The following is a 57,671-nucleotide window of genomic DNA, read 5'->3' on the forward strand; positions in this document are numbered from 1 at the left end:
GCCGGTCGCGGCGCGCAGGGCGAGCAGCTTCGGAAAGGTGTCGCGATCCTCGGTTCGGCCGCCGGCCGCTGGCGTCGTCATCCCCGACTGCACTCCCTGATGCCCGCCACGCTTGTTATTGTCTGCGGCGGTTTCCCCGGCCACATAGCCACAGTCAATTTGCGCCGGTCAAGCCAGCCACCGGTCGGTTTGTGTCTCAGTATGATGCCGAAGTCTTCGAGGACATGTCGGGCAGGCCACCCACGCAGCGGCCCTCATTGTGGCTGCAGCGTGAAGTGTAACGTCGCCGGACTGCTATTGCGTTGCAGAGTTGGCGTCCCCGAGCGATTCGAACCTCCGCCTCCCGGTTCAAGACACCACCGCCGGCTGCAGGCGAAGGGTGAAGGCCGCCCCGCCGCCGCGCCGATTCTCGACCGTGATGCTGCCGCCGTGAGTTTCGGCGACGCGCGCCGCGATGGCGAGGCCGAGACCGCGGCCGCCCGAATCGTGCCGATCGCGCCGCCAGAACCGGCGGAAGATCGACTCGCGCTCGCTCTCCGGTATGCCGGGCCCATCATCGAGGACGCGCACCACGCAGTCGGTCCAGACCTCGACGTCGACGGCGCCGCCGTTGGGCGTGTGGCGGATGGCGTTCTCGATCAGATTGCGCACGGCGCGGAACAGCGCCTCGGGATGGCCGCGCACCCACACCGGGCCCTCCGCGCCGCTCAACGAGATGGTCTTGGCGCTGTCGACGGCAAGCGGCGCCATCAGGGCGACGGCCTCGGCGCAGACCAGCTGCAGGTCGGCCCGCGCGTCCTCGCGGACGACGAAGCTCTCGAGCTCGGCGATGTCGAGGACCTGGCTCACGGTGCGGGTCATGGCGGCCACGTCGGCCCGCAAGGCGTCGCGCGCCGCACCGGGTTCCAGCGCGTCGACGCGCGCCCGCATGATGGAAAGCGGCGTGCGCAGCTCATGCGCCATGTCGGCGGTGAAATCGCGTTGGGCGCGAAAGCCCGCCTCGAGGCGGTCGAGCGCCTGGTTGACGGCGTGGACGAGAGGCACGATCTCGGCCGGCATCGCCTGCTCGGGCAGGCGCACGTCGGTGCGGGTCGGGCCGATCGCCGCCGCCGTGTTGGAGGCGGTCCGCACCGGTTCGAGAGCGCGGCGGAAGATCAGGATGTCGAACAGGAACAGCACCAGCAGGATCGGGAAGGTGATCCACGCCACGCGCGGGAAGAACGAGCTGACGATGTCGTCGATGATGACATCGCGGTGCGCCAGGTCCTGGCCGACCTGGATCCAGTAAAGCCGATCGCCGACCGCCCGGGCGACGCTGATGCCGAACAGCACCGAACCGGTGCTGCGCCGGCGCATGAACCAGTCGCCCAAACGCGATTCCTCGGGCGGAAACAGCGCGGTCCCGTCGCTGCGCGAGGAAAACAGGACGCGGCCCGTCGAGTCGAGCACGGCGTAGGCATAGAGCCCATAGCCGCCTGAATAGAGCGGCTGCAGCTCGGTCGGAATGTCGAGGGCAACGCCGCCGCCGGGCTGCGGGCGCAGGAAGCTGCCGATCGTGCTGGCCTGGCCGCGCAGGGCGTCGCGGTGCAGGCTGTTGGCGGCCTGGTCGAGCAGCAGATAGAGGGCCAGCGGCATCAGGATCGACGTGACGCCGATCGCGACGACGTGCAGCGCCACGACCCGCGAGATGATCGACTGGAAGCGCCTCACCCGGTCTTTTCCTCGGCCATCAGGTAGCCGACCCCGCGCACGGTATGGATCTTCACCGTGGCGCCGGCATCGGCCAGCATCTTGCGCAGCCGGTGGACATAGACCTCGACCGCATTCGAGCCGACGTCGCCCGACAGTCCGAACAGATGGTCTTCGAACAGGCGCTTGGGCGCCACGTTGCCGCTGCGCCGGAGCAGGATCTCGAGCACGGCCGTTTCGCGCGCCGGGAAGGCGCGCACCGTGCCGTTGACGATCACCTGCCGTCCCTCCGTGTCGAGCGCGACGTTGCCGAAGGTCAGCCGCCGGCCGAGCAGGTTGCCGGGGCGGCGCAACAAGGCCTGCAGGCGGGCGACCAGCTCTTCCATGGCGAAGGGCTTGGCCATGTAGTCGTCGGCCCCCTCGCGCAGGCCGATGACCCGGTCGCTCACGCCGTCTCGCGCCGTCAGCACCAGGACCGGCGTCGAATCGCCGCGACGGCGCAGGTCGCGCAACAGGGTCAGGCCGTCGTCATCCGGCAGGCCGAGGTCGAGCACGATGGCGGCATAGCGCATGGTCGACAGGACGTGCGCGGCATCGCCGGCCGTGGCCACCGAATCGGCAGCGAACCCACCCTGTGCGAGGCCCTTCTTCAGCAGCGCAACAAGCTCGCCATTGTCCTCGACCAAGAGCACCCGCATCGGTGCGCCTCTCCGGGTTGATTGGCTGTCTACGTTTCAATTCTAGCATGCCATGCGCAGCCGGAAGCGTCAGGTTGGCGTAATTGGGACACGCTACTTTCGTGCCCGTCCCGCAGCCTCGTCGTGCCGCAGCAAGCCCGTCCTGGAGTTCCACGCCTATGTCGTCCCAACCCCGCCCTTCGCTCACGATGCGGCTCCGGCGGAACCGGTCGTGGTTTGCCGCCGGAGGGGTCATGCTCGCCGCGGCGGCCGTGGTGACGATCTGGGCCGTGGATACCGGTCCCGGCAACGCCGTGGCGCGCCCCGAGCGCACCATCCCCGATACCGACGGCTCGTTCCGGCCGAGCGAGGCGCAATGGAGCGGCCTGAAGCTCACCGCCGTACGCCAGGTCGCCTTTCGCGAGGAGCGCTCGACCGACGGCAAGATCGCCATCAACGAGGACACCACGACCCCCGTGTTCTCGCCCTACTCGGGGCGCGTCAGCCGCCTGATCGCCCGGCCGGGAGATTTCGTCGAGCGCGGGGCGCCGCTGTTCGCCATCGAGGCCAGCGAGTTCGTCCAGGGCCACAACGATCTGGTGACCGCGGTCGCCGGGGTCGAGAAGACGCAGTCGCGGCTGGCCCTGGCGCAGGCGGCCGAGAAGCGCCAGCGTGAGCTGCTGGCGATCCGCGGCGGCGCGGCGAAGGACCTCGAGCAGGCGCAGTCCGACCTGGTGGCGGCGCAGGGCGACCTGCGCTCGGCGGAGATATCGCTCGCCGCCGTGCGCAACCGGCTGCGCATCCTCGGCCGCACCGACGAGGAGATCGCGAGGCTCGAGAAGCAGGATCGTATCGCGGCCGAGACCGTGGTCGGCGCGCCGATCGCCGGCACGATCATCCAGCGCCGGGTCGGCCTCGGCCAGTACATCAACGCCGGGGCCACCGACCCGGTGTTCACGGTCGGCAACCTGTCGACCGTCTGGCTGATCGCCAACGTGCGCGAATCGGACGCGCCCTACATGAAGGTCGGCGCTGCGGTCGAGGTCACGGTGCTGGCCTTTCCCGGAAAGGTGTTCAACGCCCGGCTGAGCTACGTGGCGCCGGCACTCGATCCCAACACGCGCCGCCTGCCGGTGCGCGCCGAGATCGAGAATCCCCATCGCGGGCTGCTGCCCGAGATGTTTGCCTCCTTCCGCATCGTCTCGGGCGAGGGCCGGCTGATGCCGGCGGTGCCGGCCGATTCGATCGTCTACGAGGGCGACAAGGCGCGCGTCTGGCTAGCCCGGCCCGACGACAGGACGGTGGTATCGCGTCCCATCACGGTCGGCGCCGCGGTCAATGGCCTCGTGGAGGTGCGCAACGGGCTGTCGGTCGGCGAGACGGTGGTGACCAGCGGCACGTTGTTCATCGACCGCGCCGCCAAGCGCGACTGACCGGACATCAGGCAGCCAGCGGCCTGCGGAGTCAGCCTTCCATGCGAGCCCTCGTCGGTGCCGCCCTCGAGCAGCGTGCCCTGGTGATCATCCTGTGATGCGCTCGACAACCCTCGCAGCCCTCGCCGCTGCCTGCACGCTGGGGCTCTGCACGCTCGGGGCCTGCACGATGGGACCCGACTTCCGCAGTCCCGACCCGCCCGGGACCCGCGCTTATCTCGCCGATGATCAGCCGACCAGCCTGGTCGCCGCCAACATTCCCGGCGGCGAGGCGCAGCGCATCGTCCAGGGCCTCGACATCCCCGGCCAATGGTGGGCGGTGTTCCATTCGCGGCCGCTCAACGACATGATCGAGCGGTCGCTGGCGGCCAATCCCGATATCCAAGCCGCGCAGGCGTCGCTCAGGGCCGCCCAGGCCAATGCGCGCGCCCAGCGTGCGACGCTGTTCCCGACAGTGCAGGCCGGCTTCGGCGCGTCGCAGAACCAGGTGTCGACGGTCCTGTCGCCGCCGACCGCTTCCGGCGACTTCATCTACAGCCTGTTCACCTTGGGCGTCACCGTCAGCTACACGCTCGACCTGTTCGGCGCCAATCGCAGGTCCATCGAATCTCTCGAGGCGCTGGCGGAGGCGCAATGCTTCCAGCTCGAGGCAGCCTATCTGTCGCTTGCCTCCAACGTGGTCGCCGCAGCCGTCCAGGAAGCCTCGTTGCGCGCCCAGATCGACGCCACGCAACGCATCGTCGCGGCTCAGCGCGAGACGCTCGACATCCTGCGCCGCCAGGAAGGGTTGGGCGCCGTCACAGGCGCCGACGTCGCCCAGCAGGAGGCGGCCCTTGCCCAGGCGCAGGCCACGCTGCCGCCGCTGCAGAAGGCGCTGGCGCAGGGGCGCAACCTTCTGATCACGCTGACAGGCCAGACGCCCGACGTCAGGCTTGCCGAGCAGTTCGAGCTTTCCGACCTCACGCTGCCGGCCGACCTGCCGCTCAGCCTGCCGTCGCAGATGGTCGAGCAGCGGCCGGACATTCGTGCCGCCGAGGCCAATCTGCATTCTGCCAGCGCCCTGGTCGGGGTCGCCGTCGCCAACCAGTTCCCGCAGATAACGTTGACCGCGGGCATAACCCCGACGTCGCTCGGGCTAGACACGTTCTTCATGCCGGGCCTGCTGAACTCGGTCGCCGGCACCAGCGTCCTGCAGACCATCGTCGACGGCGGTGCGCTTGCCGCCAAGAAGCGGGCGGCGCAGGCCAACCTCGAGCAGGCTGCGGCGCAGTACCGCTCGACCGTGCTGACTGCCTTCCGCAACGTCGCCGACACGCTCAGGGCGCTTGAGTACGATGCCATCTCGCTGCAGGCGGCGGTAACCGCCGAGCGCGCCTCGGCCAACAGCCTCAATATCGCCCGCCGTCGCCTCGAGCTCGGCGACACGACCTACGTCGTCGTGCTCGCCGCCGAACTCACCTACCGGCAGGCCCTGCTGAACCGAGTCCAGCTGCAGTCCAACCGACTGACCAACACGGCCGCACTGTTCCAGTCCCTCGGCGGCGGCTGGTGGAGCCGGCCCGATCAGCAGGCAAATCCGGCCCAGCGTGCGACCTGCCGGCCACCGCGGCCAGGGACGGCACCGGCGACGGCACCGGCGACGGCGCCCGCGGCACCGGACGTGCAGGCGAGACGCTGAGGATGCAGGCCACCGTCGTCGCCCAGATGCTGCCCAAGGGCGGCTATTGAGGATCAACCATGCACGCAATCGTCGGCGCAGCGATTCAACAGCGCGTCCTCGTGCTGATTCTTGCCGCGGCGCTGATCGCCGGCGGCCTGTTTGCCTACAAGAAGCTGAACATCGAGGCCTACCCCGACCCGGTTCCGCCGCTGGTCGATATCGTGACCCAGAACCCGGGCCAGTCGTCCGAGGAGATCGAGCGCTACATCACCATCCCGATCGAGGTGGCGATGTCGGGCCTGCCCTTCGTCAGCTCGGTCCGCACCATCTCGCTCACCGGCCTCAGCGACGTGAAGGTGCAGTTCACCTACGACGTCACCTACCCTCAGGCCGCGCAGATGGTGGTCAACCGCCTGTCGCAGCTCGGTCCGCTGCCCAACGGCGCGCAGCCCTTTATCTCGCCGACCAGCCCGATCGGCGAGATCTTCCGCTACCGCGTGGTCGGCCCGCCCGGCTATTCGGTGACCGATCTCAAGACCATCCAGGACTGGATCCTCGAACGGCGGCTGAAGTCCGTGCCAGGCGTCATCGACGTCACGACCTGGGGCGGCAAGAGCAAGACGTTCGACATCACCGTCGATCTCGACAAGCTCCTGGCCTATGGCCTGACGCTGAAGCAGGTGCTCGATGCGCTGAACGGCGCCAACATCAATGTCGGCGCCAACACCGTCAATCTCGGCCCGCAATCGGCGGTGATCCGCAGCGTCGGCCAGATCCGCACGATGGCCGACATCGGCCACACCATGCTCACGGTGCGCGACGGCTCGCCGGTGCTGGTGTCCGATGTCGCCACCATCACGGTCGGCCACGAGCCGCGGCTCGGCGTCGCCGGCCATGACAACGACGACGACATCGTGCAGGGCATCGTGCTGATGCGGCGCGGCGCGGAGACCATGCCGACCCTGCGCGCGGTCGAGCGCGAGGTCGACCGCATCAACGAGTCCGACCTGCTGCCGCCCGGCGTGCGCATCCAGCGCATCTACGATCGCAGCGTGCTGGTCGACGTGACGACGAGCACCGTGCTGCACAACATGGTGATGGGCGTCGCCCTGGTGTTCCTGATCCAGTGGCTGTTCCTCGGCGACCTGCGCAGCGCCCTGATCGTCTCGGCGACCATCCCGTTCGCCCTGCTGTTCGCCGTCGTCATCCTGGTGCTGAACGGCGAGTCGGCCAACCTGCTGTCGATGGGCGCCATCGATTTCGGCATCATCGTCGACGCCACCGTCATCATGGTGGAGAACATCTTCCGCCACCTCGCCGAAGCCAGCGCCGGCCACCGTGCGCGGCCCTCGTCGCTGGCCATTCCGCGCGGCTTCGACGACAGGCTCGCCACCATCTTCCAGGCCTCGAGCGAGGTGACTCAGGCGATCTTCTTCTCGGCCACCATCATCATCGCGGGCTTCCTGCCGCTGTTCACCCTGTCGGGCGTCGAGGGCCACATCTTCGGGCCGATGGCCAAGACCTATGCCTACGCCCTGTCGGGCGGCCTGCTGGCCACCTTCACCGTGTCGCCGGCGCTCGCCGCCGTGATGCTGCCGGCGAAGGTCTCGGAGACCGAGACCTTCGTCGTGCGCCGCCTGCGCCGGCTCTACCGCCGCGTGGTCGAAATGGTGCTGGCCCAGCGCGCCCTGACGCTCGCCGCCGGCCTTGCCCTGGTGGTTTGCGCCGGTCTCGCCGCCAGCACGGTCGGGCTGGAGTTCCTGCCCAAGCTCGAGGAAGGCAACATCTGGATGCGCGCGGCGCTGCCGCCCTCGGTGTCGCTCGACGAAGGCAACGTCTACGCCAATCGCATGCGCCGGCTGATCAAGAGCTTCCCCGAGGTCGAGACGGTGATCACCCAGCACGGCCGGCCGGACGACGGCACCGATCCCGACGGCTTCTCCAACGTCGAGTTCTTCGTGCCGCTGCAGCCAGCCGATAAATGGCGCAAGAATCTCTCCAAGGAGCAGCTGATCGCCGACATGAGCGATGCCCTGCGCAAGGGCTTTCCCGGCGTCACCTTCGCCTTCTCGCAGTACATCCAGGACAACGTGCAGGAGGCCGCCTCGGGCATCGACGCCGAGAACGCCATCAAGATCACCGGGCCCGACCTCGCCACGTTGCGCAAGATCGCCGTCGAGATCCGCGGCGTGCTGGAGCGGGTGCGCGGCATCACCGATATCCAGGTGCCGCCCCTGCTCGGCCAGCCGACCATCAAGATCGACATCGATCGCCAGCGCGCTGCACGCTATGGCCTGTCGCCGGGCGACATCAACGCCACCATCCAGGCGGCGGTCGGCGGCCAGGCGGCAGGCGATCTCTACGAGGAGGGCAGCGACCGGCATTTCCCGATGAAGGTCCGCCTGGCGCCGCGCTATCGCGAGAACATGGAGGCGCTGAAGCGGATCGCCATCGGCACGCCCGGCCCGAATGGCGGTGTCGTGCAGGTGCCGCTGGCCGAGGTCGCCAATGTCGGCCTGTCGACCGGCGCCTTCTACATCTACCGCGAACGCCAAGAGCGCTACATTCCGGTCAAGTTCAGCGTGCGAGGCCGCGATCTCGGCGGCGCCGTGCTGGAGGCGCAGGAACGAGTCGCCGCCGAGGTCAAGCTGCCGACCGGCTACCGACTCGACTGGGCCGGCGACTTCGTCAATTTCGAGAATGCCGTGGCTCGGCTCGCCATCGCCGTGCCGATCGCCATCGCCATGATCCTGCTGCTGCTCTATGTCAGCTTCGGCTCGCTCACCGACACGCTGATCGCCGGCAGCGCGATTCCCCTGGCGCTGATCGGCGGCATCCTCGGCCTCTACCTCGCCGACATGCCGTTCAGCATCTCGGCCGCCATCGGCTTCGTCGCCCTGTTCGGCATCGCCGCCATGAACGGCATCATGGTGGTGAGCTGCTACAACCGGCTGGTCGAGAGCGGGCTCGAGCGCGAGGCGGCGCTGCGCCGGACCTGCGACCTGCAGATGCGGCCAGTGCTGATGACCTGCATCGCCGCCTGCGTCGGCCTGCTGCCGGCCGCCTTCTCGACGGCGATCGGCAGCCAGGTCCAGCGCCCGCTCGCCATCGTCGTGGTCGGCGGCATGCTGCTGGCGCCGATCCTGTTCCTCACCGTGCTGCCGTCGATCCTCGGCACCTTCTCACGCCGCCGCGTCTTGGTTACATCTGAGGCGTGAACCCTGACGACCAGCTGATCGATCTCGGCGACCGCCGCCTGCGCACGCGTCGCCTCGCGCCGCGCCACGATGACGGACTCGAGCGCACGACTCTCGTGTTCCTGCACGAAGGCCTGGGCTGCATCGAGATGTGGCGCGATTTCCCGCAAAGGCTTTGCGATGCCACGCGCTGCCGCGGCGTGATCTACGATCGTACCGGCTACGGCGGCTCGAGCCCGTGGCCCACCGATCCAGGCGTCTCTTACATGGAGATCGAGGCCGATCGCGTGCTGCCCCGCCTGCTCGCGGCGCTGGGCATCGAGGATTGCGTCATGGTCGGTCACAGCGACGGCGGGACGATCGCGCTCAACTATGCCGCCGCCGATCCCGAGCCGCTGCGTGCGGTGGTGACGTTGGCGGCGCACGTGATCAACGAGCCGGTCTGCAGCACGAGCATAGAGAAGGCGCGCGCGGCGTTCGCGGCAGGCGAGCTGCGCCAGCGCCTGGCGAAGTACCACGCCCATGTCGACCACGCCTTCCACCTGTGGGCCGACGCCTGGGTGGCGCCGGGCTTCCAGCCGATGGACGCCGACGGCCGGCTGCCGCGCATCATGGTCCCGGTCCAGGCGATCCAGGGCGAGGACGACGAATACGGCAGCGAGCTGCAGCTCGGCCTGATCGCCGGCAAGGTCGGCGGCTATTGCGAGACCCGCCTGGTCCCCGATTGCGGCCACAGCCCGCACCTCCAGCAACCGGCCTACGTGCTGGCCGAGATCACCCGCTTCATCGCGCCCCTGGCGCTGGTGGGGTAGTGACTTGCTTTCCTCCCCAGCTCTGCTGGGGAGGTGTCGGCGTAATCGCCGACGGAGGGGTCAGAGGCCGCAGTCCCGCTGCTCATGACCCCTCCGTCGCCGTATGACGGCGACACCTCCCCAGCTCTGCTGGGGAGGAGAACTAAAATCGCTTCAATTCGCTGGTCGCGGCCCAGTTGAATTCCGACACGGTCGGGCAGCGGGCTTGCGTCAGCTGGAGCTGCTCGCGGGCGCGCTGGCGGTCGCCGCGGCGCAGCGCGTCCAGGGCGATGAAGAAGGCGGCCGGGCATTTGCCGTTGCTGCGCTTGGCGACATCGCCGGTTTCGGCGATCACTTCGAGCTCGCCGACCGGCAGCTTGCCCAACAGGAAGCGGGCGATGGCGCCCGGCCATTCATCGAGGGTCTCCGTGCCGATCTGCCGGGCGAGGGTGCCGCGCGCATCCTGGCGCGCGCGGACCTGGGCCGCATAGCGCCACAGCAGCGGCCCGAGCCGCGACTTGAGCGTGGTACGGCCCGGCAGGGTGTCTTCGAAATCCTGCGCCGCCTGGTGGTACTGGCCGAGGTTGAACTCGGCATGGCCGCGATAGAACAAGGCCGTGCGCCGGTCGATCTGGGTGGTCGCGCCGGCCAGCGCGGCATTCAAGAGCTCGAGCGCGCGCGCATAATCGGCGATCTGCATGTAGACTTGGGCCTGGGCGATCACCAGCCACGAATCGCCCGGCTTGCGCTGCAGGGCACTGTCGAGCGTGCGCAGGGCCGCGGCCCGATCGCCGCCGCCCGCCAGCTCGGGCACCGTGCCCGACAGCACGAGCTGCCACGCCGTCGGCAGGACCCGGCCCATCTCGGCGATATCCTTCTGGCTGTCGGCCTCGCGGCCGAGCCGATTCAGCTGGTAGGCACGAATGCTGAGATAGATCGAACGGTCGAAGGCCGACAGCTTGCTGCTCGACAGGATCTTGTTGAGCGCCTCCAGGGTGGTGTTGCGGCCATCGGCCGGCAGCCCCGGCGCCTCGCCGGAGCGCCCGAAGTCACGCGCCGACGGGTCCCACGATTCGACGGCATTGCGCTGCGCCAGGGCCGTGCCGGACACGGTCACGAGGGCTGCGAAAGCGGCGATTGCCCGAGCCAATTCCCGTCGCATGCCGGCAATCTGGCACAACGGACCGGAGGCCGCACCCGCCGATTGCCTCGCCCGTTGCCTCGCTGGGATCATGCTCCTATTTTGCCGCTGCAATGCATGCTCGACCGCAAGGAGTTTCGCTAATGGCCGCCGCCCATCCCAACAGTTTCAAGGCCCGCAAGACGTTGAAGGTCGGCACCCGGAGCTACACCTATTTCAGCCTCCAGGCGGTCGAGAAAGAAGTCGGCGACCTGTCGCGCCTGCCGGTCTCCCTGCGGGTCCTGATGGAAAACCTGCTGCGCCACGAGGACGGCACGACGGTCAAGAAAGCCGACATCGCGGCCTTCGCCGACTGGCTGAAGAACGGCGGCAAATCGGCCAAGGAGATCAACTTCCGGCCGGCCCGCGTCCTGATGCAGGACTTCACCGGCGTGCCGGCCGTCGTCGACCTGGCGGCGATGCGCGACGCCATGGGCGCGCTGGGCGGCGACCCCAAGAAGATCAATCCGCTGGTGCCGGTCGACCTGGTCATCGACCATTCGGTGATCGTCGACAATTTCGGCAACTCGAGCGCGTTCGGCGCCAACGTGAAGCTCGAGTACGAGCGCAACCTCGAGCGCTACCAGTTCCTGCGTTGGGGCCAGATGGCGTTCGACAATTTCCGCGTCGTGCCGCCGGGCACCGGTATCTGCCACCAGGTCAACCTCGAGTACCTGGCCCAGGTCGTGTGGACGAAGAAGGACGGCAAGGAGACCGTCGCCTATCCCGACACGCTGGTCGGCACCGACAGCCATACCACGATGGTGAACGGCCTCTCGGTGCTGGGCTGGGGCGTCGGCGGCATCGAAGCCGAGGCCGCCATGCTCGGTCAGGCGCAGCCGATGGTCATCCCCGACGTGATCGGCTTCAAGCTGACCGGCAAGCTGCGCGAGGGCGCCACCGCCACCGACCTGGTGCTGACCGTCACCCAGATGCTGCGCAAGAAGGGCGTGGTCAGCAAGTTCGTCGAATTCTACGGCGAGGGCTTGGCCGAGCTGCCGCTCGCCAACCGCGCCACCATCGCCAACATGGCGCCCGAGTACGGCGCGACCTGCGGCTTCTTCCCGGTCGACGAGATCACGCTGGGCTACCTCAAGACCACGAACCGTGGCCCCGCGGCCAAGCTCACCGAGGCCTATGCCAAGAAGCAGGGCCTGTGGCGCAGCAAGAGGTCGCCCGAGCCGATCTTCACCGACACGCTGTCGCTCGATCTCTCCGAGGTCGAGCCCAGCCTGGCCGGCCCCAAGCGGCCGCAGGACCGCGTGCCGCTGTCGCAGGCGGCGGCGCAGTTCGTCGCCAACATGGAGAAGGAGTTCGACCGCAAGGACGACGGCAAGCGCATCAAGTGCGACGGCGCGGACTACGATCTCGGCCACGGCGACATCGTCATCGCCGCCATCACCTCGTGCACCAACACGTCGAACCCCTACGTCATGCTGGGCGCCGGCCTGATCGCGCGCAATGCGGTGAAGCACGGGCTCAAGGTCAAGCCGTGGGTCAAAACCTCGCTGGCGCCGGGCTCTCAGGTCGTCACGGAGTATCTCCAGGCGTCGGGCCTGCAGAAGGACCTCGACAAGATCGGCTACAACCTGGTGGGCTACGGCTGCACCAGCTGCATCGGCAACTCGGGGCCGCTGCCCGATCCGGTGACCAAGGCGGTGAACGACGCCGACCTGGTGGTCTGTGCCGTGCTCTCCGGCAATCGCAACTTCGAGGGCCGCGTCAATCCCCTGACCCGCGCCAACTACCTGGCCTCGCCGATGCTGGTGGTGGCGTATGCGCTGGCCGGCTCGATGAAGATCGACATCACCAAGGATCCGATCGGCATCGGCAAGGGCGGCAAGCCGGTCTATCTCAAGGATCTTTGGCCGACCAACGCGGAAGTCTCGAAGCTGGTCGACAAGTTCGTCACCGCCAAGGCGTTCAAGAAGCGCTACGCCGACGTCTTCAAGGGCGACAGGTTCTGGCGCGGCATCAAGACCAAGCCCAGCCTGACCTACAGCTGGGACGACAACTCGACCTACGTGCGCAACCCGCCCTATTTCGACGGCATGCCCAGGATTCCGGGCGCGCTCGCCAACATCAGCGGCGCCCGCCCGCTCGGCCAGTTCGGCGATTCGATCACCACCGACCACATCTCGCCCGCCGGCTCGATCAAGAAGGACAGCCCGGCCGGGCTGTACCTGGAAGAGCACGGCGTCGCGCCCAAGGACTTCAACCAGTACGGCACGCGGCGCGGCAACCACGAGGTGATGATGCGCGGCACCTTCGCCAACATCCGTCTCAAGAACGAGATGGTGCCGGGCATCGAGGGCGGCTTCACGCACCACTTCCAGACCGACCAGCCCGAGCCGATCTACGACGTGGCGATGCGCTACAAGAAGGAGCACACGCCGCAGATCCTGATCGCCGGCAAGGAATACGGCACCGGCAGCTCGCGCGACTGGGCGGCCAAGGGCGTCAACCTCTTGGGCGTCAAGGCGGTGGTGTGCGAGACTTTCGAGCGCATCCATCGCTCCAACCTGGTCGGCATGGGCGTGCTGCCGCTGCAGTTCAAGGACGGCATGACGCGCAAGACACTGAACCTCACCGGCCACGAGAGCTTCGACGTCGGCGGCATCGACGGCACGCTGTCGCCCGGCATGGACGTGCCGCTCACCATCCATCGCCGCGACGGCGCCAGCGAGACCATCACGCTGACCTGCCGCATCGATACCGCCGAGGAGGTCGAGTACTTCAAGAACGGCGGCGTGCTGCACTACGTGCTGCGCAACCTGGCGCACCCGGCCTAAGAGCGTTAAGGCTGAGGGCGTCAGGGCTCAGCGGCGGCAAGGCGAGCATGGCGACGGCATTCGTCGGTCACTTCGTCGCTATGGCCCGCAACAATGCCTGGGCCAACCATCGGCTGCTCGGCGCCTGCACGGCGCTGGGCCCCGAGGAGTTTGCCGCGCCGCGCACGGGCTTCTTCCCTTCGCTGCGGGCGACGCTCAATCACATCCTGTGGGTCGACACCTACTACATCGATGCGCTGCTGGGCGATCCCACGGTGCTCGCACGCTACCATGATCCGCCGCCGGATTTCGCCGACGCTGCCGCTCTCCGTGAGGCGCAGCTCGCCAGCGATCGGCGCCTGATCGCCTTCTGCGAGCGCCAGACCAACCAGTCGCTGGTCGATGACTGCGCGCTGCCGCGGCCCAATCGCCAGCCGCCACCCAGTCCGGTTGCCGCAATCCTCGAGCATCTCTTCCAGCACCAGATCCATCATCGCGGCCAGGCCCATGCGATGCTGAGCGGAACACGGGTGAAGCCGCCGCAGCTCGACGAGTTCTTCCTGGCCGGCGAGCAGCACCTTCGAGCCGACGAGTTGCGCGCCCTCGGCCTGCCCGTGACATGATGCGGCCGCGCCCGTCGTTTGCCGGTGCGGCAATCGAGGTGAGCGATCTGGCGCGCTCCGTCGCCTTCCATCGCCTGTGGCTGCCGATGCTGGGCTTCAATCGGCTCCTGGCCAGCCCCGACCGCGTGATGTGGGCGCGCGGCTACGATCATTTCGTCATGCGTCAGGCCAAGGATGGCGTGTCCTACGGGCCGGGCGCGCTGTGGCTTGCCGTGTCGGCGGAAAGCCGCGCCCAGGTCGACCTGGTCTTCGCCGAGATGCGCGAGGCGGGCGCGGAGATCCTGCAGCCGCCCAAGGAGCTCGACTATCTCGCGCCGGGCTACTACTCGGTCGCCTTCCGCGATCCCGACGGCGTGCCGATCGAGGTCGTCCATCGCTGGGACGAGCTGCCCGACCTCGCCGACGCCGAGCAGGTCCGCGTGCCCGGGCACGGCGTTACCCTGGGCGGCTATCTCTTCAAGCCGCAGACCGGCAAGCCGCCTTACCCGGCGCTGATCCTGCTGCACGGCTTCGCCGGCCACGCCCACACCATGGCGGGGCTGGCGCGCGCCGCCTCGGCGAACGGCTATGCCGCGCTCGCCCTGTCGCTGCGCGGCTGGCTGGGCTCGGAAGGCGAGAACGACCAGGGCCTGCGCCAGCCGCTCGACGTGCTGGCCGCCATCGACTGGCTGGCCAAGCGGCCGCTGGTCGATCGCGAGCGGATCGGGCTGGTCGGCGCCTCGATGGGCGGGCAGGTCGCCCTGCTGACGGCAGCGCACAAGCCGCCGGTGCGCGCGGTCGCCTCCTTCTACGCGCCGACCGATCTCGCCCGCTGGCGCGAGGCCAATCCCTTCATCCGCGACTATCTCGACGATCTGTGCGGCCCCGAGGGCCTGCCGGTGCGCTCGCCGATCCTGCGGGTGACCCAGATCGACGCGCCGGTCCTGTTGATCCACGGCGACAACGACGAGAACGTGCCGGTGGCGCAGACGCTCGCCATGGAGGAGGCGCTGCGCACGCACGGCAAGGAGGTCGAGGCCTTCATCGTGCAGAGCGGTACGCATTTCTTCAGCGAGCAGCAGAACGCGCTGGCGCGGCGTAAGCTTTTCGACTTCCTGCGCCGCCATCTCAACCGGAGCTGATCTTCCATGCTTGTGTCCGAAGCCATCGCCACCCGCCGCTCGATGCGGACCTTCAAGCCCGATCCGGTGTCGCGCGCCGACGTCGAATGGATCATCGCCAACGCCACGCGGGCGGCATCGAACGGCAACCTGCAGCCGTGGAAGCTCTACGTCACGACCGGCCTGGCGCGCGAACGGCTGTCCGGCGCCATCCTCAAGGCGATCGATGCCGGCGACAACGGGCCCGGCGGCGAGTACGACGTCTATCCGAAGGAGTTCACGCCGGTCTACGACCAGCGCCGCAAGCTGGTCGGCAAGCAGCTCTACACGGTGCTCGGTGTGCCGCGCGGCGACGCTGCCGGCATGCTGAAGCAGTTCCGCCGCAACTTCCTGTTCTTCGATGCCCCGGTCGGCATGATCCTGTGCGTCGAGCGGCGCATGGGCGGCGGCCAGTGGATCGACTGCGGCATCTTTCTCGACCAGCTCATGCTGCTCGCCCGCGAGAAGGGCCTGCACACCTGCCCGCAGGCAGCCTTCAGCCGCTACCAGCACGTGGTGCGCCGAGAGCTCGGCATTCCCGACGACCAGATCGTCATCTGCGGCCTGGCGCTGGGCTACGCCGACCCCGACACGGTGCCCAACAACCTGATCACCGAACGCGCCCCGATCGGCGATTTCACCACGTGGTTCGATACATGAAGCCTCCCCAGCTTCGCTAAGCGAAGCTGGGGAGGTGTCGCCGTCTCATGGCGACGGAGGGGTCATGGGCACCAACACTGATGCTCATGACCCCTCCGCCCCCGATTACGGGGGCACCTCCCCACGCAAAGCGTGGGGAGGAACATGAAGCTGCGGCGTAACTGCCTGTCCAAAGTCGAATTGCCCAGGCCGGCGGGCACGGGCTAAAACCCTGGAAATTCGCGGCAAAACGGCCCACCGGAGGAAAGCCATGAGCGACGAACTGATCGATGTCAGCGGCGAGTGGGCCAAGCGCGCCTATGTCGACGACGCCAGGTACACGGCGATGTACGACGCCTCGGTCGGGGACCCCGCTGCCTTCTGGGCAGAGCACGCCAGGCGCGTCGACTGGATCAAGCCGTTCAGCCCCGGCGCGGTGCGCGACGTCGACTACACCGGCGATATCCGCATCCGCTGGTTCCACGACGGCGTGCTGAACGTCTCGGCCAATTGCGTCGACCGCCATCTCGCCAAGCGCGCCGACCAGACCGCGATCATCTGGGAAGGCGACGATCCGGCCAAGTCCAAGCACATCACCTATCGCGAGCTGCACGCCGAAGTCTGCCGCATGGCCAACGCGCTCAGGCAGCTCGGCGTCAAGAAGGGCGATCGTGTCACCATCTACCTGCCGATGATCCCCGAGGCTGCCTACGCCATGCTGGCCTGCACCCGCATCGGCGCCATCCACTCCGTGGTGTTCGGCGGCTTCTCGCCCGACAGCCTGGCCAACCGCATCATCGATTGCGACAGCAACATCGTGATCACCGCCGACGAGGGCCTGCGCGGCGGCAAGCCGGTGCCGCTCAAGGCCAATACGGACGAGGCGCTGAAGAAATGTCCCGGGGTGAAGAACGTGCTGGTGGTGCGCCACACCGGCGGCAAGACCGACTGGGACGCGGCGCGCGACGTGTGGTGGCACGAGATCGCGGCCAAGGTGCCGGCCGACTGCGCGCCCGAGCCGATGGGCGCCGAGGATCCGCTGTTCATCCTCTACACATCAGGGTCGACGGGGAAGCCCAAGGGCGTGCTGCATACGACGGGCGGCTACATCGTGTTCGTGTCGATGACGCACCAGTACGTGTTCGACTACCACGACGGCGACGTCTACTGGTGCACCGCTGACGTCGGCTGGGTGACCGGCCACAGCTACATCGTCTACGGCCCGCTCGCCAATGGTGCCACCACGCTGATGTTCGAAGGCGTGCCCAACTATCCGGATGCCAGCCGTTTCTGGCAGGTCATCGACAAGCACAAGGTCAACATCTTCTACACCGCGCCGACCGCCATCCGCGCCCTGATGCGCGAGGGCGAGGCGCCGGTGAAGAAGGCGACACGCCAGAGCCTTCGCCTGCTGGGCTCGGTCGGCGAGCCGATCAATCCCGAGGCGTGGCTGTGGTACTACCGCGTGGTCGGCGATTCGCGCTGCCCGATCGTCGATACGTGGTGGCAGACCGAGACCGGCGGCATCCTGATCACGCCCCTGCCCGGCGCCACCAGGCTCAAGCCCGGCTCGGCGACGCGGCCGTTCTTCGGCGTCCAGCCGGTGATGGTCGATGCCGAGGGCAAGGAGCTCGCTGGCGCGGCCACCGGCAATCTCTGCCTGATCGACTCGTGGCCCGGCCAGATGCGCACGGTCTACGGCGACCACCAGCGCTTCATCGATACCTACTTCAAGACCTATCCCGGCAAGTATTTCACCGGCGACGGAGCGCGCCGCGACGAGGACGGCTACTACTGGATCACCGGGCGCGTCGACGACGTGATCAACGTGTCCGGCCATCGCATCGGCACCGCCGAGGTCGAGAGCGCCCTGGTCGGCAACCAGAAGGTCGCCGAGGCCGCCGTCGTCGGCTATCCGCACGACATCAAGGGCCAGGGCATCTATGCCTACGTCACCCTGAAGATGGGCCAGTCGCCGTCCGAGGAGCTGCGCAAGGAGCTGGTCGGCTGGGTGCGCAAGGAGATCGGCCCGATCGCCACGCCCGACGTCATCCAGTGGGCGCCCGGCCTGCCCAAGACCCGCTCGGGCAAGATCATGCGCCGCATCCTGCGCAAGATCGCCGAGAACGACTTCAGCAATCTCGGCGACACCTCGACGCTCGCCGACCCGGCCGTGGTCGATGACCTGGTGAAAAACCGCGCGCCTTGAGCCCTCTTCCCCTCCCCAGCACAGCTGGGGAGGAGCATGAATAGGAATTCCCATGCACAATCCCACGATCCAGATGCTGGCCGCCGATCTCGCGGCGGGCCGCACGACCTCGCGCCACCTCACCGAGGAGGCACTGGCCCGCATCGACGACCCGGTGGGCGAAGGCAAGCGCGCGTTCGTCAAGGTGTGGCGCCAGCAGGCGCTGGCTGCCGCGGACGCCAGCGATGCGCTGCGCAAGGCGGGCCTCGTGCCGTCGCTGCTCGCCGGCATCCCGGTCTCGATCAAGAACCTGTGCAACGTCGCCGGCGAGACCACGCTGGCCGGCTCGAGGGCGCTCGATGACGCGCCGCCCGCCCCCTCGGATGCGCCGGTCGTCGCTCGCCTGCGCGCCGCCGGCGCCGTGATCGTCGGCAGCACCAACATGAGCGAGTTCGCCTTCTCGGGCGTCGGCTACAATCCACACTACGGCACGCCCGGCAATCCGGCCGACCGCACGCGGGTGCCCGGCGGATCGTCGTCGGGCGCCGCGGTGTCGGTCGGCGATCGCATGGCCGTTGCCGCGCTCGGCACCGACACCGGCGGCTCGGTGCGCATCCCCGCCGCCGTGTGCGGCATCGTCGGTTTCAAGCCGACCGCGCGCCGCGTGCCGATCGACGGCGTGGTGCCGCTCTCGACCTCGCTCGATTCGATCGGCCCGCTCGCCAACTCGGTCGAGTGCTGCGCCATCGTCGATGGCGTGTTCGCGGCCGAGCCGGTCGCCGTGCCCGAGCCGATGCCGCTCGCCGGCCTGCGGCTCGCCGTGCCGCGCCACTTCGTGATGGACGAGCTCGATGCCGTCGTCGCCCGTGCCTTCGAGCGCGCGCTGCAGGCGCTCGCCGCCAAGGGGGTGCGCGTCGAGCACATCGACCTGCGGCAGCTCGACGAGCTGCCCGCGATCAACGCCAGGGGCGGCTTCGCCGCCGCCGAAGCCTATGCCTGGCATCGCGAGCTGATCGCCCGCCGCGGCAATGTCTACGACCCGCTGGTGGCGCCGCGCATCCGCCGCGGCATGGAGATGTCGGCCGCCGACTATATCGAGCTGCTGGGCAAGCGCGCCGACCTGCAGCGCCGCGTCTCGGCGATCACCATCAACTACGACGCCGTGGCGATGCCGACCTGCGCCATCGTCGCGCCGACCCTCGACGAGGTCGCCACACCGGACGGCTTCACCAAGAAGAACATGCTGCTGCTGCGCAACACCACGGTCGGCAACTTCCTCGACCGCTGCGCCATCAGCCTGCCCTGCCACGCAGCGGGCGAGCTGCCGGTCGGCTTCATGCTGATGGGCGAGGCGATGGCCGACAAGCGAGTGTTGGCGATGGCGCGCAGCGTGGCGCCGGCGGTGGCGGGCTCTTGACCCTCCCTAGCGGCACGCTGGGGAGGTGTCCGCGTCTTCGCGGACGGAGGGGTCAAGAGCAGCGGGACTGAGGCCTCTGACCCCTCCGTCGCGTATGACGCGACACCTCCCCAGCGATGCGCTGGGGAGGACAACGATCACTGATACTTCGGATCGTCCGGACGGCGCATGCGCCAGACGTTTTCGGTCGTGGTGTATTCGCTGTAGCCCAGCCGCGCGACCGGCTTGAACGCAAGCGTGTCGACGCGGCCGTCCTTCAGGATGGCGTCGTCGATGTGCACGCCGACCACCTGACCGAACACGACCGAGCCGCGCTTGTCCTCGTGGCCCTTCTCGACCGGCAGCTCGATGGTGCGCCAGTACCGGCACTCCAGCGCCACCGGCGATTCTTTCACCCGCGGCGGCTTCACGAAGCGGCTCGGCTCGGCGGTCAGGCCGGCGAGCTTCAGCTCGTCGACGCCGAACTCCACCATCGTCGTCGTGATGTTCATCTGCTCCTTCAGCGTCTCGCTCACCATGTTGACCACGAACTCGCCGGTCTGCTCGGCATTCATGCGGCTGTGCTTGGTCGGCGAGTTGCCGTAGGTGCCGGTGATCGCGAAGTAGACCATCGGCGGGAACTCGCCGACGGCGTTGTAGAAGCTGTAGGGCGCGAGGTTGACCCGCCCCTCGCGGTCGATGGTCGAGATCCAGCCGATCGGCCGCGGCACGATCAGCGACTTCAGCGGATCCTGCGGCAGGCCGTGGTCGCGTTTTGCGGCATCGTAGAACATCGCGGTCTCCTCCCCGACGCCGGCTCTACCGGCCGTAGCGCCGCGCAGCCTCGGCATGGGCCAGATCGAACGCCGCCTCGAGCGTCGCATTGAGCCCGCGGCAGGATTTCACGACCTCGGCCGCCCACACGACATAGTCGGCGAGCCGCGCCTCTGTCCATCCCGCCGGCGGCGTCGAGACCAGGGCCCGCAGGTTCGACGTCTTGTCGGCGAGCTTGAGCAACCTGGCGCGTACCGACTTGCTGCCCGTCTTGGCGATCTGCTGGCGCTTGCGCTCCTCCTTGGGCAGCGACTTGTCGTCGGTCACCTCGGCGACCAGCGCCGCCACCTCGGGCCCGAAGCGCTGCTCGAGGTCCTCGTAGGTGGCGTCGGTGTCCTCGAGCGTGTCGTGCAGCATGCCGGCCGCCAGCAGCACGGCGTCGCTGCCGCGGGTGGCCGAGGCCAGGAGGTCGGTCACCTCGGTCAGATGGTTGACGTAGGGCTCCGACCGCTCGCCCTTGCGGCGCTGGGAAACGTGCTGGCGGGCGGCATAGTCGGCGGCTCGGGCGAGCAGGATCAGGTCGGCGCTCATGGCTCCCGTTGTGCGACGCGCGGTCCGGCTTGTCGAGACGGCAGGCCCGGCCCATCTTCGGGCCCATGTCTCGCACCATGAAGGCGCTGCTCGGCGTCTGGATCGCCGTGCTGGTCGCCGTCGTCGGCTGGATCGCCTGGGACGCCGTCCGGGGCGACGGCAAGCCGGCAATCGGCGGGCCGTTCGCGCTCACCGACCAGAACGGCGCCACCGTCACCAGCGACAGCCTCAAGGGCAAGCCGACCCTGATCTATTTCGGCTTCACCTTCTGCCCCGACGTCTGCCCGACCGCGCTGCTGCAGATGGCGAACGCCCTCGACAAGCTGGGCCCCGGCGCGCCCGCGAAGGTGAACCTGGTGTTCATCACCATCGATCCGGAGCGCGACACCCCCAAGCTGCTCAAGGGCTATGTCGAGAATTTCGGGCCGACCTTCATCGGTCTGACCGGCACGCCGCAGCAAATCGCCGACGTCGCCCGGGCCTATCGCGTCTATTTCCAGAAGGTCCCGGGCAAGGACGGCGGCCCCTACCTGATGGACCATTCCTCGATCGTCTACCTGCTCGACCGCAACGGCCGCTTCGTCGGCCACTTCACCCACGAAACCAAGCCCGAGGCGATTGCGGCGGCGCTGGGGCGGCTGCTGTAGGAAAGCCGTTAAATCGCTGTTATCGCGAGATGTTTGCACTGCACAATTGAAGGTGACAAGGCGCCGCGAGCGCGTACAATCCGCGCCCCATGCTGTACGCCGCCTATGAACTCCATCGCGCGCTCGCCGGGCCGGTAAGGCTGTGGGCCAACGCCCTGGAGCAGGTCTATTCGCACCCCTACAACCCGCTGACCGACACCTGGTTCGGCAAGTCGGTCGCGGCCAGTGCGGAAATCGTCGCGCGTCTCACCCAGAACTACGCCAAGCCTGCCTTCGGGCTCCGGACGACGCGGGTCGGCAACGAGACGGTGGCGGTCAACGAGGAGATCCTGGTCCGCAAGCCGTTCTGCCAGCTGCTGCGCTTCCGCCGCGACACGGCCCGGCGCGATCCCAAGGTGCTGGTGGTGGCGCCGATGAGCGGCCATTTCGCCACCCTGCTGCGCGGCACGGTCGAGGCCCTGCTGCCCGACCACGACGTGCACATCACCGATTGGACCGACGCGCGCGAGGTGCCGCTCGCCTACGGCAATTTCGACCTCGACGACTACATCGACTACGTCATCGAGCTCTGCCGCTATCTCGGGCCGGACGTGCATGTCATCGCCGTCTGCCAACCCTCGGTGCCGGTCATGGGCGCCGCGTCGCTGATGGCCGAGGCGCGCGATCCGCGCCAGCCCCGGTCGATCACCCTGATGGGTGGCCCGATCGACACGCGCCGGAGCCCGACCCTTCCCAACGACCTGGCGATGCGCAACTCGATGATGTGGTTCCGCCAGAACGTGATCTCGACGGTGCCCTTCCACTACCCGGGCGCCATGCGCCGCGTCTATCCGGGCTTCCTGCAGCTCACCTCGTTCATCAGCATGAATTTCGACCGGCATGTGAACGCCCACATGCGCCAGTTCGAGCACCTGATCAAAGGCGACGACGATTCGGCCGATGCGCATCGCACCTTCTACGACGAGTATCTCGCGGTCATGGACCTGACCGCCGAGTTCTACCTGCAGACCATCGAGGTGGTGTTCAAGGAGCACCAGTTGCCGCGCGGCGTCTGGCAGAGCCGCGGCCGCAAGATCGAGCCGTCCCACATCGAGACCGCCCTGATGACGGTCGAGGGCGAGCTCGACGACATCTCCGGCGTCGGCCAGACCAAGGCCGCGCACGCCCTCACGCCCAACATCCCGGGCGCCCGCCACGTCCACTGGGAGCAGCCGCGGGTCGGCCATTACGGCATCTTCAACGGCCGCAAATGGCGCGAGCAGATCATGCCGCGCGTCCGCAGCTTCATCCGCGACAACGACGCGAGCTGAATATCTCTTCCCCTTCCTGCGCGCAGCGCGGGGAGGTGCCCCCGCAGGGGGCGGAGGGGTCAAGAGCCCCAGTCGAAGCGTCCATCCATAGTCTCTTGGTATGTGCATGATGAAATTCAAACGACACATGTGTCGCTCCTGACCCCTCCGCCCCGTAAGACGGGGCACCTCCCCGCGCTTCGCGCAGGGAGGAGATTGAAAGAGCGTGCGAGCGGCCCTCATCCCAGCAGCTTCTCATCGAGCGGGCTGCGGTTGATCTGCTCGCAGCCGTCCTTCGTCACCACCACCACGTCCTCGAGATGGGCGCCGCCGATGTCGGGCCGGTCCGGCAGCACGATGCGCGGCTCGAGGCAGAGCACCATGTTCTCGACGATCTCGAAGTCGACGTTCCGGTCGACCAGCGGCTCGCCGTGCAGCCCGTACCCCAGCTGGTGCCCCGTATTGCCGGTGTAGAGGTACTTCCCCCAGCCCGCCTCCTCGATCACCTCCCGCGCCCGCCGGTCGACGTCGCGCCCGCTGGCGCCCGGCCGCACCGCCTTCTTCGCCTCCTCGAGCGCGAGATGCGTCGCCCTGTAGATCGCCTTCTGCTCCGCCGTCGGCTCGCCGCACACGAAGGTGCGGCCGAGATCGCCGGTGTAGCCGCGCACCACGGCGCCGATATCGAGGATCACCATCTCGCCCGCCGCGATCGTCTTCTCGGTGGCGACGCGCTCGAACATCGAGGTGTTGGCGCCCGACGCGACCAGCGGGATGAACGGCTCGAACTCCGAGCCGGCCTTGCGCATCGCATAGACCGCCTCCGCCGACACCGCGTGCTCGCTGATGCCGGGCCGGATGGCGGCCATCGCGGCGTCCATGCCGAGATCTGCCACCCGCACCGCCGCGCGCACGTGCTCGATCTCCATCGGATGCTTGACCGCCGTGATCTCCACCCAGATCCTCGAGGCATCGACGATCTCGAGGGCCGGGACCTTTGCCATCAGCCCCTGGTGCACCATGTACGGCATCAGGTCGGTGCCGAGCCGGACCCGCTTCGACCCGCCTCCCGCCAGCCCTCCTCCCGATCGTCCCCCTCCCGTCAGCCCGTAATCCGACAGCATGGCGCCCAGCGTCTCCGCCCAGCGCCCGATCGCGGGCAGGCGGCGGGCGTCGGCGATGTCGGACTTGATGCGGATGCGCAGCTCGTCGCTGCCCGAGATGTAGCCGACGGCGGGCGGCCGGCCGCGCGTCACCAGCACCATGTATTCCGGCTCCATGAACGGCCGGAACCCCTTGACGTAGAAGTCGGTGAGATAGCGCACCGCCTCGGCCTTGAAGAACACCAGCGCATCGAGGTCGGAGCGCTCCAGCGCCGCCTGCACCTTGGCCTGCTTCACCTGGTGCAGCTCGCGGCCGGCGAAGAAGATCGGGTCCTGCCTGGCAAAGCTCATCGGATCACCTCGACCGCATCCGGTCGCCTCGCGCCGCATCGCATCACGTCGGCAACCGCCGCCACCGCCGCCTCGACCGCGGCCTCGTCGACCTGGGCATGCGTCACGAAGCGGATCCGGTTGCGCTTGCCGTTGGCGAGGACGCCGCGCTCGGCGAGCGCGCCGGCGACCGCCGTCGCGTCGCCCGTGACTCGGTCGACGAAGCAGTTGACGATGTTGGTCTGCACGCCTGCCGCATCGACCAGACTCGGATCGATCGCCGCCAGCCCGTCGGCGAGCCGGCGCGCCAGCGCATGGTCGCGCCGCAGCCCCGGCCACGGCTCCGCGAGCGCCACCAGCGCGGGTGCGGCGATCAGGCCGGCCTGGCGCATGCCGCCGCCCAGCATCTTCACCGCCCGCCGCGCCCGCTGCATGAACGCTGCGTCGCCGGCCAGGATGGCGCCGACCGGGCCGCCCAGCCCCTTGCACAGCGCGAACCACACCGACTCGACGTGGCCGCAGATCTCCGCGAGAGGCACGTCGAGGAAGGCGGCGGCGTTGAACAGCCGCGCGCCGTCCATATGGACCGGGATGCCGGCGTCCCGGCAGACGCGGTGCAGCGCGGCCAGGGACGACAGCGGCAGCACCGCGCCGCCGGCCGCATTGTGGGTGTTCTCGACGCACACCAGCCGGGTCGGCGCCAGTGCCAGATCGGCCCCGCCGCGGATCGCCGTCCGCACGTCGTCCGGATCGAGCGCCCCGCGCCGGCCGGGCAGCGGCCGCGGCACCGCCCCGGCCACGACCGACAGCCCGCCGCCCTCCGAGTTGTAGAGGTGCGCCGTCGCCTCGACGATGACCTCGCCGCCGCGCACCTCGTGCGCCAGCAGCGCCGCCAGGTTGGCCATCGTCCCGGAGGGCACGAACACCGCGTCGTCCTTCCCGACCAGGCGCGCCGCCAGGCGCTCGAGCGCGTTCACCGTCGGATCGTCGCCGCGCGCCGCATCGCCCAGCGCCGCACCGGCGATCGCCGCCATCATGGCGGGCGTCGGCAGGGTCACCGTGTCGCTGCGGAAGTCGTAGGGCGGGCGTGGGCCTGAGTGCATACTGAAATGTCACTGACATTTCAGTTGGCGTCAACTACAATCGGCGCACCATGTCGCTCCGCACGGACGTCTACGAACAATTGAAGGATCGCCTGCTGGCCGGCGAGCTGCGCACCGGGCAGTTCGTCTCCCAGCGCGAGCTCGCCGATCTCTTAGGCGCGACGCTCAACCCTGTGCGCGAGGCGATCCGCAAGCTGGAGGCCGAAGGCCTGATCAACGTCTACGCCCAGCGCGGCATCCAGATCGTCGAAGGCGGCCCGAAGGCGATCAACGACAGCTACGACTACCGCCTGCTGCTCGAGACCAATGCCCTGAAGCTGCTGATCGCCCGCGGCGACGACGAAGCGATCGACGCCCTGGCGCGCGGCGTCGAGCGCTCACTGGACGCGCTGGCAAAGGCGCCCAGGGACCGCAAGATCCGCGTCGCCGCGCTCGACGCCGACTACCAGTTCCACAAGGACCTGATCGACTTCCAGAAGAACGAGATCATCAGCAAGCACTACAGCCTGAACGCGGCCCGGCTCAGGCTGTTTCGCGCCAGCCTGGGCGAGCCGCTGCAGCGGCTTGAGGTGGCAGGGCGGGAGCATCTGGAGGTGCTGGAGGCGTGCCGGGCGCGGGATGCCGGGCTCGCGGTGGCGCGGCTGGCGGAGCATATCCAGATCTCGCGGGAGCATACGCTCGGGGTTCGGCCGATGCCGGTTTAGGGGGGTAGCTCGTCGAGATCTGGTTAATACCTAGAGCGCCCCACTGAGCCTGCCATGTAGAAAATCCAATTCAGGACTATTGAGAGTGATTCTTGGCCGCTAGGACAACAGACAACAATGACGTAGCCACAGGATAAACGTACTGCCGCATTGTAGCGTCTATCGTAGCCAATACTGGCTATTGAAAACTGGACCGACACGTAAGGGACCGTGTCTGCCTCCAAGACAATCTTTGTGGAAAACTGCAGGTTGATTCTCGCTTGCGCGCCTGCTTATCTCTCGGCACTCTTTACGCGCTTAGGTTGATCCTAACTGTTGGGGTTAACTTGTCGGGCGTTTCGCCAGACAGAGCGTTATTGTCGGGGCTTATCGGCAGGAAGAAGCCGCAGAGTTTATCTCTTCGTCGCTTCGCTCCTCGCCGCTGCGCGGACGACAAACTCTCCGTCTTCTTCCTGCCTCTCAAAGGTAAAGAGTATCTTGGTTGCTGAACTCGAATCTTTCTTTGGCGATCTTGATCTGAGCAAGCTGCGAGTGGAGAAGCCGTCAAGATTTGTCTTCCTGTGCGGAGGTACGATCAGGGCGGACGACTCTACGACGGTCGATAGTCTTCGAGACTATCTCTACCGTATTCGGCCTCTATCGAAGTATCTGCAGGGTAGTATCGTCAGAGCTGAGGCCGCAAATCAACTCTATCGCGATACGAAGCTTGGGTACACAGACCTAATTTCATTTGAAGAAGATATCGCACGCATTGCTGCTGTTGTCGTCGTAATTGCAGAAAGCAATGGTAGCCTCGCGGAACTCGGAGCCTTTGCCAGCAACGAGACAATTCGCAAAGCTCTAAGAGTAATTATCCAGACTAAGCATTCTACGGATGAGTCCTTCATCCGCTATGGCCCGGTGGAGCGAATCAAGAATGACGGTGATGGCTATGTTGGAGTGTATCCTTGGCGCACTCACAGCGAGGGGAATATTATAGTTTCTTCTGCGCACCCACATGCGAAGGAGATTGTGAAATTTATCAAGAGACATCTCGATGCTGCACGCAAGAGTGAGATGTTTGATGTTAATTCACACAAGGTATATGTTATATATTGGATTGTGTATATTTGTATGGCCGTAAGTCTTCGCTCTCTGACAACGCTGGTGCAAAAGCTGGTGCCCGGTATAACGGAGCAGGCTATCATTAATTTGCTCTATTGTATGAAGATTGCAGGATGGGTGGACTCAGAGGAATATTCTGGGAAGAAATATTACTTTGTATGTTGGGATAAAGACCCCTTTCTCTATAGCTTCAAGGAAGGTATAACCGACGTCGACAGCGTTAGGAGGAAGTATAGATCTCGTGCGGCGCTCGCAGAGGCAGAAGATCTCCCAAAGCACATACGCACTGTGGCCATGACTAGGCGAGCAGTTCCATGACCAGGGACTTACTTTATGATCTCAGCGTCGAACTTGGTCTCGGACGGCACGACCTTAGCCGAATTATTGGTAGCGCACCCAAAAGATATAAAGTCTATCAGATACCCAAGCGCCGCGGCGGATCAAGAACGATTGCGCAGCCATCACGAGAACTGAAAGCAATCCAACGAATAATTCTAAGAGATGTACTCTCCAAACTTCCTGTTCATCGAGCGGCATCTGGTTACGTAAAAGGTAGAAACATAGCTGACAATGCTCGAACTCATGTCAACAGCAAAGTCGTCCTGAAGCTCGACTTTCAGGACTTCTTCCCAAGCATCAGAGTTCGTGATTGGGAGCGATACGCAAGATCCTCAGACATCGCAACTGATGCGCTAGAATTGAGGCTCTTCAGTCGGATCCTTTTCTGGGGTCGGGGTACGAATGAACCAAGATGTTTGTCGATCGGTGCGCCTACGTCTCCGATTCTCTCGAATATATTGCTATTTGATCTAGACAAAAGACTGTTCGAAGCAGCAAAGGTGTGCCTCGTTAGTTACACGAGATATGCTGATGATATTACTGTATCCGCCGGTAGTATAGAGAGCGTTACGAAGTTTGAAGTGATGGCGAGATCGATAGTTCGAAGACTGCCAAGTCCACGACTCATCTTTAACGATGAGAAGCGCGGAATATTTACGAAAGGGCAACGTCGCCTTGTGACTGGCCTAGTGCTCACGCCAACCAAGAACATTTCGATAGGGAGGGGACGAAAGCGATTAATATCAGCAATGCTGCATAGAGTGATGCTCGATACATCTGATGTGGATAGCAGAGCAAAACTAAAGGGCCTGTTAGGCTTTTGTATAGCTAACGAACCAAGCTTTATCGGTCGAATGCGGGCTAAGTATGGGAATGCAACGATTGATAGTGCCCTGTCGTTCGAGATTCCTCGCAGAAGCAGCGGCCTGCGCTAGCCATGGTCAGTCTGCCCGCTTGCCCGTGACTTGAACTTCGAACGCCCGTTCGATCGCGGTAAAAAGAAGGTAGGATGTGGCCCGGGCGTCTGGGCACTACTTTCGAAGCAATAGGTTCGGCGCAATGTATTGCTTGCAGGCACTGGCGCACTGGCCGACACCGCCAGGATTGATTAAAGGTTACGTGAGGTGGAAACCTGAGAGAATCGCTTACGAATGACCAGTCTTGGCACCTTCGCTCCGCGACCACCCTCGGTAACGAGCAAGGCGGCCAACGCAGAACGGTGGCGAAGGCAAGGCCTATGACTGCCGAGCTCACGTGAGCGCCCTGCGCCGCGTGAGCCTCACGCCGCTCGCGATGCAAAAACTCGAACCAAGACCGGCCAGTGCCGCACCAACACCTTCGATGACCGCACCACCCGTCACGTGGGTTATCGCGTCTCTCAGAACTGCACGGCAGGGCTATGGTTATCAGACCGATGGCCGAGATGACTATTCCATCAGCAACGGCCCAATGACTTCGCTGCACGCTCTGCGGAACATAGGTCAGGGAAATGCTGGCGGCTCGGCGAAGGCGCTTCGTTCTGAGAATGTTGATCATGTCAATCAATCTCGACGACGAAACGTAACAACCTCTCCCGTTTCCGCCTTGGCAGCCGCCGGGCTAGGGCTGGGCTTGAGGCGAACCACTGTCGCCGCGTCATGCGCAAACCAGCCAGGCGGTAAGCCCGTCAGATTTTCAACATCACCCGCTGGGATCGCGAATTCGAGCGCCAGCAGGTCCGACTTCGACCGGACACCTTCATCGACAATCAAGTGAAGCGAATCCCGAAGCACCCGAGGCTCCCCAGGTGTCCATTGACGATCGAGAGGTTCTTCTCTTGTCCATCCCTTGGCGGAGTAGAGCTTGTACAGGTGGGTTGAGAAGTCTCCCAGGATGACATCGAGATCGGTTAGACGCTTGATCTGCGCCTTGACCGACACGCGCCACCGCTCCTTCGCTGTCACCATCGTTGCGAGCGAGGGAAAGCGCATCTCGACCGGATAGCTCGTCGAGGGAAGCAGGAAGGCGCTGGCCAGCCGAAACGCTTGCGTCTCGATCAGCTTCAGGTCGCGTTTTAGCTGCTCCTCAGTGACATCCCGATGGAGGATCGCGTGGGCCATTTCATGTGCGGCGTCCATTTGCCGACGTGCAAAGGACATCTTGTCGCTCGCAAGCAGGATATGCGGCCTGCCATCGACAGGCGACCAACTGCATAGGCCGTCGAGCTTTATCGTCCCCATCTCAATGACGCCGACAATGAAGCCGAAGCGCTCGAGCAGCGGCACCATATCTCCGCAAGGGCCCTCGCCAAGACGCCAATGCCGCCTCAAATCGAGCGCGATACGTTCAAGGTCTTCATCGCGGAGCTGGTGAAAGCTGGTGCCAGCCATCACGTCCGGAATATTGACGGCGGGCAGGTCTACATAGTGCTCGACTGCGTGGCTGATCTCTTGCAGCCAGCGCATCTGCGCGCTCTGGTATTGGAGATCACGAACCAACGTGGACGAAAGTGAACGAAGGAATGTCGGCCGTGCGGAAACATGCTCTGGCCGAAGAAAGAACTCCGGTCGCACCCCCAGAAACGCGGCTAGACGAACCAACGTTTCCGGGTCGGGCGCCGAGCTTCCATCCTCCCAACGTGACACAGTGCTGGGGTTCAAGCTCATGGCGCGCGCAAGCGCGGACATGCTTGGAATCCGTCGTGCTGCCCTAGCCTCCGTCAGACGGCCGGGTACGAAGCTTGGTGCACCGATCGGCATGGCCGCCGCCGTTTATTCCACTGGGCCGTCAGCTGATTTGTCAGGGTTGGGCTGCTCCGGCGGCCTGAAAGTCTTGGGCGTCTTCTTCAGCGCGACGACCGGCCGGCTTTCCGGGGCCGTTTCCGCTCCGGTGGAAGGGGCATAGGCCGCCATAAACGTCTCAATCGTCTCATATGCGAGGAAACCCTGATACTCGGCGTCGATGACGCCGATCGCGACTTCCGCAAGGCGGCCGCCCTGCGAAGGATCACGCGCAAACAGGAGCAGGACGAAGATGTCGCCAGGCTTCACGGTCGAGCCATGGCCTTCGAGGTCCAGGCGGGGCGTCAGGTGGTAGTTCAAAGTCACGCCGGCGAGCCGGGATCGGTTCTTGGTCGGCAACTCCGCTGTGGTCGGCATTGAAGCCAAGCCAAGCAGGACACCGGGCTGATCGCCGCCGAAGCGCATGAACGGCTGATAGTAACGGAGGTCCGTGCCAGGGATCACATCGCCTTCCAACCGCATCCCTCCGTGCAGCTCACACGTATCCTGAAAACCTTTTTCCATCAGCCGAAAGCGGGCTTGGCCTTCCAGCCCGCGAGCGCTGCGCCCGGTCAGGTCGGTATTGTCTCGGATAAGTTCGTGGGCCTGACGCGCCCGCGCCACGGCCGTGTCCAGTAGGTCGATCAGGAGGTCTCGTGGCAAAGTCTCGACAATGCGCGTCTTGATTTCGTCTGTGGACATCGTTTGTGCCCCGATCATTGCATCAGGCCGGATTTATGCCCAATATTTTTGCGCAAGGCAAGCGGTCGCTGGCAACTACATCGCGCCAGAGTGAATGCCCTGCAAGTGTCCGACCGCAACGTCCACATGATGCCGCGTGAAGATTCTGGCCTTGCGTACGGCTGCCCCTTCCGGACCAGGCCACGAGGCAATGGCCGACATCATGGCCTTACTTTCCAAGGCCACGCCTGATTCGCGATTGAGCCAGTCCACTGTCGCGAGAAGCTCCAGGCCATGAGGTGACTGGAAGCCGTCTATCACCTCGCTGGCGGCGTTCAGCGCGGGCCGATAAGGGCTGGCTTCGGGTGACGTGAGATAGGCGCCTATCCTGTCCTGCCGATCGTGCCGGAATCGGATTGGATCAAATGGCCGGGCATCCGCCACCCGGCGCTCGCACGTCAGGTAGCTGCCGTCCAGGCTGTCCAATAGGTGCCGAACCTTGTCCGAATAGGGGCCGTAGCGATTGGCCACGAAGTCGTCGGCGATCGGGTTGGGCAAGCTCAGGTGCCGAATGGCACCGCTCAGGAACCATGCGAGCTTCTGGGCTTCCAGGATCGAGCAATCGAACCCCAGCACCGCGTAGCATCGGATCATCTCTGCCATCAGCGCCCGTGCTGGTGTCAGTTTCTCGACGCCGTGGCGCTTCACGACGTTCTGATAGGTCTGGGTCGGCTCATAAACGATGATCTCGCAATCGAGGTCGGCGAGCGCCTTGGCGACCAATGGCTTCACATCGCTCCAAGCGAGCCCACCATTGCCGGCTCCCAGTGGCGGAATGGCGATGGAACGGATGGCGCGAGCCTTGATCTCCTCCTTGAGCGCGGCCAGTCCCTGCTCGATCCATTCCAGCCTGGAGGGGTGACGCCAATGCTTCTTCGTCGCGAAGTTGATGATGAAACGCGGGCCGAGCATGTCCTGCCGTTCGGTGATGAACAGGCCGCCAGGGGAGAGCCCGCCCGCTTTGCTGATCGCCTCATAGGCCCGGAAGTTCTCCGGGTAGCTTTCCTTGAACATCAGCGCGATGCCTTTGCCGCTGACGCCGACAGTGTTGACGGTGTTCACTAGCGCTTCGGCATCGGCCGCGAGCAGATTGCCTTGGGTGTAGCGAATCATCAGAAATACCACCCTGGTCGAGCAAACACCTGGAGCGTCCGACCTGCCGCCTGGATGCTCGCTTCGATAGCCGGTCTTACGGCCTCGGACACGCAGCCGATACCCAGAAGCGCGTTCGGCGGAACATGCCTATGGGCAAGAGCCTCAGCCTGATAGCGCTCCATCTTGTCAGGATAGCTGTCATCGCGAGCAAAGTCATGCCGACAGAGTATGCCCCAGTCGATCATCCCCGCCAGATCGGTGTGATTGCCGCTCCAATCGGCCGTCGCCGTATAGGCATGACGATCTGTGAAGAGCATGGACACGCCATTGTTGTTCATGGCTTGGCAGGACGAGACGAGGATTGCGATCTCCTGATTCGGACGGCGGACGATGCCATTATACCCTGTCTTGATGTTGAGCAGCATCGGCGATTTCGGCGTGAAGTAGAAAGGAATGTAATCGGCCAGTGTCCCGCCCGGCGCGATGGGCACCTGCCGATGGGCGCGCTTGTCGATCAAATCGGGGTTGCCGATGGCGACGAAATTCGGATCGGCGGCAGCGCCATTCGCGCAATGCAACCCGTTCGCCAGCAGCCAGGGCAGATTGGCGACATGGGTGATGCGGAACAGCAGCCCGCGTTCCGGCGTCAGGTTAAGCGCCATTGCCCGGTTGCCTTCCTGGTAACACACCGAACATCTCCGCCGAGAGGGCGGCGGCGATGGCTTCGGCCCTGGTGGCGGCGATGTCGAGGGCGCGGGCAGTGGCTTCGAGGCGCTGGGTCTGTTCCGCGAAAGCGGTTTGGAGCGGGATAGGGGGAATCACTATACGCAATGCCCCGAGTCCTTCGGTGCTCAAGTTGAAGTTACCCGCTGTGGTGCGGCCTGCACGCACGACGAACGATCTATATCGCTTGTGATTGAAGTGAATGACAGCGAAGAACGGCAAGAGATCGGCTGTCAGGCGCGCCCGGATCAGATAAGAGGCGTAGGAGGCTGAGCGGGTTCCTTCGAACATTGCGCAACGCCCAATATACTCGGGGTTGCCGTTAGTTCTGACAAACAGAACGTCGCCGGTGCGAAGATCAGTCTTGGCCCGCTCCTTCGCCGGCAGGGTAGAGAACTTTAAGTCTGACCAGTCAATCCGGCCGCCAATGACATTGGGAATCCGTAGAACCGCTACGTCGCCATCGGATTGGGAGTCGTGGCACTTTTTATTGGTGCCATATCGAAACTCCGATACCACCTCACTGAAACGGACTTGACGCCACCCCTTCGGGTTGGTCGCCGGGTCGCCGAACATGTCGAGGAAGAGGGCGGGGATGACGGCGCGGGCCTTAACACGAGCGGCATCGGCGCGGCGCCTGATCTCCGCCGCCCGGTCCAGCAGTCCCACGATCCGCCGCTGCTCGTTGAGCGGCGGAACGGGCAGCACGAAGGACTTTAGTTCCTCGCTGTTTATGTTGGCCTGACCGATTGCCCCTCTTGCAGTTGCGAATAGGCGATCTTTCATGGCGGCGGAATTCATGAAGCGCCAAACCCACTTTGGGCATACGATGTCGCGAGCGACGCGAACCCGGATGAAGTAGGAAGCGGCCGCCGCAGGGAAGCGGCCATCCCAGAGGCCGGTCTTGCCAACCAGTTCCTTGCTGTTGGTTCGGTTGAAGAGAATATCACCTTCCTCGATGCCGAACTTCGCCCGCTCAGTATCGGTCAACGAGGCGTATTTCAGGTCACTGAGATCAAGTGTGCCGTCATAGCGAACATTGCCCATCCGAAGAACGGGAATGCCCTCGGCCGAGTCGGAGCATTTGACACTGGTCCCGTAGGCCGCCTCGACGATCAGCTCTCCGAGCTTTGCCTGCTGCCAACCGCTCACGCCGCCTCTCCCCTCAACTCCGCGGCCAGCGCCTGGATGTCGCCGAGGATGGCCTCCACGTCCTCCTGCAGTTCCTCCAAAAGCTCGCGCGGATCGCGGTGCTCGACGGCCTCGCGGCTCTCAGGCCGATAGCGGGAGCCGGACAGGTTCCAGTCCTCCTGCTCGATGGCGCCGGCCTCGGCGAACCACCAGTGCTCTGTCCAGGGCGCGGCCGGATCACGCTTTTGCCAATCCGCCCACATCTCTTCCCGGCTGTTGAAGGCGGTGATCAGGCCGGGCAGGTCGTCGGCCTCGATCGGCTGGTCGTGGTTGGCATCGAGCTTGAAGCCGTCATTGCTGGCGTGGAGGAACATCACCCGTTCCGTGCGCCCGCCTTGGCGGAAGACCAGCACCGAGGTCTTCACTCCCGAATAGGGCTGGAATACCCCACCGGGCAGCGACAGCACCGCCTCGACCCGGTTGTTCTGCATCAGCAGGCGGCGCAGCTCCCGGTGCGCCCCGGTGGAGCCGAACAGAACGCCCTCGGGCACGATCACGCCGCACCGGCTGCCGGGCTTGAGGTTGTCGATCATGTATTTGACGAACAGAAGCTCGGTTGCCGTGCTGGTCCCGATCTTCACGTCATCGACGATGCGGTCGCGGTCGATACGGCCGGAGAAAGGAGGATTGGCGAGGATCACGTCATAGCCGTCGAGCGGCAGGCCCTTCTCAGCCTTGGTCTGTCGGTCGAAGCTGGTGGTCAACACGTTGCGCTTGAGGATGCGAACATCGGGCAGGCCGCGCAACGCCAGGTTCATGCTGGCAAGGCTGACCATCTTGGCATCGACATCGTTGCCATAGAAGGTTCCGGTCTGGAGCTTGCGCCATTGCGCGGCGCTCAGCCGGTCGCCCATGCCGCGCTCGAACGTCTTGCCTTCCAGCTCGGCCGCCTCACGTCCGTTGGCGGAGGAATTGCCGAGGCGGATATGCTCATAGGCTGCGACGAGGAAACCGGCGGTCCCCGCGGCGGGGTCATAGACCGTCTCGCCGATCTTCGGATCGACCAGATCGACAATGGCGCGGATGATGTGGCGCGGCGTGCGGAACTGACCGAGCTCGCCCGCCTGCTTGATCTGGCGCAGCACATGCTCGAACAGGTCACCCTTGGTGTCGGGATCGGCCTGCTCCAGCCTCAGCTCGTTCACCAGCGTCACCACCTGAGTGAGGACGGTGGGCTCGTCGATCGCGAGGCGCGCCTGCGCCATGAAGCTCATGCCGAACTCGTCGCCGATTGCCGCGAAGAAGGGGAACACCTCGTCGCGCACGAAGGTGACGAGCTGCTCGCCCGAGATGGCGTTGGCCCAGGACGACCAGCGCATCCGCTCGCGCGGGATGGTCTCGACGCCCTTGGTCGGGGCGTTGAGCGGGTTGCGGACCGTCCAGTCGCCCGAGAACAGCGAGGTGTACTGGCGTTTGGTCGCCTTGGCCTGGCGGAGGTTGGCGGCGTCGATTCTCTCGATCAGGTAGAAGAAGAACAGGAAGCTGAGCTGCTCCGCGTTCGACAACGGATCAGGATAGCCGCCGCCATAAAGATAGTCGCGTATCTGATCGACCTTGCGGCGCATATCGGGGGTGAAGGGCATTTCCGTACTCAGTTCGTCGGGTTGCCAAGTCGGGATCGGTCCCCAGGGCGCTCGTTCGGGACGGTGAAACCGAAAACAGCTTCATTCATACTGGCCAGCAGACGCTCGATCTCCGCATCGCCGCCGAAAGCCGAGCGCGCTCGCTCGAATCCCCCGTTCAGCGACAGGGGCGGCACGTCGAAACGCCAGCTCTGGAACTGGATAAGCTCCGCCGCGTTCGCCTTGATCTGTTCCTTGACCAGGTGCAGCAGGCGAATCTGGTCGGAGTTGAGTGTCTGTGCGCCCAGCCATGTCTCAAAGGCGGTTCCGAGGGCTTCGACACGGGCCTCGTCGGCATCCACGAAGGCGCGGCCATCCTCGTCGATGGTTACCCATTCGCGCGTTGTCGGGTCGATCTCGTCGTGAATGTCGAGCGTGAGCAGCCGTCGCGGCTGCGGTTGGGGCTTGGCAGGCTGGACGACAACGACACCACCGTCGCCCGGTTCCTCGTCGTCGCCGTGCCGCAGCGTGACGCCTGTGAAATCCCATATGGTGAACCGATCCTTGCCCGGCGCCTGCCGGGTGCCGCGGCCGCGCATCTGCCGATAGAGAATCGAGCTATGGGTGAAGCGGGCCAGCACGAGATTTCGCACCTCCGGGCAGTCGAAGCCGGTGTCGAGCATGTTCACGCTGACGAGGATCTGCGGAAATTCCTCCTTCTTGAATCGCCTGATCTTCGCCTGACCATCGACAGTGTCGTCTGCGCCGAGGCCGGATATGACGAAGTCGGCATAGCGGACTGTCGGGCTCGGCTTCTTGTCGGCGAAAGCGTCGTCGAACAGGCGGGCGAGCGTCTCGGCGTGGCGCTTCGTGACGGCGAAGACGATGGTCTTGCCCCAGTCCGGCGCCTGTCGGACGCCATTGGGACCCGTGTAACCGTTCTCCAGGACCTGGCGGAATTCGCGCACCATCGCCCGATTGCGTTCGGGAATGCTGAAGCGGCGCTCCAGCGCCGCTGGATCGACGACGATAGGATCGTGCTCGGTGAACAGGGCGTCCAGTTCCGTCCGCGCTTCTCGGTCGAGTGCATCCCAATCGATCTCGTTGCGGGCGACGGTGAAGCCCTCAATGGCGGCCGTGCGAACGGTCATGGCGCGATAGATCTCGTAGGGTACGAGATACCTGTCCGCGATCGCCTCCTGCATGGTGTACCTGTAGGTTGGCCGGTCCAGCTCGAAGAACCGCATCGTGTCGCGAATCGCGGCCCGATCTTCTTCCTCGATGTCGGCTGCGTCGCGCATGACGCACGGTGTGGCCGTCAGGCCGATTTTGATGCCGTCGAAATGGTCGAGCGCCCGGCGCCATTGTCCGTAGATGCTGCGGTGACACTCGTCGACGAGGATCAGGTCGAAGTAGCCGGCCGAGTACTTCTCGTACTCGTTCACCAGCGTCTGCAGGGTGACGATTGTCACGCGCTTCTCGTCCTGGAATCGGCGGCCGGTCCGCGGAACGCGGTAACACGGCAGGTGGGGCAGGTGCTCGGCGAAAGCATCTTCCGCCTGGATCGCGAGGGTGGTGCGATCGACCACGAACAAGGCGCGTGTCACCCAGTTGGCCTCGAACAGGCGCTTGAGCAGGGCGGCAGCGGTGCGCGTCTTGCCTGTGCCAGTCGCCATCTCGACGAGCATCTTGCGCCGGCCGGCGACGATCTCACGGCAAAGCACGTCGATGCATGTGGTCTGGTAGAGGCGTTCGACGATCCGAGAGTCGATGGCGATGTCGAGCGGGTTGCGACGGATGTCGCGCGCCGCTTTCCGACGGGCGAGGTCGTTTTGGCTGAAGACCGTCTCGATGCGGCGATAGTGAGCATCCTGGCCCTTGTCGCGGAACCAGATTTCCTCGCCATTGGACAGAAAGATGAAAGGCACACCGAGCTGATCGGCATAACGCTGACCTTGTGCCTCGCCCGCGCTCAGGTTGACGCTCGTGCTCTTGGCTTCGAGCACGGCCAGGGTTCGTCCGAGTCGATCGAACAGCACATAGTCGGCCTTCCCGCCGTCATCGAGCGGATACTCGTAGCGGACGCTTCGCCCATCGGTGAGCTTCCAGTCGGCATCCCTCAGCAACTGGTCGATCTTGACCCTTGCGAAGGCTTCGTTCGTCACGTCGGTCTGGCCCCCTTGGCACGAAATTCGGCAACGAGCCCTGCACTATAGTGCGCCGTTTGAGCTTAATGGTCTGTTGGTTACGGTAATGAATCAGCCTAGGGCAGCTCAAAGGGTGTCGAGGAAACCCGGACTTCCATGAAGCTGCAGCTGCGGTGGCGGACAGGGCGGGATTCGAACCCGCGGTGGCTGTTACACCACGCACGCTTTCCAAGCGTGTGCCTTAAACCGCTCGGCCACCTGTCCTCCTGAAGCGGTTGGCCGCTCTTATAGCGCGGTGGGCGCTGGGGGCAACGGCATCTTCCCCGGGGCGGCCGGCTTGGGTAGGGTGCGGCCCCGCGTTTCCAGGGGGTCAATGTGTTGTTCCGAGCGCTCGGTTGGCTGCTGCTCGCCATGGCGGTTGCGGTGGTCGTGCACGATGGGCTCGCGTGGTGGAGCGAGGGCTCGTTCCGCCTGTTCGGGCTGGGGGAACTGTGGTCGCAGCTCGACATCGGGTCCCTGAACCGGGCCCAGGCGGCTGTGCAGCGGCATCTGTCGGGGTCGCTGTGGACGTCGGTGGTCGGGCCGGTGCTGACGGTGCCGGCGGTGCTGGCTTTCCTGGGGCTGGGGGTGTTCTTCCTGTGGATCGGGCGGAGCCGGGCGCCGGAGGCGCCGGCGTTCATCGGCGGCGGGCGGACACGGCGGCGGCGGAGCCGGGGCGGACTGAATTAGGAATTGAGGGGCTTGCGGGGGGCGGCGCGGCGGCTAGCTTGAGTGGCGAGCGGCGGGACGTTCGGGTGGATGTCGCGTGGCGGCGGCTTCGCTCGTCGGATGTGCAATTGGTTGCACAGGAAATGGCTGCACAGGTGAGCCAGGCCGGTCAGGTGGCGATGCGACAACTCTTGGGTAGCGTTACGCCAGACGGGCATCGTTCTGTCTGGAGGGAGCAACGTGGTTCTCGAAATTGCCTTCACCCTGCGGGGGCTGACGCAACTGACGCAAGCTGACGCTGAGGAAAGCGCGAGGAAGTGGCGACAAGGCGTTGATTTCAAAGAGGTACTGACGCACTGACGCAACGGACGCAAGAATCGGGCTCGAATCTCCGCGCAGGGCGATGTGCCGGGGAGCCATTGGGCGGATACCGTCGGGAGGGCGCGAGGTCGTCATGGCTGGGAGCGCGCCACTTCAGGCGGAGTAGTCTCCGCCGGGATGGCGCTCATCGGATTTGTGAGCAGCAAGAAGAGCGCCATCGGAGTGGCGCGCTCCCAGCGAAGAGGGGTCGTGTTTGCGGCCGGTCTTCGAGATGCCGCGCGGGGCGCGGCTCCTCAGGATCAGGTTGGGGGGTGCGGGCGGTGCTGACTGGCTCGAATGGGGCTGTGTGGACCATGATTGCTCGTTCCCACCTTGTCGAAGACGCTCCTCTCGCTCGGCGAGGTCATGAGCGGCGCACGGGCGTCCGCCGGCGCGCAGGTGAATGCGCGCGGGCGAGCGGTGATCCTTCGACAAGCTCAGGACAGGCGCTAGCGGTCCGGAAGAGGATGAGCGGGCGGGAAACTGTCTACACGGGCCGAGGGGCGGCGCGGGAGGTAGAGGCCTGTTGTCGGGCGGGAAGGCCGCTGGTCCGGTGCTCGCAAATCCCTGATCTGGGGCGAGCGATTCCCTGTTACGCTTCCCTGTTCCGGCGGGGAGGCGATGCGAAAGATGTCGATGGCATCGGCATTTTGGGCCGCTTCCGCCGGGGCCTTCTCTCTTGGAACAGGGAATTTCGCCGCCAACCCTTTGCAGTCGCCGCCGCGCCGCGGCGGCGACTGTTACCGGCTGTCCATCTTCAGGGCGGCAATGAACGCCGACTGCGGGATCTCGACGTCGCCGACCTGGCGCATGCGCTTCTTGCCCTTCTTCTGCTTCTCGAGGAGCTTCTTCTTGCGGCTGATGTCGCCGCCGTAGCACTTGGCGAGCACGTCCTTGCGCAGCGCGCTGATCGTCTCGCGGGCGATGATGCGGCCGCCGATCGCCGCCTGGATGGCGATCTTGAACAGCTGGCGCGGGATCAGGTCCTTGAGGCGCTCGCACAGCGCGCGGCCGCGCTGCTCGGCCTGGTTCTTGTGAGTGATGATCGAGAGCGCATCGACCGGCTCGCCGTTGACCAGGATGGAGAGCTTGACCAGCTCGCCCTCCTCGTAGCCCAGCATCTCGTAGTCGAAGCTGGCGTAGCCGCGCGTCACCGACTTCAGCCGGTCATAGAAATCGAACACCACCTCGTTGAGCGGCAGGCGGTAGACCGCCATGGCTCTGGAGCCCGCGTAGGTCAGCTCGATCTGCTGGCCGCGCCGCTCCTGGCACAGGGTCAGCACCGAGCCGAGATGCTCGTCGGGCGTCATGATCGTGGCCTTGATCCACGGCTCCTGCATCAGGGCGATCTGCGAGGGGTCGGGATAGTCGGCTGGATTGTGCAGCTCGCGCTCCGTGCCGTCGTCCATGGTGATCTTGTAGACCACCGACGGCGCCGTGGTGACCAGGTCGAGGTCGAACTCGCGCTCCAGCCGCTCCTGGATGATCTCGAGGTGCAGCAGGCCCAGGAAGCCGCAGCGGAAGCCGAAGCCCAGCGCCGCGCTCGATTCGGGCTCGAAGTGGAAGGAGGAGTCGTTGAGCCGCAGCTTGGCCAGCGATTCGCGCAGGCCCTCGAACTCGGCGGCGTCGGCCGGGAACAGGCCGCAGAACACCACGGGGACGGAGGGCTTGAAGCCGGCCAGCATCTCGCCCGCGGGCTTGCGGTCGTCGGTGATGGTGTCGCCCACCTTGCAGTCGGCGATGGTCTTGATGCCGGCGATGATGAAGCCGACCTCGCCCGGCCCCAGCTCGTCGACGTCCTTGGGCTTGGGCGTGAACACGCCGACCTTGTCGAGGTCATAGGAGGCGCCGACCGCCATCATGCGGATGCGCTGGCCCTTGCGCAGCGTGCCGTGCTTGACGCGCACCAGGGTGACGACGCCGAGATACGGGTCGTACCAGCTGTCGACCAGCAGCGCCTGCAGCGGCGCGTTGCGGTCGCCGGTGGGGGCGGGCAGGCGGCGCACCATCGCCTCCAGCAGGTCGTCGATGCCGAGGCCGGTCTTGGCCGAGACCTTGACCGCCTCGGACGTGTCGATGCCGATCACGTCCTCGATCTCCTGGCACACCCGCTCGGGCTCGGCCGAGGGCAGGTCGATCTTGTTCAGGACCGGGATGATCTCGTGGTTGGCGTCGATCGCGTGATAGGCGTTGGCCAGGGTCTGCGCCTCGACGCCCTGGCTGGCGTCGACGACCAGCAGCGAGCCCTCGCAGGCGGCCAGCGAGCGGCTGACCTCGTAGGCGAAGTCGACGTGGCCCGGCGTGTCCATCAGGTTCAGGACATAGGTCTTGCCGTCGAGCGCGCGGTACTCGAGCCGCACGGTCTGCGCCTTGATGGTGATGCCGCGCTCGCGCTCGATGTCCATCGAATCGAGCATCTGGTCGTGGAACTCGCGCTCCGTCACCGCCCCGCAGCGCAGCAGCAGCCGGTCGGCCAGCGTGCTCTTGCCATGGTCGATATGGGCGATGATCGAGAAATTGCGCAGCAGCGACAGGTCGGTCATGGGTACCTGGACAATTGTACTCTTATAGCGCGAACGCGCCCCCTTCTTGTCATCCTGAACGAAGCGAAGGATCTCATCGCCAGAAGTTCCGAAGCACTCCCGTGGCGGGGGCGATGAGGTCCTTCGCTACGCTCAGGACGACAGAAAAGGTCTCACCAGCAAAGAACGCCTCACCAGAAAAGGTCTCAACAGAAACGATCTCACCCCCGCAACGCCGCGCCCGTCGCCTTGGTGACGGCGGCGACGATCTTGGCGCTTGCCGCCTCGATCTCGGCGTCGGTCAGGGTGCGTTCGACGGGCTGCAGGGTCACGGAGAGGGCGATCGATTTCTTGTCGTCGGGGACGCCCTTGCCGGCGTAGACGTCGAACACCCGCGCCGCCGTGATCAGCGCCTTGTCGGCGTTGCGGGCGGCGCGCACCAGGCGCTCGGCCTCGACTCCGGCATCGACGATGAAGGCGAAGTCGCGCTCGAGCGGCTGGAAGGCCGAGAGCACGAGCTTGGGCCGCGCTTTGGTCGCCTTGGGCTTGGGCAGCGGCGGGGCGTCGAGGAACACCTCGAAGGCCGCCACCGGGCCGCTGAGGTCGGCCGCCGCGACGATCTCGGGATGGAGCTCGCCGAACCACGCCATCACCCGGTCGCCGAGCTTGATCGCCCCGGAGCGGCCCGGATGGTACCAGTCCGGCGCGCCGCCGGCCTCGTTCCCCGATCCGCTGCCGTGCGTGGCGAACATGTTGTCGACCGGCGCGCCGATCGCTTCGAGCACGGCCATCGCGTCGGCTTTGGCGTCGAAGGCGTCGACGTCGCGCGCCGGGCCGGCCCAGTTGCGCGGCACCGCCTTCTTGTGGCGGATGCCGGCGGCGACCGCCTGCTGCCCGGTCGGCGTGGCGTCTCTGTACTGCGGGCCGACCTCGAACAGGGCCGGGTCGGCGAGCCCGCGCGCCTCGTTGCGCTTGGCCGCATCGACCAGGTTGGGCAGGATCGAGGGCCGCATCGTGTCGAGCTCCGACGCGATCGAGTTCAGCAGCCGCAAATCGGCGCCGCCGCCGCCGAAGCGCTCGGCCTGGGCGCGCGGCAGGAACGACCAGCTCACCGCCTCGTTCAGCCCGCGCGCCGCCAGTGCGCGGCGGGCCTGGGGTACGCGCCGCTGGCGCGGGCTGCGCACCGGCTTGGAGATCGGGCTGAGGCGCGGCAGCGACGTGGTCGGGATGTTGTCGAAGCCGTACACCCGCGTCACTTCCTCGACCAGGTCGGCCTCGCCGATGATGTCGGGACGCCACGACGGCACGGCGACGCTCCATGGGCCATTGCCCTGCACGGTGAAGCCCAGCCGGGTCAGGATGCTCGCGGTCTCGGCCGCCGGCACGTCGATCGCGGTCAGCGTCTTCACGCGGTCGGGTCGCAAATCGTAGCTGCGCCGCCACGCCGGCATGATGCCGGTCGACACGACCTCGCTGGTCTCGCCGCCGCACAGGCCGAGGATCAGGCGCGCCGCCACCTCGGCACCCCACCACACCGATTCGGGGTCGATGCCGCGCTCGAAGCGGTAGCGCGCGTCCGACAGGATACCGAGCTTGCGGCCCGAGGCGGCGGTGCGGATCGGGTCGAAATAAGCGACCTCGAGAAACACCTCGGTGGTGTCGTCGCCGACGCCGGTATCCTCTCCGCCCATGATGCCGCCCAGTCCGTGCACGCCTTTGGCGTCGGCGATCACCGCGATCGACGGATCGAGGGTGTAGGTCTTGCCGTCGAGCGCCAGGATCTGCTCGCCGTCGCGTGCCTGGCGCATCACCAGGTCGCCGTTGAGCTTCTTGGCATCGAACACGTGCAGGGGCCGGTTGAGGTCGTAGGTCACGAGATTGGTGATGTCGACCAGGGCGGAAATCGGCCTGAGCCCGATCGCCTTCAGGCGGCGCTGCAGCCAGTCGGGCGAGGGGCCGTTCTTGAGGCCGCGGAAATGCCGGCCGACCACGATCGGGCAGGGGCTGTCCATCTCGACGCGGTAGCCGTGCCGCCACCAGAGCGGGCTGTGGTAGGTGCCGGTGACGGTGTGAGGGATGAAGCGTTTCAGGGTGCCGAAGCCGGCCGCCGCGAGATCGCGGGCGATGCCGCGCACGCCCAGGCAATCGGGGCGATTGGGCGTCACCTTGATCTCGATCACCGCGTCGTCGAGGCCGAGCGCCTCGGCGGCCGGCCTGCCGGTCAGCGTGTCGGCCGGCAGGTCGATGATGCCGCTGTGGTCGTCGCCGAGCTGCAGCTCGCGGCTGGAGCACAGCATGCCGTTGCTCTCCTCGCCGCGGATCTTGCTCGCCTTCAGGGTGATGCCGGTGCCGGGGATGAAGCTGCCGGTCGGCGCGAAGATACCCTTCAGGCCGGTGCGCGCGTTGGGCGCGCCGCATACGACCTGAATGACGCTGCCCGAACCGATGTCGACCTTGCACAGCCGCAGCCGATCGGCGTTGGGATGCTGCACCGCCTCGACGACGTAGCCGACGACGAAGCCCTTCAGCTGCTCGGCCGGGTTGCTGACGCCCTCGACCTCGAGGCCCAGCATGGTGAGGCCATGGCGCAGCTCGGCGAGCGTGGCCTCGGTGTCGAGATGCTCCTTGAGCCAGGACAGGGTGAATTTCATCGGGCGAGCTCCAGGGCGGAGAAGCCGTAATGACGCAGCCATCTGAGATCGGAGTCGAAGAAGCTGCGCAGGTCGGGGATGCCGTACTTCAGCATGGCGATGCGGTCGATGCCCATGCCGAAGGCGAAGCCCTGGTAGATCGCGGGATCCAGCCCGCAATTCTTGATGACGTTGGGATGCACCATGCCCGAGCCCAGGATCTCGAGCCACGAATCGCCGGCGCCGATGCGCAGCTCGCCGTCCTTCCACGAGCAACCGATATCGACCTCGGCCGACGGCTCGGTGAACGGGAAGTAGCTGGGCCGGAAGCGCAGCGGCAGGTCATCGACCTCGAAGAAGGCGCGGCAGAAATCGACCAGGCAGCCCTTGAGATGGCCCATGTGCGTGGTGCGGTCGATCACCAGCCCCTCGACCTGGTGGAACATCGGCGTGTGGGTGGCGTCGTTGTCGATGCGGAAGGTGCGGCCGGGCACGATGATGCGCAGCGACCCGCCGTCGGCCAGCATCTTCTGCACGCCCTTGTCGAGCATGGTGCGGGCCTGCACCGGCGAGGTGTGGGTGCGCAAAACCATCGGCGTGCCGTCGGCGCGCGACGGCAGGTAGAAGGTGTCCTGCATCTGGCGCGCCGGATGGTCGGGCGGGATGTTGAGCGCGGTGAAGTTGTGCCAGTCGTCCTCGATGTCCGGGCCGTCGGCCCAGGTGAAGCCCATCTCGCCGAAGATGGCAGCGAGCTCGTCCATCACCTGGCCGATCGGGTGCAAGGTGCCCTCCCGCTCGGGCCGGATCGGCAGGCTGACGTCGACGCGCTCGTTGGTGAGACGGGCGGCGAGCGCGCTGGCGCTGAGCGCCGACTTGCGCGCCTCGAGGGCGACCTCGATCTCGCCCTTGAGCTGGTTGACGCGGGCGCCGAATTCCTTGCGCTGGTCGGGGGCGAGCCCGCCCAGGGTCTTCATCAGGCCGGTGACGCTGCCCTTCTTGCCCAGCGCGGCCACGCGCGCGGCGTCGAGGGCGGCGAGGTCGGCGGCGTGCCGCACGGCGTCGAGCACCTTGCGGCGAATGTCCTCGATTTCAAACGTCGAGAATATGTCCATGCGAGCTCACTCCGAAACGAACACGAAAAAAGGGAGCCTGTGGTCCAGGCTCCCTCTCTGCGATCTCTGTCCTCGGCGCCGCTCTTCCGGACCGCGGGTGTCTCGCCCGCCTGGACCGCGGGCGTCCCGCCCGCTCATCCCTTGTCCTCTTCGTGGCGCCGCCGAACCTTACTTGAGGGCGGGCCCCTATTTCAGAGCCGCTTGTGCCTGGTCGACCAAAGCCTTGAACGCTGCCGGTTCCCGGACGGCCAGGTCGGCCATGACCTTGCGGTCGACCTCGATGCCGGCCTTCAGGATGCCGTTCATGAACTGCGAGTAGGTCATGCCATGCTCGCGCGTCGCGGCGTTGATGCGCTGGATCCACAGGCCGCGGAACGTGCGCTTCTTGTTGCGCCGGTCGCGATAGGCGTATTGCAGCCCCTTCTCGACCTTCTCGATGCCGACGCGGAACGCCGCCTTGGCGCGGCCGCGATAGCCCGCGGCGAGCTTGAGGACCTTCTTGTGACGAGCGTGTGCGGTCACGCCCCGCTTGACGCGTGCCATGGCCTACCTCTCGTATGGGAAGAAGTTGCGCTTGATGATGCGGGTATCCGGCTCAGACACGATTTCCATGCCGGTGGCCTGGCGGAGGAAGCGGTTGCCCCGCTTGCTCATGCCGTGGCGCTTGCCGACGACGCCGTGCTTGACCTTGCCGGTGGCGGTGAAGCGAAACCGCTTCTTCGCCCCGCTCTTGGTCTTCATTTTGGGCATTTTCTTTCCTTTTCAAAGGGTTACGGTTGGCAGCCGAGGCAATGCCCTCTGGGCCCGGCCGCCGAAGGAAGCGCGCTTATACCGATGAGGCCCGGGGCGTGCAAGAGTTGCGAAATTCGCCCTTCTCATCCTCCTCCCCAGCTCCGCTGGGGAGAAGATGGGTTTCCCTCCCTACGCGAAGCGTGGGGAGGTGTCGCGTCTTACGCGACGGAGGGGTCATGAGCAGCGGGACCGAGGCTCATGACCCCTCCGTCGCCGAAGACGGCGACACCTCCCCAGCTTCGCCAGGGAGGGGAATGAGAAGGGCCATGAAGAGGGGATACCGATGAAACTCACAGGCAAGACCGCGCTGGTGACGGGCGCGCAGCAGGGCATCGGGGCGGCGATCGCCAGGGCGCTGGCCGCCGAGGGCGCCGATGTCGCCGTCACCTGGCTCGATGACCTGGCCGCCGCCGAGGCGGTGATCGGCTCGGTCGTGCAGGCCGGCCGGCGCGCCCACCTGATCAGGGCCGACGTCGCCAAGCTCGCCGACATCGAGGCCATGGTCGCCGAGACCATCGAGACGCTCGGCGTGCCCGACATCCTGGTCAACAATGCCGGCGTCTATCCCCGGGTGAAGTTCCTCGAGATGCGCGAGAGCGACTGGGACTACGTGCTCGACATCAACCTCAAGGCCGGCTGCTTTGCCGCCGTCGGCGTCGCCAAAGCACTGATCGCAGCCGGCAAGCCAGGCTCGATCATCAACCTCTCGTCCCAGGCGATGCGCGGCGCGGTGCGCGGCGTGCACTACAGCGCCAGCAAGGGCGGGGTCGTGTCGATGACCCGGGCGATGGCGCTCGAGCTCGCGCCGCACAACATCCGCGTCAACGCCATCGCGCCGGGCACGACCGATACCGCCCAGCCGCGCTACGGCAACACCGACGCCGAGCTGATCGAGATCGCTCGCGCCACGATCCCGCTGGGCGGCAAGCTGCTGACGCCCGACCAGATCGCGCGGTCCGCGGTCTACCTCGCCAGCGACGATTCCGACGCCGTCACCGGCCAGGTCCTGCACGTGAACGGCGGGTCGTATATGGCGTAGTAGCCCCTCCTCCCCAACGAAGTTGGGGAGGTGTCCGCGTAAGGCGTTTGGCCGCTCTGCGGCCAAAAGCCGATGCGGACGGAGGGGTCATGAGCCATGAGGCGAGGTTTTCATGAATCATCGCTCACGACTCATGACCCCGTCGCGTGTGACGCGACACCTCACCAGCTTCGCTGAGGAGGAGTCATTGAGGAGTCATGATGAGGCCCGCCCCAGCAGCTTCCTCGCCAGCCGCCGCCGCTTCGGTGCGTAGGCGAGGTCCATGAAGCCGCTGAGATAGAACTTCACCTGCTCGATCGGCCAGCTCGCCTCGACATTGGTGCGCTGGATCCAGATCGGCGAGGAGCCCGGGAGGACAGGAAAGAGATTGGTCATGAACACCCGGCGGTAGCCGGCGCGGCGGATCTCGTCGAAGGCGCCGGCGCCGTAGGACCATTCCTCGCCGCCGACCCAGCAGAAATCCTCGACCGGATGGCCGAGCTTGCCGGCGATGTCGCGGCCGGCGGCGGTGATCTCGTCGGCGAGTCGCTCGACCGTCAGGTCGTCGGCCAGGCGGACGTGCGTGCGCGTATGGCAGCCGACGCGATGGCCGCGCGCCTCGAGCGCGCGCGCCTCGGGCCAGGTCATGCGCGGCTCGGGCTCGTCCCTGGCGGCGGCAAAGGCGGCGTCCGCGGCGGCGCGATCGCTCGCGATCTCGGCCTCGGGCAGGAAGTAGCAGGCGCGAAAGCCGTGCTTCTCGAGCAAGGGGGCGGCGACATCGTGGTTGGAGCGGTAACCGTCGTCGAAGGTGATCAGGAGCTGCGGCCGGCTGCCCGAGAAGCGGCCGTCGAGGCAGGCATCGAGATCGCCCGGCTCCGCCGGATCGAAATGCTCGAGATAGAGGTCGAGCTGGCGCTCGAGCCCGGCGGCGTCGCGCTCAGGCGTGGCGTGATAGTTGAGCACCCGCAGGAAGTGCGGGCCCCACGCCAGCCGCTGCGCGGCCAGGCCGAGCGGAAAGCAGCCGACCCGCGCCGCCGTCGCAATGACCGCCTGCTTCAGATTCCTTCTCCTCCCCAGCTTCGCTGGGGAGGTGTCCGCGTAGTCGCGGACGGAGGGGTCATGAGTCACGAGACGAGACTCTGCATTCAGGATCATGACTCATGGCTCATGACCCCTCCGTCGCGTATGACGCGACACCTCCCCAGTGAAGCTGGGGAGGAGGATGACAAGAGCGCACCCACAAGGTCACGAGCCCTCAATGCAGCGCGTAGATCAGCGACGGCGGCTCGGCCGGGCCGCCGTCGGCGGCCTCGGCGGCCAGCGCCTCGGCGGCAGCCTTGAGCGCGGCGAGCAGCGCGGCGCACCGTTCGGGCGCCACGTCGGCCAGCACGCGCGCGACCTCGTCCAGCGGGTCGCCCGTGTCGGGCCGGCGCATCTCCTCGAGCGTGAGCCGCGGATGCGGCGCCGGCACGAGATACGTCGCGGCCGCGCGGTCGGGCTTCAGCGCCATGTGCGGATCGACCGGCGGCGTGCCGTCGTCCCGGGTCAGCGCCTCGAACAGCGCGTCGAGCAGCGCGTCGGGCGTGGCGTCGTCAGTCGAGGACAAATTCCTTCCTCCAGGCATCGCCTTCCTTGCTCTTGGGCTGCTTCACCTTCTCGAGCAGGCAATCCTCCAGCACCAGCAGGTCGATGTCGGTGCGCATGAAGCAGCGATAGGCGTCCTGCGGCGTGTTGACGATCGGCTCGCCGCGCACGTTGAACGAGGTGTTGACCAGCACCGGGCAACCGGTCTCGGCCTCGAAGGCGCGGAGGATGGCGTGGAATTCCGGCTGGTCGGCCGCGTTCACCGTCTGCACCCGCGCGCTGTAATCGACATGGGTGATGGCGGGCAGGGTCGAGCGCACCCTGTTGACCTCGGGGATCATGTCGGCGACGCCCTGGCGGAACGCCGCGAGATCGAACGGCTGGCGCAGATCCTCGCGCACCGGCGCCACCAGCAGCATGTAGGGGCTCTCGCCCGTCATCTCGAAGAAATCGGCGACGCGCTCGCTCAGCACCGCTGGCGCGAAGGGCCGGAACGATTCGCGGTACTTCACCTTGAGATTGACCTTGGACTGCATGTCGGCGCCGCGCGGATCGGCCAGGATCGAGCGCGCCCCGAGCGAGCGCGGGCCGAACTCCATGCGCCCGCTCACCAGGCCCACCACCTTGCCCGACGCCAGCGCTGCGGCGACGGCCTGCGCGCGCTCGCCGCGATCCGGGATGCGCGCGTAGGGATAGCCGGCCCGATCGAGGAAGGCGCGGACCTGGGCGCTGGAATATTGGGGCCCGAGGTAGCTGCCGTGCTGGCTGTCGCGTCCCGTCGCCGAGCGCTGGCGCTTCAGCCCGAGTCCCATGTGCGCGGCGTAGAGCGCCGCGCCCAGCGCGCCGCCGGCATCACCCGCCGCCGGCTGGATCCACAGTCCCTCGGTCACGCCCGAGCGCAGGATCTTGCCGTTGCCGACGCAGTTCAGCGCGACGCCGCCCGCCATGCAGAGATCGCGCTCGCCGGTGAGCGTCAACGCCGTGCGCGCGAGCTTCAGCATGATCTCCTCGGTGACGGCCTGGATCGAGGCCGCGATATCCATGTGGACCAGCGCGATCCGGCTTTCGGCCTCGCGCGGCGGCGCGCCGAACAGGGCGTGCATCTTCTCGCCCGCCATCGCCGCGCCATCCATGAAGGCGAAGTAGTCGAGGTCGAGAGCGAAGGAGCCGTCCTCCTTGATGTCGATCAGGTGCGTCTTGATGAGGTCGGCGAAGCGCGGCTCGCCGTAGGGCGCGAGCCCCATCAGCTTGTACTCGCCGGAGTTCACCCGGAAGCCGCAATACTGGGTGATGGCGCTGTAGAGCAGGCCGAGCGAATGCGGGTAACGGATCTCGCGCAAGAGCTCGACCGTGTTGTCCTTGCCGTGGCCGATGGTGAGGGTGGCGTGCTCGCCGACGCCGTCGATGGTGAGGAGGGCCGCACTGGCGAACGGCGAGGGATAGAACGCCGAGGCGGCGTGCGAGATGTGATGGTCGACGTAGGCGATCGGCCGGCGCGTGCCGAGCGCGCTCTCGATCAGGTCGCCGACCTTGAGCTTTTCGCCCAATACCGAACGCATCGCGGCCTTGAAGGGCGCGCGGCCGCGCGGCGCCACGGCGGCGAAGTTGCGCAGCACGCGATCGAGGGTCAGCCAGGGGTTGTCGTAGTAGGCGACCAGCGCGAGGTCGCCAGGCTCGATGAAGGCCTCGCCCAGGCAGTAGTTGACGGCGTTGGCGGGGAAGCGCCGGTCGTGCTTCTTCCGGGTAAAACGCTCCTCCTGGGCGGCCGCGACGATCTCGCCGCCCTTCACGATGGCGGCAGCCGAATCGTGGTAGAGGCCGGAAATCCCCAGGATGTACGGTTCGCTCACGGCGCCTTTCCTGCCTGTCCTCAGCCTGTCGACCGGCTCGCCGGCGACGCGCCGTCCAGCAAGGGCCGCAGGGTCTTGCTAAGCGACTGGGCTATCGCGCGATGGCCTGCCGGGGTCAAGTGCACGTCCTTCTTGAACCGAAAGCCGCGGCGGGTCTCGAGGTCGTAGCCATGCAGGTCGTCGAGCGGATCATGCAGGATGAAATTGCCCTCGGCCGCCAGCTCGCCGAAGCGCTGGCGGTAGGCGGTGGCGTCGGCGGTGCCCTCGATGTGCTGGTAGAGCGGCAGCGGCATCAGCACCACGGGCTGCGCGATGGCGGCGCGCCAGGCGAGCAGGATGGCGCGCATCAACCGCCACGCCGGGTCCTGCGGGCTGTCGTACTCGGGCGTCGGCTGGTAGCGCACCAGCTGCTGGACCACGCCCTGCAGGCCGACCGAGCGAACCAGCCGGCGCAGCGCCGGGAAGCGCCCGCCGCGGTCGACCGAGTCGGTGCTCTCGAGCTCGCGCGCCGTCACCGGCTCGCGCGGCACCGGATCGTGATGGCGCACCAGGCGCTCGGCCCCGTCCAAGAGCTCGAGCTCGAAATAGGGTTTGGGCAGGAACTCGACCCCGCCCTCGGCATCCTGCGAGGGACGGTAGGGGCTGACGATGCGCCGGATGTTCTCGACCAGCACGGCCAGCACGACGGCCCGGCAGGGCGCGCCGGCGGCGAGCTTGCCGTAGCAGATGTATTGCGCGTCGGTGCCGCTGCCGGGCAGGCCGAAATTGTGGGCCTGGAGCGGAGGGAGAAGCGTTTCCAGCACGTCGCTGTAGCGGCTGCCGTTGGAGACGCCGTCGCCCGCGGTGAAGGAATCGCCGAACACGAGGACGCGCGGCGCTGCATCGTCGCGCTCGAACTCGCGGTCGCTGCGGAACCCCTGGCCGTTGGTGCGCACCAGGTAGCCGCCGTCCGGGCTCGCCACACGGGTCTTGAGATGGGGCACGAAGCGATAGCCGATATCGGGATCGTATTCGAACAGGGTCGTCATCGTGCGCTGCTGCCTGCCGTCAGTGTGGCGGCTGCCGGGACGGCGGGCAAACGCGAGCTCGCCCGGGTCACCTGTCGACTGGGATCAGCGTACCGCCCGCCCAGAACCAGCGACCATTCGGGTTCGCAAGCCTGTCGATGAAGCTGGGCCCAAACGTGCTGCGCACCCACGTTTCGTTGTACCCGAGTGCCTGCAGGATCGTCGGAAACAACTGAAAGTGGCTGGCCTTATCGAACTTGACCATCGCTCCCTCGGCCAGCGCTCGTCGCCACGCGGGATCGCTGGTCAGCGTGAACAGCGGAACGATCGCTTCGCTTCTGTCCGCCGCACTCCCGGCGTTGCAGTGAGACATTCCGGTTGTCGACAGAGACTGCCCATGGTCCGAAGTGTAGAGAACGAGAGTCTTCTCCGGGATCCCCAGAGTCAGGATGGCCCGGAAGAAGCCATCGACAGACCAGCGGATGGCATTCTTGTAGTGGGTCGTCAACGTCGCCCGATCGGCCAGCGAGAAGACCAGCCCGGCTACCGGGAACGGTGTAAAGTCTGCAGGATACGCCCTGTCGTACGGAACGTGCACGCCGTACTTGTCGGCCAGGATGAACATGCGACCCGGCCGCCGCAGGAGGTCGATCAGGGTGGAAGCCACCGTCTCATCACGACCATAGGCAGGTGCACTGTCGACCACCACCCGAAGATCGATATAGCTCGCTTCGGTTGCGGTCATGCCGCTGTCATAGCGGTGAGCGGTTCCGTGGGCATCGATGTGCATGGTTTTGAAGCCTGCGTGCCGCGCGAATTGCAATATCGAGGTGCGCGCCCTGATGGACTTCCAGGAGCGCTGCAAATCGTTCGCGCGCGGTCCGAAGCGAAGGATCAGGCGCGCCTGGGTGGAGCAGTTCGCGCCCGAGCTCGCCAAGCCGAAGTTTTCGAGCTCGGCCGCCCTGGACAACAGGAACGGCGTGGTCCCGACTTCGGGATCGTTGAGCGAGATGTAGTCTCCGCGAATACTCTCGTCGACGATCAGGACGATCTTGTCGAAGGCGCTCCGAAGCGGGCCGTCGTAGCGGACCGGCTCGAGAGGCTGGTCGGCGCCCTCGACGATCGACTTGTAAGCGTTGGCATACGAGGAGACCGGGGAAGGGAAGGCCGTGGTATGGCCGTTCGTCCATATGAGAATCGCCCCGACCGCCACGAATGCCAGCGTCGTCACGGTGGCGGCCAGCCTGCCGGCCGAAGCGGGAGGCTTCCAGCAGTAGATCACGGCGGATATCGTCACCGCGACGACGCTGGGCAGGGTGGTGGCGGCGTAGGCGCCGAATGCGCCGCGGAACCCGACGTGCAGGTTGCCGATCATCGTGGCGGTGGTTTCGTAGTTGGGGAATTGGCCGGCAACGGCGTACAGGGCCAGGTCGTAGGCGATTCCGCCGAGGAGAAGCGCGCTCAGCAGGTATCGGATGATGGCGACGGTGAGAAAGGGGATGGCGAACACGGCCGCCACGACAATGACCTGCGCCAGGAGATAAGCGCCGAGCGCGATCTTGGACCGATCGAACAGAAGGGCGGCCTGGTCCACGACCGGTAGATACCAGCCGCTCGCCGCCGAAACGAGCCACCCTGGAAGAACGGACCATAACGGCGCTTGCGCAGGCCACAGCTCGGGCGCGGCTCTCTGGTGTCCGAGCACTCCCAGCGTTGCTGCGATCAGCAGTGCCGAGCATGCCAGCTTGGTGGCGACGATCGCGGTTGTCGTCTTCATGCCTGGACTGGCTCCGATTGCCGGCGATCGCCGTGGTGCCGGGAACGCGGGACGCCGCGATTTCCTGCCACGACGCGCATCCTCGCCACGGCATGGGCCGACAACGCATTGTCGAATACCCGATAGCGGCGCGTGGCACCTGGCAGAATGATTGGCAACGACTTCATCCCCACCGGCATCGCGCCCTCGCCTCCTCGGCAGCGTCGCCACGGGGACGTCGAGCGCTCGGCGATCCCGCTCTGGATCGCAGGGCAGCCCGGGTCGAACGCATCCTGTCCCAGCACTCCTCGATCCGAGCCTTCCTCGGTCCGAGCTCTACTTCGGCGCCAGCACCATGATCATCTGCCGGCCTTCCATGCGCGGCATCGACTCGATCTTGGTGAGCGGGTCCATCTCGCCGCGGACGCGGTTCAGCACCTGCAGGCCGAGCTCGGAGTGGACCATCTCGCGGCCGCGGAAGCGCAGGGTCACCTTGACCTTGTCGCCTTCCTCGATGAATCGCTTCATGGCGCGCATCTTCACTTCGTAATCGTGGTCGTCGATGTTCGGGCGCATCTTGATCTCTTTGACCTCGATGACCTTCTGGTGCTTACGCGCCTCGTGCGCCTTCTTCTGCGCTTCGTACTTGTACTTGCCGTAGTCGGAGATCTTGGCGACCGGCGGGGCGGCATTGGGCGAGATCTCGATCAGATCGAGACTGGCCTCCTCGGCCATTTCAATTGCCTCGCGGGTGCTGACGACACCGACCATCTCGCCGTTCTCGTCGATCAGTCGGACTTGCGGCGCCTTGATCTCGCCGTTGACGCGCGGACCCTCACGGGTGGGCGCGCTTTGCTGGGCAGGTCTTGCTATGGCGTCATTCTCCTACGTAAAAGCCCTGGGACAGGGCGGGATGTCGAGACCGCGACCGCCCTAGAAGGGCGGCCGGGCCTCTTCTGAAAGTTTAGTGACGGCAGCCCCGAGTTCAAGGACCTCTTGCTTTTCCGAGCCCAGGCGGCGGATCGCCGCCGTGCGGCCGTCCATGTCGCGTCGGCCGACCGCCAGGATCAGCGGCACGTGGGCCAGCGAGTGCTCGCGGACCTTGTAGTTGATCTTCTCGTTGCGCAGGTCCGTCTCGACTCGCAGGCCGGCGGCGCGCAGGGCGCCGGCGACCTCGTTGGCATAGCTGTCGGCGTCGTTGACGATCGTGGCCACAACCGCTTGCGTCGGCGTCATCCACAGCGGGAAGCGGCCGGCATAGTTCTCGATCAGGATGCCGATCATGCGCTCGAAGCTGCCGAAGATGGCGCGGTGCAGCATGACCGGCCGCTTGCGCGTTCCGTCCTCGGCGACATAGCTGGCGTCAAGCCGGTCGGGCAGCACGAAATCGACCTGCAGGGTGCCGCACTGCCAGTCGCGCCCGATCGCATCGCGCAACACGAATTCCAGCTTGGGACCGTAGAACGCCCCCTCGCCGGGATTGAGGATGAGGTCGAGGCCGGCCGCCTTCGAGGCCGACCTGAGAGCGCCCTCGGCCTGGTCCCACACCGCGTCGGAGCCGGCGCGCACCGGCGGCCGGTCGGAGAATTTCACGAAGTAGTCGGGGAAGCCCAGATCCTTGTAGATCGAGCCCAGCAGATTGCAGAAGCGGATCGTCTCGCTCTCGATCTGCTCCTCGCTGCAGAAGATGTGGGCGTCGTCCTGGGTGAAGTTGCGCACGCGCAGGATGCCGTGCAGCGCGCCCGACGGCTCGAAGCGATGACACGAGCCGAACTCGGCCAGCCGGAGCGGCAGCTCGCGGTAGCTGCGCAGACCCTGGTTGAAGATCTGGACATGGCACGGGCAGTTCATCGGCTTCAGCGCGAAGATGCGCAGGGCTGGATCGGCCATGTAGTCGCGCAGCCCTTCCTCGTTCTCGCTGAGATACATGTTCTCGCGGAACTTCTCCCAGTGGCCCGACTCTTCCCACAGCTTGCGATCGACCAGCTGCGGTGTCTTCACTTCCTGGTAGCCGCCGGCGTCGAGCCGGCGCCGGATGTAACTCTCGAGCGTGCGCCACAGCGTCCAGCCCTTGGGATGCCAGAACACCATGCCGGCCGCTTCCTCCTGCTGGTGGAAGAGGCCCATCTCCCGGCCGAGCCGGCGATGGTCGCGCTTCTCGGCTTCCTCGATGCGGTGCAGGTAGTCCTTCAGCTCCTTGTCGGAGAAGAAGATCGTGCCGTAGACGCGCTGCAGCTGGGCGTTGCTGGCGTCGCCGCGCCAGTAGGCGCCCGACACCTTGGTGAGCTTGAACGCCTTGCCGAGCTTGCCCGTCGAGGGCAGGTGCGGGCCGAGGCACATGTCGAGCCAGCTGCCCTGTCGGTAGACCGAGATCTCCTCGTCCGTCGGCAGCTCGTCGGCCCATTCGGCCTTGAAGCTCTCGCCGTGATTCTTGAAGTAGTCCTTTATCTTGGCGCGGTCCCAGACCTCGCGCTCGATCGGCAGGTTGCGGTCGACGATCTCGGCCATGCGCTGCTCGATCCTGGCGAAGTCCTCGGGCGAGAACGGCTGGTCGCGCACGAAGTCGTAGTAGAATCCGTCGTCCGTCGCCGGACCGAACGTGATCTGCGTGCCGGGGTAGAGCTCCTGGACGGCCTGCGCCAGCACGTGTGCCGCGTCGTGGCGCAGCAGCGTGAGCGCCTCGGGGTCGCGCGCCGTCACGATGCCGATCTTGGCGTCGCGATCGACGACATGGGAGAGGTCGACCATCTTGCCGTCGACCCTGAGCGCCAGCGCCGCCTTGGCGAGGCCGGGGCCGATCGAGGCTGCGATGTCGACGCCGTTGACCGGCTTGTCGAACGACCGGACGGAGCCGTCGGGCAGGGAAATATTGATCATGGCAATCACCACACGAGAAGAAGAATGCGAACACGGCGACACGACCGACAGACTCTGTCGGTCGAGCGAGGCCGGGAAGCGGCACGGGTGCGCGCGCCCGGCCGGATCAAGTTCGGTCGGTGGTGACGATAGGAGCGGTGTAGAACCAGCGTTCCATGGCCGTGGAGATAATTGCGGGCAGCCGCGGAGTCAAGTTTCGGCCTTCCTCCCCAAGCGTAGCTTGAGGAGTGGCGCTCTTTTCATTCTCCTCCCCAGCTTTGCCTAGCTTTGCTGGGGAGGTGCAGGCGTCTTCGCCGACGGCGAAACTCGGCCTGGTACGCCGCCAGGGAGTCGAGAAGGCCCCACTTCGCCAGGAACGCCGTCGTCCGCGGCCGCAGGAAATGAGTCGAGACCGTGTCGCTCGGAAAGGACGCGCGGCCGAGGGCCAGCACGCTGTGGCCGGCGCGTACCAGCAGCAGCGCCAGGGCGGCGCCGGCGCAGCGCATGCCGACGACGATGACGTCACAGGAAGCCATAGCCGACGTTGCTACGTCACCAGCCCGAGCGCCAGCAGGCTTTCGGCGGTGGCGACAACGGCGTCCTCGTTGGACCGCGGCGCCCAGCCCAGCAGGCGCCTGGCCTTGGCGCTGGTGCCGTTTTTTGCCTTGCCGAGCTCGGGCAGCACTTGGCGCACCGTCGGATCGGCGAGCCCAGCCAACCGCACCAGCCAGTCGGGCAGCTGCCAGGTCGGCACGCGGCGCGCCCGCGCACCCAGGCGACGTTTCAGAACCCGGGCAATCTCGCGCACCGACAGGAAGTTGCCGGCGGCGGCCAGGAAGCGCTCGCCCCGGGCGGCGGGATCGGTCATGGCGCGCAAGTGCAGGTCGGCGACGTCGCGCACGTCGACGAGGCCGAGCTGGATCCGCGGGCAGCCCGGCACCGTGCCGGCGAGCAGGCGCTGCACCAGCACGATCGAGGCCGCATAATCGGGTCCCAGCACCGGCCCGAACACGGCCACCGGATTGACGACGGCGAGCTCCAGCCCGCCGCCCTCGCGGGCCATGAAGTCCCACGCCGCGCGCTCGGCCAGCGTCTTTGACCTGACATAGGCGCTGAGGCCGGCCGCCGTGGCGTCCGTCCAGTTGGTCTCGTCGAACGGGGTGGCCTGTGGCGGATGGCCATAGCCGATCGCGGCATAGGACGAGGTCAGCACGACGCGGCGAACGCCGGCATTGCGCGCGGCCCGCAACACCCGGAGCGCCCCGTCGCGCGCCGGAACGATCAACTCATCCTCGTGGCGCGGAACCCCCACGGGAAAGGGCGACGCCACGTGCAGAACGTGGTCGCAGCCGGCAGCGGCTTGCGGCCAGCCGGCATCGGCCTGAAGGTCGGCGGCGACGAAGGCCAGGCGATCGCCCGCTTCGTCGGCGCCGCCCTGTTTCAGCATGGCCCGAACCGCGCTTTCACGCCCAGGAGTGCGCACGGTGGTGCGCACCTGATGGCCCGCGGCGAGGAGCTGGAGAATGCAATGGCTGGCGATGAAGCCCGATCCGCCGGTCACCAGGACGGTGCCCATCGCCGCTCTCCTTGGTCGATCGTGGACGATCATATCCGCTTTCGGCGCCCGTCTTTCTCGGACCGCCGGCGGTCGCAAAGAACATGGGAAGCGATTCTTCCTACCATGCGGCCCCGGCGACCTGCCGCGTGGTCACGTTCACGCGATTGTGGTCGTGGCGACCCGCAGCAGCAGGCCGCCAGCGCCCGTTCGTCATAGTGCTTCCAGCGCATGCCCTGAGAACTGCCGGATCGGCAGGATCGGAGCAGGTCCGACAGCAGGACCGCAATCAGGTTGCGAAGAAGTGCAGTCACGCGATCACGCTGCGCGCGCCGCCGA

General features: G+C 66.2%; 46 protein-coding genes and 1 tRNA gene (1 of these 47 running past the window's edge). 17 read left to right on the top strand and 30 right to left on the bottom strand.

Annotated elements, in window-relative coordinates:
• Positions 1-348 precede the first annotated feature (348 nt).
• Both ACILR9_RS19975 and ACILR9_RS19980 read right to left on the bottom strand, forming a co-directional pair.
• Entirely contained in the window at positions 349-1,710 is a 1,362-nt protein-coding gene (locus tag ACILR9_RS19975; RefSeq protein ID WP_395711716.1) for a sensor histidine kinase, read from the bottom strand.
• Positions 1,707-2,387: a response regulator gene (locus ACILR9_RS19980; RefSeq protein WP_395711717.1), complete on the bottom strand. Its 681-nt coding sequence runs from the start codon at positions 2,385-2,387 to the stop codon at positions 1,707-1,709. Before ACILR9_RS19980 ends, ACILR9_RS19975 begins: the two co-directional genes overlap by 4 nt.
• Before the next feature lie 188 nt (positions 2,388-2,575).
• Between ACILR9_RS19980 and ACILR9_RS19985 the strand changes: the two genes are divergently transcribed.
• From ACILR9_RS19985 to ACILR9_RS20000, 4 genes are all read left to right on the top strand, one after another.
• Complete coding sequence (locus ACILR9_RS19985; protein ID WP_395711803.1) at positions 2,576-3,799, top strand: efflux RND transporter periplasmic adaptor subunit; 1,224 nt, start codon at positions 2,576-2,578, stop codon at positions 3,797-3,799.
• A gap of 97 nt (positions 3,800-3,896) precedes the next feature.
• Complete coding sequence (locus ACILR9_RS19990) at positions 3,897-5,477, top strand: efflux transporter outer membrane subunit (RefSeq protein WP_395711718.1); 1,581 nt, start codon at positions 3,897-3,899, stop codon at positions 5,475-5,477.
• A gap of 59 nt (positions 5,478-5,536) precedes the next feature.
• The gene (locus ACILR9_RS19995) at positions 5,537-8,677 is read left to right on the top strand and encodes an efflux RND transporter permease subunit (RefSeq protein ID WP_395711719.1); all 3,141 of its coding nucleotides are present in this window, start codon (positions 5,537-5,539) and stop codon (positions 8,675-8,677) included.
• Positions 8,674-9,468 carry an alpha/beta fold hydrolase gene (locus ACILR9_RS20000; RefSeq protein ID WP_395711720.1) on the top strand — a complete coding sequence of 265 codons (795 nt, stop codon included), beginning with the start codon at positions 8,674-8,676 and terminating at the stop codon, positions 9,466-9,468. Before ACILR9_RS19995 ends, ACILR9_RS20000 begins: the two co-directional genes overlap by 4 nt.
• Before the next feature lie 142 nt (positions 9,469-9,610).
• On the opposite strand, the gene ACILR9_RS20005 is transcribed toward ACILR9_RS20000, so the two are convergent.
• The gene (locus ACILR9_RS20005; RefSeq protein WP_395711721.1) at positions 9,611-10,564 is read right to left on the bottom strand and encodes a tetratricopeptide repeat protein; all 954 of its coding nucleotides are present in this window, start codon (positions 10,562-10,564) and stop codon (positions 9,611-9,613) included.
• Positions 10,565-10,731: 167 nt separating this feature from the next.
• Here ACILR9_RS20005 and acnA point away from each other — a divergent pair, with 167 nt between their 5' ends.
• The 6 genes from acnA (at position 10,732) to ACILR9_RS20035 (ending at position 19,404) form a co-directional block, all read left to right on the top strand.
• Positions 10,732-13,419 carry an aconitate hydratase AcnA gene (acnA, locus tag ACILR9_RS20010; RefSeq protein WP_395711722.1) on the top strand — a complete coding sequence of 896 codons (2,688 nt, stop codon included), beginning with the start codon at positions 10,732-10,734 and terminating at the stop codon, positions 13,417-13,419.
• 47 nt (positions 13,420-13,466) lie between these two features.
• On the top strand, positions 13,467-14,021 hold the full coding sequence (locus tag ACILR9_RS20015; RefSeq protein ID WP_395711723.1) for a DinB family protein: 555 nt from the start codon (positions 13,467-13,469) through the stop codon (positions 14,019-14,021).
• On the top strand, positions 14,018-15,142 hold the full coding sequence (locus ACILR9_RS20020) for an alpha/beta fold hydrolase (protein WP_395711724.1): 1,125 nt from the start codon (positions 14,018-14,020) through the stop codon (positions 15,140-15,142). Before ACILR9_RS20015 ends, ACILR9_RS20020 begins: the two co-directional genes overlap by 4 nt.
• Before the next feature lie 6 nt (positions 15,143-15,148).
• Complete coding sequence (locus ACILR9_RS20025; protein WP_395711725.1) at positions 15,149-15,820, top strand: nitroreductase; 672 nt, start codon at positions 15,149-15,151, stop codon at positions 15,818-15,820.
• 250 nt (positions 15,821-16,070) lie between these two features.
• Positions 16,071-18,008 carry an acetate--CoA ligase gene (acs, locus tag ACILR9_RS20030; RefSeq protein ID WP_395711726.1) on the top strand — a complete coding sequence of 646 codons (1,938 nt, stop codon included), beginning with the start codon at positions 16,071-16,073 and terminating at the stop codon, positions 18,006-18,008.
• 52 nt (positions 18,009-18,060) lie between these two features.
• Positions 18,061-19,404, top strand: coding sequence for an amidase (locus ACILR9_RS20035; RefSeq protein WP_395711727.1), 1,344 nt, complete (start codon positions 18,061-18,063; stop codon positions 19,402-19,404).
• A gap of 137 nt (positions 19,405-19,541) precedes the next feature.
• On the opposite strand, the gene ACILR9_RS20040 is transcribed toward ACILR9_RS20035, so the two are convergent.
• Both ACILR9_RS20040 and ACILR9_RS20045 read right to left on the bottom strand, forming a co-directional pair.
• The gene (locus tag ACILR9_RS20040; protein WP_395711728.1) at positions 19,542-20,177 is read right to left on the bottom strand and encodes a flavin reductase family protein; all 636 of its coding nucleotides are present in this window, start codon (positions 20,175-20,177) and stop codon (positions 19,542-19,544) included.
• Positions 20,178-20,202: 25 nt separating this feature from the next.
• Positions 20,203-20,748 (bottom strand): HD domain-containing protein, encoded by a 546-nt coding sequence (locus ACILR9_RS20045; RefSeq protein ID WP_395711729.1) that lies wholly within the window; start codon positions 20,746-20,748, stop codon positions 20,203-20,205.
• A gap of 65 nt (positions 20,749-20,813) precedes the next feature.
• On the opposite strand from ACILR9_RS20045, the gene ACILR9_RS20050 reads away from it, so the two are divergent.
• The gene (locus ACILR9_RS20050; RefSeq protein WP_395711730.1) at positions 20,814-21,395 is read left to right on the top strand and encodes an SCO family protein; all 582 of its coding nucleotides are present in this window, start codon (positions 20,814-20,816) and stop codon (positions 21,393-21,395) included.
• Positions 21,396-21,484: 89 nt separating this feature from the next.
• Complete coding sequence (locus tag ACILR9_RS20055) at positions 21,485-22,705, top strand: polyhydroxyalkanoate depolymerase (RefSeq protein ID WP_395711731.1); 1,221 nt, start codon at positions 21,485-21,487, stop codon at positions 22,703-22,705.
• Between the two features lie 218 nt (positions 22,706-22,923).
• On the opposite strand, the gene ACILR9_RS20060 is transcribed toward ACILR9_RS20055, so the two are convergent.
• Both ACILR9_RS20060 and ACILR9_RS20065 read right to left on the bottom strand, forming a co-directional pair.
• Positions 22,924-24,135: a M24 family metallopeptidase gene (locus ACILR9_RS20060; RefSeq protein WP_395711732.1), complete on the bottom strand. Its 1,212-nt coding sequence runs from the start codon at positions 24,133-24,135 to the stop codon at positions 22,924-22,926.
• Positions 24,132-25,217 (bottom strand): threonine aldolase family protein, encoded by a 1,086-nt coding sequence (locus ACILR9_RS20065; RefSeq protein WP_395711733.1) that lies wholly within the window; start codon positions 25,215-25,217, stop codon positions 24,132-24,134. Before ACILR9_RS20065 ends, ACILR9_RS20060 begins: the two co-directional genes overlap by 4 nt.
• 50 nt (positions 25,218-25,267) lie before the next feature.
• Between ACILR9_RS20065 and ACILR9_RS20070 the strand changes: the two genes are divergently transcribed.
• The 3 genes from ACILR9_RS20070 to ACILR9_RS20080 all read left to right on the top strand — a co-directional run bounded on the left by ACILR9_RS20070 (position 25,268) and on the right by ACILR9_RS20080 (position 28,299).
• Positions 25,268-25,921, top strand: a complete 654-nt coding sequence (locus ACILR9_RS20070; protein WP_395711734.1) for a GntR family transcriptional regulator — start codon at positions 25,268-25,270, stop codon at positions 25,919-25,921.
• Positions 25,922-26,398: 477 nt separating this feature from the next.
• Positions 26,399-27,343 carry a retron St85 family effector protein gene (locus ACILR9_RS20075; protein ID WP_395711735.1) on the top strand — a complete coding sequence of 315 codons (945 nt, stop codon included), beginning with the start codon at positions 26,399-26,401 and terminating at the stop codon, positions 27,341-27,343.
• The gene (locus tag ACILR9_RS20080) at positions 27,340-28,299 is read left to right on the top strand and encodes a retron St85 family RNA-directed DNA polymerase (RefSeq protein WP_395711736.1); all 960 of its coding nucleotides are present in this window, start codon (positions 27,340-27,342) and stop codon (positions 28,297-28,299) included. Before ACILR9_RS20075 ends, ACILR9_RS20080 begins: the two co-directional genes overlap by 4 nt.
• Before the next feature lie 606 nt (positions 28,300-28,905).
• Here ACILR9_RS20080 and ACILR9_RS20085 read toward each other — a convergent pair.
• From ACILR9_RS20085 to ACILR9_RS20120, 8 genes are all read right to left on the bottom strand, one after another.
• Positions 28,906-30,102 carry an XRE family transcriptional regulator gene (locus ACILR9_RS20085; RefSeq protein WP_395711737.1) on the bottom strand — a complete coding sequence of 399 codons (1,197 nt, stop codon included), beginning with the start codon at positions 30,100-30,102 and terminating at the stop codon, positions 28,906-28,908.
• A 12-nt stretch (positions 30,103-30,114) separates the two neighbouring features.
• Complete coding sequence (locus ACILR9_RS20090) at positions 30,115-30,825, bottom strand: hypothetical protein (protein WP_395711738.1); 711 nt, start codon at positions 30,823-30,825, stop codon at positions 30,115-30,117.
• A 75-nt stretch (positions 30,826-30,900) separates the two neighbouring features.
• Positions 30,901-31,977, bottom strand: coding sequence for a macro domain-containing protein (locus tag ACILR9_RS20095; RefSeq protein WP_395711739.1), 1,077 nt, complete (start codon positions 31,975-31,977; stop codon positions 30,901-30,903).
• The gene (locus tag ACILR9_RS20100) at positions 31,977-32,621 is read right to left on the bottom strand and encodes a DUF4433 domain-containing protein (RefSeq protein WP_395711740.1); all 645 of its coding nucleotides are present in this window, start codon (positions 32,619-32,621) and stop codon (positions 31,977-31,979) included. Before ACILR9_RS20100 ends, ACILR9_RS20095 begins: the two co-directional genes overlap by 1 nt.
• On the bottom strand, positions 32,611-33,834 hold the full coding sequence (locus ACILR9_RS20105; protein ID WP_395711741.1) for a restriction endonuclease subunit S: 1,224 nt from the start codon (positions 33,832-33,834) through the stop codon (positions 32,611-32,613). Before ACILR9_RS20105 ends, ACILR9_RS20100 begins: the two co-directional genes overlap by 11 nt.
• Complete coding sequence (locus ACILR9_RS20110) at positions 33,831-35,456, bottom strand: class I SAM-dependent DNA methyltransferase (RefSeq protein WP_395711742.1); 1,626 nt, start codon at positions 35,454-35,456, stop codon at positions 33,831-33,833. The genes ACILR9_RS20105 and ACILR9_RS20110 overlap by 4 nt, the downstream gene beginning before the upstream one ends.
• 8 nt (positions 35,457-35,464) lie before the next feature.
• Positions 35,465-37,600, bottom strand: a complete 2,136-nt coding sequence (locus ACILR9_RS20115) for a DEAD/DEAH box helicase family protein (protein WP_395711743.1) — start codon at positions 37,598-37,600, stop codon at positions 35,465-35,467.
• Between the two features lie 156 nt (positions 37,601-37,756).
• Positions 37,757-37,846, bottom strand: a tRNA-Ser gene (locus ACILR9_RS20120).
• A 111-nt stretch (positions 37,847-37,957) separates the two neighbouring features.
• On the opposite strand from ACILR9_RS20120, the gene ACILR9_RS20125 reads away from it, so the two are divergent.
• On the top strand, positions 37,958-38,311 hold the full coding sequence (locus ACILR9_RS20125) for a hypothetical protein (RefSeq protein WP_395711744.1): 354 nt from the start codon (positions 37,958-37,960) through the stop codon (positions 38,309-38,311).
• Between the two features lie 1,079 nt (positions 38,312-39,390).
• On the opposite strand, the gene lepA is transcribed toward ACILR9_RS20125, so the two are convergent.
• The 5 genes from lepA to rpmI all read right to left on the bottom strand — a co-directional run bounded on the left by lepA (position 39,391) and on the right by rpmI (position 45,664).
• Complete coding sequence (gene lepA / locus ACILR9_RS20130; RefSeq protein WP_395711745.1) at positions 39,391-41,193, bottom strand: translation elongation factor 4; 1,803 nt, start codon at positions 41,191-41,193, stop codon at positions 39,391-39,393.
• A gap of 200 nt (positions 41,194-41,393) precedes the next feature.
• On the bottom strand, positions 41,394-43,823 hold the full coding sequence (gene pheT, locus ACILR9_RS20135; RefSeq protein WP_395711746.1) for a phenylalanine--tRNA ligase subunit beta: 2,430 nt from the start codon (positions 43,821-43,823) through the stop codon (positions 41,394-41,396).
• Complete coding sequence (pheS, locus tag ACILR9_RS20140; RefSeq protein ID WP_395711747.1) at positions 43,820-44,914, bottom strand: phenylalanine--tRNA ligase subunit alpha; 1,095 nt, start codon at positions 44,912-44,914, stop codon at positions 43,820-43,822. The genes pheT and pheS overlap by 4 nt, the downstream gene beginning before the upstream one ends.
• 186 nt (positions 44,915-45,100) lie before the next feature.
• The gene (gene rplT, locus ACILR9_RS20145; protein ID WP_395711748.1) at positions 45,101-45,457 is read right to left on the bottom strand and encodes a 50S ribosomal protein L20; all 357 of its coding nucleotides are present in this window, start codon (positions 45,455-45,457) and stop codon (positions 45,101-45,103) included.
• A 3-nt stretch (positions 45,458-45,460) separates the two neighbouring features.
• On the bottom strand, positions 45,461-45,664 hold the full coding sequence (rpmI, locus tag ACILR9_RS20150) for a 50S ribosomal protein L35 (RefSeq protein ID WP_395711749.1): 204 nt from the start codon (positions 45,662-45,664) through the stop codon (positions 45,461-45,463).
• A gap of 325 nt (positions 45,665-45,989) precedes the next feature.
• Between rpmI and ACILR9_RS20155 the strand changes: the two genes are divergently transcribed.
• Positions 45,990-46,745 carry an SDR family NAD(P)-dependent oxidoreductase gene (locus tag ACILR9_RS20155; protein ID WP_395711750.1) on the top strand — a complete coding sequence of 252 codons (756 nt, stop codon included), beginning with the start codon at positions 45,990-45,992 and terminating at the stop codon, positions 46,743-46,745.
• A 195-nt stretch (positions 46,746-46,940) separates the two neighbouring features.
• Here ACILR9_RS20155 and ACILR9_RS20160 read toward each other — a convergent pair whose 3' ends face one another.
• The 10 genes from ACILR9_RS20160 to ACILR9_RS20205 form a co-directional block, all read right to left on the bottom strand.
• Positions 46,941-47,852, bottom strand: a complete 912-nt coding sequence (locus tag ACILR9_RS20160) for a polysaccharide deacetylase family protein (RefSeq protein ID WP_395711751.1) — start codon at positions 47,850-47,852, stop codon at positions 46,941-46,943.
• A gap of 127 nt (positions 47,853-47,979) precedes the next feature.
• Positions 47,980-48,330, bottom strand: coding sequence for a hypothetical protein (locus ACILR9_RS20165; protein WP_395711752.1), 351 nt, complete (start codon positions 48,328-48,330; stop codon positions 47,980-47,982).
• Entirely contained in the window at positions 48,317-50,158 is a 1,842-nt protein-coding gene (locus tag ACILR9_RS20170; protein ID WP_395711753.1) for a carbamoyltransferase, read from the bottom strand. Before ACILR9_RS20170 ends, ACILR9_RS20165 begins: the two co-directional genes overlap by 14 nt.
• A gap of 20 nt (positions 50,159-50,178) precedes the next feature.
• Entirely contained in the window at positions 50,179-51,186 is a 1,008-nt protein-coding gene (locus tag ACILR9_RS20175) for an SGNH/GDSL hydrolase family protein (protein ID WP_395711754.1), read from the bottom strand.
• Between the two features lie 67 nt (positions 51,187-51,253).
• A complete protein-coding gene (locus ACILR9_RS20180; RefSeq protein WP_395711755.1) occupies positions 51,254-52,942 on the bottom strand; it encodes a sulfatase-like hydrolase/transferase in 1,689 nt (562 codons plus the stop codon).
• 315 nt (positions 52,943-53,257) lie between these two features.
• Positions 53,258-53,794, bottom strand: a complete 537-nt coding sequence (gene infC / locus ACILR9_RS20185; RefSeq protein WP_395711804.1) for a translation initiation factor IF-3 — start codon at positions 53,792-53,794, stop codon at positions 53,258-53,260.
• Positions 53,795-53,854: 60 nt separating this feature from the next.
• Positions 53,855-55,798: a threonine--tRNA ligase gene (gene thrS, locus ACILR9_RS20190; protein ID WP_395711756.1), complete on the bottom strand. Its 1,944-nt coding sequence runs from the start codon at positions 55,796-55,798 to the stop codon at positions 53,855-53,857.
• Positions 55,799-56,037: 239 nt separating this feature from the next.
• The gene (locus ACILR9_RS20195; RefSeq protein WP_395711757.1) at positions 56,038-56,313 is read right to left on the bottom strand and encodes an FAD-dependent monooxygenase; all 276 of its coding nucleotides are present in this window, start codon (positions 56,311-56,313) and stop codon (positions 56,038-56,040) included.
• 11 nt (positions 56,314-56,324) lie between these two features.
• Positions 56,325-57,353: an SDR family oxidoreductase gene (locus ACILR9_RS20200; protein ID WP_395711758.1), complete on the bottom strand. Its 1,029-nt coding sequence runs from the start codon at positions 57,351-57,353 to the stop codon at positions 56,325-56,327.
• Between the two features lie 289 nt (positions 57,354-57,642).
• Positions 57,643-57,671: the 3' portion of a winged helix-turn-helix domain-containing tetratricopeptide repeat protein gene (locus ACILR9_RS20205; RefSeq protein ID WP_395711759.1), read on the bottom strand. It continues 1,726 nt past the right edge of the window; only the last 29 of its 1,755 coding nucleotides appear in the window; its start codon lies off the right edge, out of view; its stop codon occupies positions 57,643-57,645.

It is taken from the genome of Reyranella sp. (assembly GCF_044224635.1).
Classification (GTDB): domain Bacteria; phylum Pseudomonadota; class Alphaproteobacteria; order Reyranellales; family Reyranellaceae; genus Reyranella.

Excerpts from the sequence above, each read along its gene's own strand:
- ACILR9_RS19980 (WP_395711717.1), bottom strand. The coding sequence starts at position 2,387 with ATGCGGGTGCTCTTGGTCGAGGACAATGGCGAGCTTGTTGCGCTGCTG.
- ACILR9_RS19985 (WP_395711803.1), top strand. The coding sequence starts at position 2,576 with ATGCGGCTCCGGCGGAACCGGTCGTGGTTTGCCGCCGGAGGGGTCATG.
- ACILR9_RS19990 (WP_395711718.1), top strand. The coding sequence starts at position 3,897 with ATGCGCTCGACAACCCTCGCAGCCCTCGCCGCTGCCTGCACGCTGGGG.
- ACILR9_RS19995 (WP_395711719.1), top strand. The coding sequence starts at position 5,537 with ATGCACGCAATCGTCGGCGCAGCGATTCAACAGCGCGTCCTCGTGCTG.
- acnA (WP_395711722.1), top strand. The coding sequence starts at position 10,732 with ATGGCCGCCGCCCATCCCAACAGTTTCAAGGCCCGCAAGACGTTGAAG.
- ACILR9_RS20015 (WP_395711723.1), top strand. The coding sequence starts at position 13,467 with ATGGCGACGGCATTCGTCGGTCACTTCGTCGCTATGGCCCGCAACAAT.
- ACILR9_RS20020 (WP_395711724.1), top strand. The coding sequence starts at position 14,018 with ATGATGCGGCCGCGCCCGTCGTTTGCCGGTGCGGCAATCGAGGTGAGC.
- ACILR9_RS20025 (WP_395711725.1), top strand. The coding sequence starts at position 15,149 with ATGCTTGTGTCCGAAGCCATCGCCACCCGCCGCTCGATGCGGACCTTC.
- acs (WP_395711726.1), top strand. The coding sequence starts at position 16,071 with ATGAGCGACGAACTGATCGATGTCAGCGGCGAGTGGGCCAAGCGCGCC.
- ACILR9_RS20035 (WP_395711727.1), top strand. The coding sequence starts at position 18,061 with ATGCACAATCCCACGATCCAGATGCTGGCCGCCGATCTCGCGGCGGGC.
- ACILR9_RS20040 (WP_395711728.1), bottom strand. The coding sequence starts at position 20,177 with ATGTTCTACGATGCCGCAAAACGCGACCACGGCCTGCCGCAGGATCCG.
- ACILR9_RS20045 (WP_395711729.1), bottom strand. The coding sequence starts at position 20,748 with ATGAGCGCCGACCTGATCCTGCTCGCCCGAGCCGCCGACTATGCCGCC.
- ACILR9_RS20050 (WP_395711730.1), top strand. The coding sequence starts at position 20,814 with ATGTCTCGCACCATGAAGGCGCTGCTCGGCGTCTGGATCGCCGTGCTG.
- ACILR9_RS20055 (WP_395711731.1), top strand. The coding sequence starts at position 21,485 with ATGCTGTACGCCGCCTATGAACTCCATCGCGCGCTCGCCGGGCCGGTA.
- ACILR9_RS20060 (WP_395711732.1), bottom strand. The coding sequence starts at position 24,135 with ATGAGCTTTGCCAGGCAGGACCCGATCTTCTTCGCCGGCCGCGAGCTG.
- ACILR9_RS20065 (WP_395711733.1), bottom strand. The coding sequence starts at position 25,217 with ATGCACTCAGGCCCACGCCCGCCCTACGACTTCCGCAGCGACACGGTG.
- ACILR9_RS20070 (WP_395711734.1), top strand. The coding sequence starts at position 25,268 with ATGTCGCTCCGCACGGACGTCTACGAACAATTGAAGGATCGCCTGCTG.
- ACILR9_RS20080 (WP_395711736.1), top strand. The coding sequence starts at position 27,340 with ATGACCAGGGACTTACTTTATGATCTCAGCGTCGAACTTGGTCTCGGA.
- ACILR9_RS20085 (WP_395711737.1), bottom strand. The coding sequence starts at position 30,102 with ATGCCGATCGGTGCACCAAGCTTCGTACCCGGCCGTCTGACGGAGGCT.
- ACILR9_RS20090 (WP_395711738.1), bottom strand. The coding sequence starts at position 30,825 with ATGTCCACAGACGAAATCAAGACGCGCATTGTCGAGACTTTGCCACGA.
- ACILR9_RS20095 (WP_395711739.1), bottom strand. The coding sequence starts at position 31,977 with ATGATTCGCTACACCCAAGGCAATCTGCTCGCGGCCGATGCCGAAGCG.
- ACILR9_RS20100 (WP_395711740.1), bottom strand. The coding sequence starts at position 32,621 with ATGGCGCTTAACCTGACGCCGGAACGCGGGCTGCTGTTCCGCATCACC.
- ACILR9_RS20110 (WP_395711742.1), bottom strand. The coding sequence starts at position 35,456 with ATGCCCTTCACCCCCGATATGCGCCGCAAGGTCGATCAGATACGCGAC.
- lepA (WP_395711745.1), bottom strand. The coding sequence starts at position 41,193 with ATGACCGACCTGTCGCTGCTGCGCAATTTCTCGATCATCGCCCATATC.
- pheT (WP_395711746.1), bottom strand. The coding sequence starts at position 43,823 with ATGAAATTCACCCTGTCCTGGCTCAAGGAGCATCTCGACACCGAGGCC.
- pheS (WP_395711747.1), bottom strand. The coding sequence starts at position 44,914 with ATGGACATATTCTCGACGTTTGAAATCGAGGACATTCGCCGCAAGGTG.
- rplT (WP_395711748.1), bottom strand. The coding sequence starts at position 45,457 with ATGGCACGCGTCAAGCGGGGCGTGACCGCACACGCTCGTCACAAGAAG.
- rpmI (WP_395711749.1), bottom strand. The coding sequence starts at position 45,664 with ATGCCCAAAATGAAGACCAAGAGCGGGGCGAAGAAGCGGTTTCGCTTC.
- ACILR9_RS20155 (WP_395711750.1), top strand. The coding sequence starts at position 45,990 with ATGAAACTCACAGGCAAGACCGCGCTGGTGACGGGCGCGCAGCAGGGC.
- ACILR9_RS20175 (WP_395711754.1), bottom strand. The coding sequence starts at position 51,186 with ATGACGACCCTGTTCGAATACGATCCCGATATCGGCTATCGCTTCGTG.
- ACILR9_RS20180 (WP_395711755.1), bottom strand. The coding sequence starts at position 52,942 with ATGAAGACGACAACCGCGATCGTCGCCACCAAGCTGGCATGCTCGGCA.
- thrS (WP_395711756.1), bottom strand. The coding sequence starts at position 55,798 with ATGATCAATATTTCCCTGCCCGACGGCTCCGTCCGGTCGTTCGACAAG.
- ACILR9_RS20195 (WP_395711757.1), bottom strand. The coding sequence starts at position 56,313 with ATGGCTTCCTGTGACGTCATCGTCGTCGGCATGCGCTGCGCCGGCGCC.
- ACILR9_RS20200 (WP_395711758.1), bottom strand. The coding sequence starts at position 57,353 with ATGGGCACCGTCCTGGTGACCGGCGGATCGGGCTTCATCGCCAGCCAT.